Annotated in this window: 49 protein-coding genes and 1 other annotated feature (1 of these 50 running past the window's edge); of the genes, 42 read left to right on the top strand and 7 right to left on the bottom strand. The window is 34.2% G+C overall.

Annotated elements, in window-relative coordinates; all coding sequences use genetic code 11:
* The 6 genes from BM183_RS14320 to tyrS all read left to right on the top strand — a co-directional run.
* Positions 1–17 carry the 3' portion of a chemotaxis protein gene (locus BM183_RS14320; protein ID WP_091687560.1) on the top strand. Its footprint begins 886 nt before the window's first position, so 17 of the gene's 903 nt are visible here — the last part of the coding sequence; the start codon falls outside the window, past its left edge; it ends in the stop codon at positions 15–17.
* 138 nt (positions 18–155) lie between these two features.
* Positions 156–1,946 (top strand): hypothetical protein, encoded by a 1,791-nt coding sequence (locus tag BM183_RS14315; protein WP_091687559.1) that lies wholly within the window; start codon positions 156–158, stop codon positions 1,944–1,946.
* A 340-nt stretch (positions 1,947–2,286) separates the two neighbouring features.
* Positions 2,287–2,892, top strand: a complete 606-nt coding sequence (gene hisH / locus BM183_RS14310) for an imidazole glycerol phosphate synthase subunit HisH (RefSeq protein WP_091687558.1) — start codon at positions 2,287–2,289, stop codon at positions 2,890–2,892.
* Positions 2,893–2,903: 11 nt separating this feature from the next.
* Positions 2,904–3,665 carry an imidazole glycerol phosphate synthase subunit HisF gene (hisF, locus tag BM183_RS14305; protein ID WP_091687557.1) on the top strand — a complete coding sequence of 254 codons (762 nt, stop codon included), beginning with the start codon at positions 2,904–2,906 and terminating at the stop codon, positions 3,663–3,665.
* A gap of 179 nt (positions 3,666–3,844) precedes the next feature.
* The gene (locus BM183_RS14300; protein WP_091687556.1) at positions 3,845–4,519 is read left to right on the top strand and encodes a uracil-DNA glycosylase; all 675 of its coding nucleotides are present in this window, start codon (positions 3,845–3,847) and stop codon (positions 4,517–4,519) included.
* A 329-nt stretch (positions 4,520–4,848) separates the two neighbouring features.
* Positions 4,849–5,111, top strand: a binding site (T-box leader).
* Positions 5,112–5,302: 191 nt separating this feature from the next.
* Entirely contained in the window at positions 5,303–6,517 is a 1,215-nt protein-coding gene (tyrS, locus tag BM183_RS14290) for a tyrosine--tRNA ligase (protein WP_091687555.1), read from the top strand.
* Positions 6,518–6,774: 257 nt separating this feature from the next.
* Here tyrS and BM183_RS14285 read toward each other — a convergent pair whose 3' ends face one another.
* Positions 6,775–11,022 (bottom strand): 2-hydroxyacyl-CoA dehydratase, encoded by a 4,248-nt coding sequence (locus BM183_RS14285; RefSeq protein WP_091687554.1) that lies wholly within the window; start codon positions 11,020–11,022, stop codon positions 6,775–6,777.
* Between the two features lie 505 nt (positions 11,023–11,527).
* On the opposite strand from BM183_RS14285, the gene BM183_RS14280 reads away from it, so the two are divergent.
* The 12 genes from BM183_RS14280 to rpmB all read left to right on the top strand — a co-directional run bounded on the left by BM183_RS14280 (position 11,528) and on the right by rpmB (position 22,489).
* Positions 11,528–11,875, top strand: coding sequence for a LysM peptidoglycan-binding domain-containing protein (locus tag BM183_RS14280; RefSeq protein WP_091687553.1), 348 nt, complete (start codon positions 11,528–11,530; stop codon positions 11,873–11,875).
* A gap of 559 nt (positions 11,876–12,434) precedes the next feature.
* On the top strand, positions 12,435–13,370 hold the full coding sequence (locus BM183_RS14275; RefSeq protein WP_091687552.1) for a magnesium transporter CorA family protein: 936 nt from the start codon (positions 12,435–12,437) through the stop codon (positions 13,368–13,370).
* Between the two features lie 25 nt (positions 13,371–13,395).
* The gene (locus BM183_RS14270) at positions 13,396–14,268 is read left to right on the top strand and encodes a rhomboid family protein (RefSeq protein ID WP_091687551.1); all 873 of its coding nucleotides are present in this window, start codon (positions 13,396–13,398) and stop codon (positions 14,266–14,268) included.
* A 141-nt stretch (positions 14,269–14,409) separates the two neighbouring features.
* Positions 14,410–15,828 (top strand): pyruvate kinase, encoded by a 1,419-nt coding sequence (pyk, locus tag BM183_RS14265; RefSeq protein ID WP_091687550.1) that lies wholly within the window; start codon positions 14,410–14,412, stop codon positions 15,826–15,828.
* A gap of 144 nt (positions 15,829–15,972) precedes the next feature.
* Positions 15,973–17,178 (top strand): ABC transporter permease, encoded by a 1,206-nt coding sequence (locus tag BM183_RS14260; RefSeq protein ID WP_091687549.1) that lies wholly within the window; start codon positions 15,973–15,975, stop codon positions 17,176–17,178.
* Positions 17,171–18,418, top strand: a complete 1,248-nt coding sequence (locus BM183_RS14255; RefSeq protein ID WP_091687548.1) for an ABC transporter permease — start codon at positions 17,171–17,173, stop codon at positions 18,416–18,418. Before BM183_RS14260 ends, BM183_RS14255 begins: the two co-directional genes overlap by 8 nt.
* A gap of 5 nt (positions 18,419–18,423) precedes the next feature.
* Entirely contained in the window at positions 18,424–18,582 is a 159-nt protein-coding gene (locus tag BM183_RS20765; protein WP_170848029.1) for a hypothetical protein, read from the top strand.
* Between the two features lie 8 nt (positions 18,583–18,590).
* The gene (locus tag BM183_RS14250) at positions 18,591–20,078 is read left to right on the top strand and encodes a hypothetical protein (RefSeq protein ID WP_091687547.1); all 1,488 of its coding nucleotides are present in this window, start codon (positions 18,591–18,593) and stop codon (positions 20,076–20,078) included.
* 156 nt (positions 20,079–20,234) lie between these two features.
* Positions 20,235–20,552 carry a hypothetical protein gene (locus BM183_RS14245; protein ID WP_091687546.1) on the top strand — a complete coding sequence of 106 codons (318 nt, stop codon included), beginning with the start codon at positions 20,235–20,237 and terminating at the stop codon, positions 20,550–20,552.
* Between the two features lie 50 nt (positions 20,553–20,602).
* Entirely contained in the window at positions 20,603–21,772 is a 1,170-nt protein-coding gene (locus BM183_RS14240) for a DUF2953 domain-containing protein (protein ID WP_091687545.1), read from the top strand.
* Positions 21,772–22,179, top strand: a complete 408-nt coding sequence (locus tag BM183_RS14235) for a GerW family sporulation protein (protein WP_091687544.1) — start codon at positions 21,772–21,774, stop codon at positions 22,177–22,179. Before BM183_RS14240 ends, BM183_RS14235 begins: the two co-directional genes overlap by 1 nt.
* A gap of 124 nt (positions 22,180–22,303) precedes the next feature.
* On the top strand, positions 22,304–22,489 hold the full coding sequence (rpmB, locus tag BM183_RS14230; protein ID WP_091687543.1) for a 50S ribosomal protein L28: 186 nt from the start codon (positions 22,304–22,306) through the stop codon (positions 22,487–22,489).
* A gap of 76 nt (positions 22,490–22,565) precedes the next feature.
* Here rpmB and BM183_RS20760 read toward each other — a convergent pair whose 3' ends face one another.
* Positions 22,566–22,703: a hypothetical protein gene (locus BM183_RS20760; protein ID WP_170848028.1), complete on the bottom strand. Its 138-nt coding sequence runs from the start codon at positions 22,701–22,703 to the stop codon at positions 22,566–22,568.
* Positions 22,704–22,956: 253 nt separating this feature from the next.
* Between BM183_RS20760 and BM183_RS14225 the strand changes: the two genes are divergently transcribed.
* The 10 genes from BM183_RS14225 to BM183_RS14180 all read left to right on the top strand — a co-directional run bounded on the left by BM183_RS14225 (position 22,957) and on the right by BM183_RS14180 (position 34,849).
* Positions 22,957–23,313: an Asp23/Gls24 family envelope stress response protein gene (locus BM183_RS14225; RefSeq protein WP_091687542.1), complete on the top strand. Its 357-nt coding sequence runs from the start codon at positions 22,957–22,959 to the stop codon at positions 23,311–23,313.
* Positions 23,314–23,343: 30 nt separating this feature from the next.
* Entirely contained in the window at positions 23,344–25,035 is a 1,692-nt protein-coding gene (locus tag BM183_RS14220; protein WP_091687541.1) for a DAK2 domain-containing protein, read from the top strand.
* 146 nt (positions 25,036–25,181) lie between these two features.
* A complete protein-coding gene (gene recG / locus BM183_RS14215) occupies positions 25,182–27,218 on the top strand; it encodes an ATP-dependent DNA helicase RecG (RefSeq protein ID WP_091687540.1) in 2,037 nt (678 codons plus the stop codon).
* 357 nt (positions 27,219–27,575) lie between these two features.
* A complete protein-coding gene (glf, locus tag BM183_RS14210; protein ID WP_091687539.1) occupies positions 27,576–28,670 on the top strand; it encodes a UDP-galactopyranose mutase in 1,095 nt (364 codons plus the stop codon).
* Complete coding sequence (locus BM183_RS14205; RefSeq protein ID WP_091687538.1) at positions 28,663–29,379, top strand: glycosyltransferase family 2 protein; 717 nt, start codon at positions 28,663–28,665, stop codon at positions 29,377–29,379. Before glf ends, BM183_RS14205 begins: the two co-directional genes overlap by 8 nt.
* Positions 29,380–29,558: 179 nt before the next feature.
* A complete protein-coding gene (locus BM183_RS14200; protein ID WP_170848027.1) occupies positions 29,559–31,823 on the top strand; it encodes a DUF2298 domain-containing protein in 2,265 nt (754 codons plus the stop codon).
* A 503-nt stretch (positions 31,824–32,326) separates the two neighbouring features.
* Positions 32,327–32,530 (top strand): alpha/beta-type small acid-soluble spore protein, encoded by a 204-nt coding sequence (locus BM183_RS14195; protein ID WP_091687536.1) that lies wholly within the window; start codon positions 32,327–32,329, stop codon positions 32,528–32,530.
* Between the two features lie 333 nt (positions 32,531–32,863).
* Positions 32,864–33,421: a 16S rRNA (guanine(966)-N(2))-methyltransferase RsmD gene (gene rsmD, locus BM183_RS14190; protein ID WP_091687535.1), complete on the top strand. Its 558-nt coding sequence runs from the start codon at positions 32,864–32,866 to the stop codon at positions 33,419–33,421.
* Between the two features lie 275 nt (positions 33,422–33,696).
* Positions 33,697–34,200: a pantetheine-phosphate adenylyltransferase gene (coaD, locus tag BM183_RS14185; RefSeq protein ID WP_330392427.1), complete on the top strand. Its 504-nt coding sequence runs from the start codon at positions 33,697–33,699 to the stop codon at positions 34,198–34,200.
* A gap of 1 nt (position 34,201) precedes the next feature.
* Positions 34,202–34,849 (top strand): FliH/SctL family protein, encoded by a 648-nt coding sequence (locus BM183_RS14180; RefSeq protein WP_091687534.1) that lies wholly within the window; start codon positions 34,202–34,204, stop codon positions 34,847–34,849.
* Here the strand turns inward: BM183_RS14180 and BM183_RS14175 are convergent.
* A complete protein-coding gene (locus BM183_RS14175; RefSeq protein WP_141398591.1) occupies positions 34,844–35,836 on the bottom strand; it encodes a transporter in 993 nt (330 codons plus the stop codon). The two genes, BM183_RS14180 and BM183_RS14175, sit on opposite strands and share 6 nt — an antisense overlap.
* Positions 35,837–36,254: 418 nt before the next feature.
* Between BM183_RS14175 and pepF the strand changes: the two genes are divergently transcribed.
* A complete protein-coding gene (gene pepF, locus BM183_RS14170; RefSeq protein ID WP_091687532.1) occupies positions 36,255–38,060 on the top strand; it encodes an oligoendopeptidase F in 1,806 nt (601 codons plus the stop codon).
* Between the two features lie 70 nt (positions 38,061–38,130).
* Here pepF and BM183_RS14165 read toward each other — a convergent pair whose 3' ends face one another.
* Together BM183_RS14165 and BM183_RS14160 are read right to left on the bottom strand one after the other, a co-directional pair.
* Positions 38,131–38,661: a CDP-alcohol phosphatidyltransferase family protein gene (locus BM183_RS14165; RefSeq protein WP_091687531.1), complete on the bottom strand. Its 531-nt coding sequence runs from the start codon at positions 38,659–38,661 to the stop codon at positions 38,131–38,133.
* 15 nt (positions 38,662–38,676) lie between these two features.
* Positions 38,677–39,948, bottom strand: coding sequence for a nucleotidyltransferase (locus tag BM183_RS14160; protein WP_091687530.1), 1,272 nt, complete (start codon positions 39,946–39,948; stop codon positions 38,677–38,679).
* Positions 39,949–40,071: 123 nt separating this feature from the next.
* Between BM183_RS14160 and BM183_RS14155 the strand changes: the two genes are divergently transcribed.
* The 13 genes from BM183_RS14155 (at position 40,072) to BM183_RS14095 (ending at position 55,811) form a co-directional block, all read left to right on the top strand.
* Positions 40,072–41,325, top strand: coding sequence for an HD-GYP domain-containing protein (locus BM183_RS14155; RefSeq protein ID WP_091687529.1), 1,254 nt, complete (start codon positions 40,072–40,074; stop codon positions 41,323–41,325).
* 185 nt (positions 41,326–41,510) lie between these two features.
* Entirely contained in the window at positions 41,511–42,515 is a 1,005-nt protein-coding gene (pta, locus tag BM183_RS14150) for a phosphate acetyltransferase (protein WP_091687528.1), read from the top strand.
* Between the two features lie 238 nt (positions 42,516–42,753).
* Entirely contained in the window at positions 42,754–43,941 is a 1,188-nt protein-coding gene (locus BM183_RS14145; RefSeq protein WP_091687527.1) for an acetate/propionate family kinase, read from the top strand.
* 116 nt (positions 43,942–44,057) lie between these two features.
* Complete coding sequence (locus BM183_RS14140; protein WP_091687526.1) at positions 44,058–44,585, top strand: YceD family protein; 528 nt, start codon at positions 44,058–44,060, stop codon at positions 44,583–44,585.
* 2 nt (positions 44,586–44,587) lie between these two features.
* On the top strand, positions 44,588–44,770 hold the full coding sequence (rpmF, locus tag BM183_RS14135) for a 50S ribosomal protein L32 (protein ID WP_091687525.1): 183 nt from the start codon (positions 44,588–44,590) through the stop codon (positions 44,768–44,770).
* Between the two features lie 306 nt (positions 44,771–45,076).
* Positions 45,077–45,760, top strand: a complete 684-nt coding sequence (locus BM183_RS14130) for a FadR/GntR family transcriptional regulator (RefSeq protein WP_091687524.1) — start codon at positions 45,077–45,079, stop codon at positions 45,758–45,760.
* A 93-nt stretch (positions 45,761–45,853) separates the two neighbouring features.
* Positions 45,854–49,009: an alpha-mannosidase gene (locus tag BM183_RS14125; protein WP_091687523.1), complete on the top strand. Its 3,156-nt coding sequence runs from the start codon at positions 45,854–45,856 to the stop codon at positions 49,007–49,009.
* A 25-nt stretch (positions 49,010–49,034) separates the two neighbouring features.
* Positions 49,035–50,051, top strand: coding sequence for a M42 family metallopeptidase (locus BM183_RS14120; protein WP_091687522.1), 1,017 nt, complete (start codon positions 49,035–49,037; stop codon positions 50,049–50,051).
* 21 nt (positions 50,052–50,072) lie between these two features.
* Positions 50,073–51,758 carry a peptide ABC transporter substrate-binding protein gene (locus BM183_RS14115; RefSeq protein WP_091687521.1) on the top strand — a complete coding sequence of 562 codons (1,686 nt, stop codon included), beginning with the start codon at positions 50,073–50,075 and terminating at the stop codon, positions 51,756–51,758.
* A 62-nt stretch (positions 51,759–51,820) separates the two neighbouring features.
* Positions 51,821–52,768, top strand: coding sequence for an ABC transporter permease (locus BM183_RS14110; RefSeq protein ID WP_091687520.1), 948 nt, complete (start codon positions 51,821–51,823; stop codon positions 52,766–52,768).
* Positions 52,769–52,876: 108 nt separating this feature from the next.
* Positions 52,877–53,806 (top strand): ABC transporter permease, encoded by a 930-nt coding sequence (locus tag BM183_RS14105; protein WP_091687561.1) that lies wholly within the window; start codon positions 52,877–52,879, stop codon positions 53,804–53,806.
* Between the two features lie 20 nt (positions 53,807–53,826).
* Positions 53,827–54,852, top strand: coding sequence for an ABC transporter ATP-binding protein (locus BM183_RS14100; protein WP_091687519.1), 1,026 nt, complete (start codon positions 53,827–53,829; stop codon positions 54,850–54,852).
* A complete protein-coding gene (locus tag BM183_RS14095) occupies positions 54,849–55,811 on the top strand; it encodes an ABC transporter ATP-binding protein (protein WP_091687518.1) in 963 nt (320 codons plus the stop codon). The genes BM183_RS14100 and BM183_RS14095 overlap by 4 nt, the downstream gene beginning before the upstream one ends.
* Positions 55,812–55,904: 93 nt before the next feature.
* Here BM183_RS14095 and BM183_RS20755 read toward each other — a convergent pair whose 3' ends face one another.
* Both BM183_RS20755 and BM183_RS14090 read right to left on the bottom strand, forming a co-directional pair.
* Positions 55,905–56,051 (bottom strand): hypothetical protein, encoded by a 147-nt coding sequence (locus BM183_RS20755; RefSeq protein WP_170848026.1) that lies wholly within the window; start codon positions 56,049–56,051, stop codon positions 55,905–55,907.
* A 121-nt stretch (positions 56,052–56,172) separates the two neighbouring features.
* A complete protein-coding gene (locus BM183_RS14090; RefSeq protein ID WP_091687517.1) occupies positions 56,173–57,453 on the bottom strand; it encodes a ribonuclease H-like domain-containing protein in 1,281 nt (426 codons plus the stop codon).
* Positions 57,454–57,671 lie beyond the last annotated feature (218 nt).

Here is a 57,671-nt window from a genome sequence, read left to right as displayed (position 1 = left end):
GACTTATTCTTCATTAAATAAATATTTAATAATTTATTTACATTTTTATTTTAAAGAAAAAGGGAATATAGTACTATATTAATATGGTATATCTTGCAAGTTAATGTACTATATGGTAAAATTTTGATGACTAATAATTAATAGGTGGTGGATTTGTGGCTAAATGTAAAGTATGTGGTTCAGAATTTCAAGGAGAATCAGAATACTGTGAGAATTGTTTCAAAGAAAAAAAGGATTTTTCCAGTGAATCATATCTAGATGGTCTGCTAAAAGGTATGGTGAATCAACCTAATACGAATCAACATATTAATATTAAGAAAAAGGCATCTATAAAAAATGATACTGCAAATGATAAAGTTGAGATAGAAAATAACGCTGAACAGGAAGAGAACAACTTGGAAAATATAAAGCATACTTCGGAAGAAAAAGAACAATTAAATAATGATGTAGAAGATATTCTTGCATTAATAGAAGAAGAGCAAGATATATTAGCTTTGGAAGAAGATGGTGATATAAACGAAGCCGTTAATGCGGAGGGTGATTCTAATAGCGAAATTTTAAGCCTTCATAATAATTTTGATGAAGATATGAATGAAGAAGAGAATACACCGGATTACCAAGAATCTTCTAACAAAGAGGATAATAATAGCTCACCTGTGGCTGATTTTGACACCATGAATGAAGCTGATGATGATTTGGTGGCTTTGTTAGGTATGATTACCGGCCTTGAGGAATCTGTTAATGAAAACAGGGAAGATATTTTTGCATTAGAAGAAAATGAGGATAATTGGAATCAGGAATCATTAAAGAATACTTCTGTGGCTGAAGAAAAGTCATCTGAAAGTAAAGGTTCTCAAAAAGAGATGGGTTCTATAGAAGTTCAGGAACAAGAAACTGGTAGTATAAAAAGTAACAATGATTTATTAAACGATATTTTATCCGTGGACAATATTGATGAAAATACGATTCAACCTGATCCAGATAAGAATCCTGGAGATTTGGGTGAAATATTTTCTGATTCTTTAAGTGCAATTTATTCATTGAACGATCAGGATTTAAATGTAGAGAATATTACATTAGATCAACCGGAAAATCGTGAAGAAGTTAAAAAGAAAAAATGGGAAAAGGTATTTGGTTCTAAAAAAGCAGCGAAAGGTTCAGAAGAAGGGGAAGAGCCAAAGAAAAAGGAAAAAGTTAAGAAAAGTAAGAAAAAGAAAACGGATAAATCAAAAACTAAGGCAGTTGCAGCCGATAAAGATAATCTTGATCAGGAAGATGGACAAGATACTAAAAAAGCTGCAAAAGAGAAAAAGCTAAAAGACAAAAAAGACGCGAAAGCCAAGAAAGAAAATGCCAAGAAAGAAAATGCTAAGAAAAAAGCTGAAGCTAAAAAGAAAAAACCTATTGTAAATGAGGTATTGGAGGAAGAGGATACAGGAAGGATCAGTAAAGCAGGAACATCATTTGCATTAATCTTTTGTGGTCTGGCGGCGGCCTTTGTTATAGTGGGAGCTAATTTATATACTTATTCTATTAATATAAAAAAAGCAGAGCTGGATTTTGAAAGACAAAGATATACAGATGCTTATTACGAAATATATGGATATAAGGTAAAGCCTAAGGACATGGAACTTCATAATAAGATTATGACTGTTATGTATGTTAACAAGCAACTTAATTCTTATTATAATTACACTGGTTTAAACAAACAACCGGAAGCTTTGGACTCTTTACTAAAAGGTTTAGCAAGATATGAAGAAAATATAGATACAGCGATTTCACTGGGAATAGAAAAAGATATGGATGATCTAAAATCACAAATATTAGCTGAACTAGATAACAAATACAATATAAAGGAAAAAGAAGCATTAGCAATTGTTTTTTCCGGGAATCAGGAAGAGTATACTCAATATATTCTAAATACAGTTGCTGAGAAAACAAATTAATTGTTGCAGGAAATCTTATAGTAGAGTAACATAAAGAATAGCGAATATTTCGTTATTCTTTATTTGCATTATTACCCTTTAAGACCATAGTGTGAAAAAAAGCATCTTCACTCTTTTACTTTGAGATGGTGTTAGCAGTAAAGAGGAAGTGTAGACTAACAATCAGAAGGGTATATATAAATTATTTACAGCAGGAAGGAAAGTATGCTATTCCTCGTTAAAAGTTATTTAAAGCTCCCTTCAAAGAAAGTATTGAAACGGTATGGGAGAAAAATTTACCGGAATGAACAGACAAATTGGAACGTAAATAACAGTGGTTATTAGGAAAGGATATAATAGTATGATTGCAGTTATTGATTATGATGCAGGTAACTTAAAGAGTGTTGAGAAAGCTTTGATTTATTTAGGAGAAACAGTGACTATTACAAGGAACAAAGAAGAAATCTTAGAAGCTGATAAAGTTATATTACCGGGTGTAGGTGCATTCGGGGATGCCATGGGAAAACTTCATAATTTTGGCCTTGCAGATGTAATCAAAGAAGTTGTAAATCAGAAGAAACCTTTATTAGGCATTTGTTTGGGACTTCAATTACTTTATGATAGTAGTGAAGAATCTGCAGGAGTAAAAGGTTTGGGACTTTTAAAAGGGAAGATACTACGAATTCCGGATTGTGAGGGTCTTAAGATTCCCCATATGGGATGGAATTCTCTAGATATAAAATCAGGCGCAAAATTATATAAAGGTATTGAAAATCAATCCTACGTTTATTTTGTACATTCCTATTATCTGAAAGCAGAAGATAGGGATGAGGTGGCTGCAACTACAAATTACAGTACTTTAATTCATGCTTCCGTGGAAAAAGACAATATCTTTGCCTGTCAATTTCATCCTGAGAAGAGTGGAGAAATTGGATTGAAGATACTGAAAAATTTTGCAGAACTGTAGGAGGATGAAATATGTTTACGAAAAGGATTATACCTTGTCTGGATGTTCACAATGGGCGTGTTGTTAAAGGAGTTAATTTCGTTAATTTAAGGGATGCCGGAGATCCGGTAGAAATTGCTGCTGCATATGACAAGGCCGGAGCAGATGAATTAGTATTCTTAGATATTACTGCCTCATCAGATGCAAGAACCATTAAAATGGATATGGTACGCAGAGTTGCTGAAACAGTATTTATTCCATTTACAGTAGGTGGAGGCATACGTACAGTAGAGGATTTCAAACTGATATTAAGAGAAGGAGCTGATAAGGTAGCTGTTAATACGGCAGCCATATTAAACCCTGATTTAATTTCGGAAGCAGCAGATAAATTCGGAAGTCAATGTGTAGTTTTAGCAATAGATGCAAAACGTCGTAAAGATGGTTTAGGTTGGAACATCTATAAGAACGGCGGCAGATCAGATACGGGCATTGATGCTGTTGAATGGGCAATTAAAGCAAATAAACTTGGTGCAGGAGAAATATTGGTGACCAGTATGGATAAGGATGGTACCAAAGATGGTTATGATTTAGAGCTTACCCGCATCATTTCAGAAAATGTATCAATTCCTGTTATTGCATCAGGTGGTGCAGGAAACCGGGAGCATTTTTATGATGCTTTAACAGAGGGAAAAGCAGATGCAGCGCTGGCAGCATCATTGTTCCATTACAAAGAATTAAAAATTTTGGATTTAAAGAAGTTTTTAAAAGGCAATGGTATTAGTGTAAGAATATAGCTTTAAAGGAAGTTCATTCGTTCTTTATAGGTGATTGGTAAAAATTCAATGCAAGCAGGTTGAGACGTAGAATAGCAGCTATGGCATATTACACTATTTTACCGGATATTCACTTGAACTGATTGATAAAGCTTTTTCTGTACACTAATGAATATATAAGCAATAGGAGAAATATAAAAATGAGTGCAATTACAAATGATTGGTTAACTGCCATAGGCAATGAATTTCATAAGGAATATTATGCAAAACTTTATAATTTTGTAAAATCTGAATACAATAAATATCTGATTTTTCCAAAGGCAGATGATATTTTTAATGCTTTTCATTTTACTCCCTTAAAGGAAGTAAAAGTGGTGATATTGGGACAGGACCCCTATCACAATGATAATCAAGCTCATGGCTTATGTTTTTCTGTAAAACCGGAAGTAGATATTCCACCTTCCCTGGTAAATATCTATAAAGAATTACAGGATGATTTAGGTTGTTATATACCAAACAATGGCTATCTTGAAAAATGGGCAAAACAAGGGGTTTTAATGCTTAATACCGTACTTACTGTGAGAGCACATCAAGCCAATTCCCATCAGGGAAGAGGTTGGGAACAGTTTACCGATTCCGTAATAGAAGCTGTAAATAAACAAGATCGTCCAATTGTATTTTTACTTTGGGGCAGGCCTGCTCAGGCAAAGAAAAAAATGCTGAATAATTCGAAACATCTAATATTAGAAGCACCACATCCCAGCCCTTTGTCTGTATATAGAGGTTTCTTTGGCAGCAAGCCCTTTAGCCAAACGAATGATTTCTTAAAATCTCATGGAATAGAGCCAATTGATTGGCAGATTGAAAATATTTAAATTACATAAAAATAAAAAATGATGTTTATATTTGAATATTATTCAAGAATTTTTAAAACAATAATTCTTAATGGGTTAAAATTTTGAATAGATTATAAGAAAATGTAGAAAGTATAAATTAGTAAAAAAAGTTTATATTTTATTTTACGCATTTATGCATATTTAGTTTTTTCATGCAATGAAAATTTATGTTTTGATCTGTGAATTCGACCATATTTAACTAATTTAATGTTTTTTCAATAAGTACTTGACATTTATCTATTATACCAGTATAATAGTTGTAATTTAATAATCGCCAAAGATTTAATATATAAATCTAATATAAGATGATAAAAGCGATGATAAGAATAAGTAATATTTAGTAATCCAAACAGAAAGTAACCGGTTGATGAGAGGTACATGGCAGGCTGAATATGAATACATCTTTGAGCTTCACACCGAACAACAAGTATTAAGTAGGCTGTGACGGATTCCCGCACACGTTATAGTGCTAGAGTATTACCCATCATGTATGGAGTACTTGAAGAGGTAGACAATGTGAGTTGTCTATAAACTTAAGGTGGTAACACGAGATTATGCTCTCGTCCTTTTGATAATGAAGGATGGGGGCTTTTTTATTATTCAAGTTTTATTAAGTTCCTGGAAGTCTTTGTATACGGATATTGTTTACTTAACTTGATAAATCTAAGTAATTCTTCAGCATTTTTGATTCTTATTAATGGCTATTTATTAAAAATAAAAATGTAAGGTTAAAGGCGCTAAAGTGCCGGAATCGAGGTTATTATGAAGAAAACAGTAGAAGAACAATTTAAGATCATTACCAAAGGTGTAGAAAGAATGGTTAATGAGGAAGACCTAAAGAAAAAGCTGGAGAAATCATTGAGAGATGATAAGCCCTTAATAGTTAAACTTGGATTGGATCCAAGCGCACCGGACATTCATTTGGGTCATGCTGTGGTATTAAGAAAAATGAAGCAGATGCAGGATTTAGGACATCAGATAGTAATTGTTATCGGTGATTTTACTGGAAAGATTGGAGATCCAACAGGTAAAACTCAGGGCAGGAAGGCATTATCACAAAAAGAAGTGGAAGAAAATGCAGAAACTTACAAACAGCAGATATTTAAAATACTAGATCCAGAAAAAACAATGGTTCGCTTTAATAGTGAATGGCTGGGGGAACTAAAATTTGATTCCATATTAAAATTAGCTTCCACTACAACAGTTGCACGAATGCTGGAAAGAGATGATTTTCACAATAGATATACCAATAATTTTCCTATTGGACTACATGAATTCTTTTACCCTCTAATGCAGGCTTATGACTCTATAGAGTTAAAAGCTGATATTGAACTAGGTGGTACGGATCAGACATTTAATATCCTTATGGGAAGAACCTTGCAAAAGACTATGAGCCAAGAGGAGCAGATAGCTTTATTTATGCCCATACTTGAAGGATTAGATGGTGTAGAAAAGATGAGTAAAAGCTTAGGCAATTACATTGGAATTTATGAGCCGGCTCATATAATGTTTAAAAAGGTAATGGAGATTCCTGACAGCTTAATTATTAAATACTATGAATTAGCTACAGATGTACATCCTGACGATATTGAAGTTATTAAGAAAGAATTATCAACAGGTAAGAATCCAAAGGATGTAAAATTCCAATTAGCTAAGGAAATCACAGCTTTATATCATACTACCCATGACGTTGAAGAAGCCATAAAGTACTATGAAGCAGCATTTACCAAAAAATCTATACCGGATATAATTCCAGACTTAGTTTTAGATGACAATAAAGACTTATTAAGAGATATCATTCCCCTTTTAGTCAAAGAAAAACACATTCAAAGTGGAAGTGAATTCAGAAGACTGCTAAAACAAGGTGGAGTTCAAATAAATGAAGAGAAGGCTGAAGAACCGGATTTGGATATGGTATTAGCCTGCGGCGATGTAATAAAAATTGGGAAAAAGAAGTTTGTAAAGATAGTAAAATAATATATAACTAAGTTGTTATGGAATTTACTATAAACGTGTTATTATGAAGTTTGAGGAGACAATTCCGGCAAAATGCTCGTATCAACTGAAAAATGCGCTTAATATGTATCTACACTCCCACTTATTATCCAAAACCCTATTTAGAATGAATAAAGCCAGGCTGCTGCAATCTCACTTTCTCCCGTTTGTCAATTTTCAAATAAAAACCTCCCGGAAGCTAAAACCTCCCGGGAGTCCATATCAATAACCAATATACATTATTCCACATCGTCCGCTTTCTCTAAATTCTTAGCAGCATTAGCCAACATAAGCTTAATTCGGTTAAGCTGGTTAACTTCACTGGCTCCTGGATCATAATCCACTGCTACAATATTGGACTCAGGATGTCTTAACCGAAGTTCTTTGATAACACCCTTACCAACAATATGGTTTGGAAGACAAGCGAAAGGCTGTGTACAAACAATATTATTAACACCGGAATGAATTAACTCAACCATTTCACCGGTTAAAAACCAACCTTCACCTGTTTGATTTCCGATAGAAACAATAGGAGAAGCATATTCGGCAAGTTTTTGTATCTTTACCGGAGGTTCAAAGCGGTTACTTTTTTCTAAAGCGATTCGTGCTTCTTTTCTACAGTATTCTAATACCTTAATGAGAATATTATTTATAGTGGCGGTGGACTTTTTGAAGCCCAAATATTCTGATTTAAAGTTTGAGTTGTAGAAAGAGTACATGAAGAAATCCAGTAAATCTGGAACAACTGCTTCTGCACCTTCTGCTTCCAATAATTCAACTAAGTAATTATTAGCGGCAGGAGAGAACTTAACAAGTATTTCTCCTACAATTCCCACTCTAGGTTTTTTAATGTCTTTAAGGGGAAGAGTATCAAAATCCTGGACAATACCCCTTATATTACGTTTAAATTCACTCCATTTACCATTAGCAACAGATACTTTACAGATTTCTTTCCATTTATCATGGAGTGCATTTGCAGAACCATATTCCAATTCATAAGGTCGTGTACGGTATAGTACACGCATGAATACATCACCGTATACCATAGCCTGAACTGCACTAACAAGTAACTTTGGAGTTATTTTAAATCCCGGATTCTTCTCAAGCCCCTGGGCACTTAAGGAGATAACCGGTATTTGTTCCATACCTGCTTTTTCTAAGGCCCTGCGAATGAAGTTGATATAGTTGGTTGCACGGCAGCCACCCCCAGTCTGGGTGATTAAGACACCAACCTTATTTAAATCATACTTTCCGGATAAAAGGGCTTCCATAATTTGGCCTACCACCATTAAACTTGGATAGCAGGCATCGTTATTTACGTATTTTAAACCTACATCTACCGCATTACGATTGTCATTTTCCAGTACTTCAACATTATAGCCATGTGCCCGTAATGCCGGTTGGATTAGGTCAAAGTGAATTGGTGACATCTGAGGTGCTATAAGTGTATATTCTTTACGCATTTCTTCTGTAAATATGACTCTGTCATAAGCATTGGATACAATCTTTGCTTTAACCACATGTTTATGATCTCTGTCCCTGATTGCAGACAGAAGAGAACGAATACGTATTCTTGCAGCACCCAGGTTATTTACTTCGTCAATTTTTAAAACCGTATATATTTTACCTGATTTGGATAGGATGTCATTTACCATATCCGTAGTAACTGCATCCAGTCCGCAACCAAAGGAGTTAAGCTGAATTAATTCCAAGTTCGGCATGGTCTTTACGTAGGAAGCAGCAGCGTATAGTCTGGAATGATACATCCACTGGTCAACTACTACTAAAGGCCTGTCAATCTTACCCAAGTGAGAGATACTGTCTTCTGTTAATACTGCCACACCATAGGAAGTGATTAATTCCGGTATGCCGTGATGAATCTCAGGGTCCACATGATAAGGACGTCCGGCTAGGACAATACCCCGTTTTCCTGTTTCTTTCAGGTATTGGAGGGTTTCTTCCCCTTTTTTTCGTATGTCTTCCCTCTCGGCTTCCATTTCCAGCCAAGCTTTATGTACGGCAGCTTTTACTTCTTTATCTGATGTATCAGTTAATTCTTTCATTATTTGAATCAAACGTTTTCCAATGATTTCTTCACTTTCAAAGGAAAGGAATGGATTCTCAAATCGAATGTTGTGACTGCTTAATTCTTCTACGTTGTTCTTAATATTTTCACTGTAAGAAGCAACAATAGGGCAGTTATAGTGGTTATTAGCACCTTCTACTTCACATCTCTCATATGGAACACTTGGATAAAAGATGAAGTCTATATTTTGTTTAATTAACCACATAATATGTCCATGTACTAATTTAGCAGGGTAACATTCCGATTCACTTGGAATGGATTCAATTCCTAATTCATAGATCTTACGGGTGGATTCCGGTGATAATACTACTTTGTATCCCATTTCCGTAAAGAAAGTAAACCAGAATGGATAATTTTCATATTGATTTAAAACTCTTGGAATTCCTACTGTACCCCGGAAGGCCTTATCATCTTCTAGTGGTTCATAGGAGAAGAGTCTCTTTAGCTTGTATTCAAATAAGTTTGGAATATTATCTTTATTCTTTTCTTTTCCTATACCTCGTTCACAACGGTTTCCGGATATGAATTGTCTGCCTCCGGTAAAACGATTAATGGTTAACTGGCAGTTGTTGGTACATCCCTTGCACCTTGCCATGGAAGATTCTACTTTTAATGCATTGATTTTTTCAATAGAAAGTGTGGTGGTTTCTTCCCCATTGTAATGTTCTCTGGCAATCAGTGCAGCACCGAAAGCACCCATAATACCTGCAATATCAGGTCTTATAACCGTACATTGTGATAATATCTCAAAACTTCGAAGCACGGCATCGTTATAGAAAGTTCCGCCCTGTACTACGATATTTTCTCCTAAGTCTTTTGGATCGGTTACTTTAATTACTTTAAAAATTGCGTTCTTAATTACCGAATATGCCAAACCGGAGGAAATATCCGCAACACTGGCTCCTTCTTTTTGCGCCTGCTTTACGTTGGAATTCATAAATACGGTACATCTGGAACCAAGATCAATTGGATTCTCTGCAAATAAAGCCACTTGCGCAAAATCTGCCACTTCGTAATTCAAGGATTTTGCAAAGGTTTCTATAAAGGAACCACATCCGGAGGAACAAGCTTCATTTAGCTGAACACTGTCTACGGAATTATTTTTTATTTTAATACATTTCATATCCTGACCGCCAATATCAAGGATACAGTCTACTTTTGGATTAAAGAAGGAGGCAGCATAGTAGTGGGCTACAGTTTCTACTTCACCTTCATCCAGCATAAGAGCAGCTTTGATCAATGCTTCACCATAACCGGTAGAACAGGAACGTACAATACGGGCACTGTCAGGTAATAAGGTATAAATTTCTTTTATGGATTTGATAGCTGTTTTTAACGGGCTTCCATTATTACTGCTGTAGAAGGAATAGAGTAAAGAACCATCTTCTCCCACTAAAGCAACTTTTGTAGTAGTAGAACCTGCATCTATACCAAGGAAACAGTCTCCTTCATAAGTTTGCAGATCACCTTTCCCAACAGAATGCAGAGAATGTCTTGCTGTGAATTCCTCATATTCTTTTTCGTCTTTAAATAAAGGATCTAAACGGGAGACTTCTGATTTCATTTGGATGCCTGCTGTCAACTTACTTACTAATTCATCAAAAGTGGTAATCCCCTCATATTTACTGTTCATTGCAGCACCCATAGCTGCAAACAGATGGGAATGCTCAGGAGCAATGGTTTGCTCCGGTGTTAAATGTAAAGTTCGAATAAAGGCCTGCTTTAATTCTGTCAGGAAATGAAGGGGGCCACCTAAAAAAGCCACATTTCCTTTAATTGGTTTACCACAAGCCAAACCACTGATTGTTTGGCTTACTACAGCTTGGAAGATAGAAGCAGCTAAGTCCGGCTTTGTAGCTCCTTCATTAATTAATGGCTGCACATCAGATTTAGCAAATACCCCGCATCTTGCAGCTATTGGATATATAGATTTATAATCTTTGGCATATTCATTAAGACCTTCTGCATCTGTTTTTAATAAAGTTGCCATCTGGTCTATAAAGGATCCTGTACCCCCTGCACAGATACCATTCATTCTTTGATCAATACCATTTGTAAAATAAATGATTTTGGCATCTTCCCCTCCAAGTTCAATGGCAACATCTGTTTGAGGTGCATAATCCTGCAATGAAGTAGATACTGCAACTACCTCTTGAATAAATGGTATTCCAAGGTATTTACTGATGGAAAGACCGCCGGAGCCTGTAATCATTGGTGCCAATTCCATATCACCAAGGGCTTTATGTCCATTCTGTAATAGACCCGCTAATGTTTCCTGAATATTAGCATAATGACGTTCGTATTGTGAAAATAGAATGTCATTGTGTTCATTTAATATAACGACTTTTACTGTTGTTGAGCCGATATCTATGCCGAGTGTGTTTATTTTATTCTTTATCATAACATTCGCCTATATAGGCTACCTCCTATAACTTTACTATGTTACTAAAGTGCAGCAAGTAACATAATTTAATATATATTAAGATTACTATATATAGACTGCTATATAATAATCGAGTTGAAAATAGTAGTACTATTATATTACTATCCAAAAGATATCCTGTGCATGTCTGCCTTTTCATGGCCTCTGTTTATGTAAAAAATTACCTATTGGAGTAATAAAGGAAATGAAAATTGATGTATGTTTCATATCATTATAAACTTTTATTCCAACGTGCATGGAATGAAATGTAATCGATATTTTATTATACGCTACTTAGGTTGGAAGTTCAACTGAAATAATCTTAAGCAAAATTAAAATTCTGTAAAATATATTGAAAAGTACCATAAACATGAATTTAATAAGAGGTGTCACCATTATATATTAGTTGGAATATAATATAGTGAATTTATATAATTAAGGGTGAAAGATTGATTATTTCTTTGCTCTGGGAAAGTTGGTCTATATGAATCAGGACGGATTTAATTGCTTTATGTACATGATTGAACAGGGAGATACTTTATATAGTATCAGCAGAAGATACAATGTTCCTCTGGCTCTTATTTTAAGGGCAAATCCATATGCTGACATTTACAATCTGCAAAGGGGAGATGAAATTTGTATTCCTGATATGAACACCAGGCCTCCAGTTGGAATTATGCCTTATGTAGTTCAAGATGGAGATAGTTTAGGAAGCGTCATGTATGAGTCAGGAATTGGATTAGACGATGTACTAAATAATAATAATCCCAATGAAATTATGTTGATGCCGGGCTCCACCTTATATGTGCCCTCTTATGGGGAAGATATCTAATTTGTCCTGCTGTTGATATTAAGATGAATTTATGATGGGGGAATAAGGCCTTATTAAGCAAATGTTATTAATAAACATACCATTAAGTCATTTTGAGCAACACGAAGAATCTTATTTAAAATGTATTTTTTGTCGATTATAATAGATTCTTTGTGAAATACATTTAGGATGTATTTTGCTCAGAATGACATTTTTACGTTTGCAATATATGATGTTTTACATATTAGAATAGATTATTTAAATTTGGAAATATTGAAATAGACGGAAATTGTTTTATTTCCATTAGAATTATTAGAGATTTTTCAAGTAGTTTTTTATTTGACAAAGGGGCGTGTAGAACATATAATTAAGAAGATAAAATTAAAGTGGGTAAATAGGATGTTAATTACGAAAGGAAGTGGAGACGAATGGAAACGGTGCCCGGGAGTACGTATCGACGGTCTGAAAATATTAAATTAAACTGCATTATGCAGCTAAGATAGATTAGTCTAAGTACTTACCCTATGGTGAATAGTATGACTTCTTCAAAAGCTGTACAGCAGTAGAAGGAGCATATAACATGATTGAAATTTTTAAAACACTGGAAGACGGTATTCACCAAATTGATAAAATTGAGGATGGCTGCTGGATTGCAATGACCAGCCCATCTGCAACGGAACTATTACAGATATCTGAGAAATATAATATAGATATTGATCATCTGCGAGCACCTTTGGATGAAGAGGAACGATCCAGAATTGAAGTAGAGGACGATTATACATTAATTTTAGTTGATATTCCCACAATAGAAGAGAGAAATAATAAGGACAGGTATATAACCATTCCCTTAGGTATTATCGTTGGAGAGCATGTTATTATTACTATTTGCCTGGAAGAATCTAAAGTATTAAAAGGCTTTATGGATGGTCGTGTCAGAGATTTCTATACCTACAAAAAGACTCGGTTTATTCTTCAGATATTATATAAGAATGCTTCGGTATTCTTGCAATACTTAAGAATTATAGATCGGAAGAGTCTGGAAGTTGAACATAAACTGCACATATCTACCAAGAACAGTGAATTAATTGAACTGCTGGAACTGGAAAAGAGCTTAGTTTACTTCACCACTTCTCTTCGTTCTAATGAAGTGGTATTAGAAAAGATGTTAAAGATTGATAGCATTAAACAATATGCAGAAGATACTGAACTGCTGGAAGATGTTATCATTGAGAATAAACAGGCTATTGAAATGGCTAATATATACAGTGGTATATTAAGCGGTACAATGGATGCATTTGCTTCGGTAATATCCAATAATTTAAACATAGTTATGAAGTTTTTAACTACTGTAACCATTGTAATGGCTATACCAAACATGGTTTCAAGTTTTTTTGGTATGAATGTACAAGGTATACCATTCAGTGAGGCTCGTTATGGTTTCTTCATCGTTACCGCCGGCGCTTTCCTAATAGCTGCAATTGCTGCACTTATCTTTAGAAAGAAAAATTTATTCTAAAATAGATTGAAAGAAGTGATAAAGATTGAACTTTATAAACAAACTGAATCGAAAGTTTGGAAAATACGCAATTCATAATCTAATGCTATATATAGTTATTTTATATGCACTGGGTTTTTTTCTGCAGACTACTGATCCTCGGATTTATACTGAGTTTTTAATGCTGGATGTGGAGAAAGTATTACAAGGTCAAATATGGAGACTGGTAACTTTTATAATACTGCCTCCAGGTGATAATATATTATTTTTAGCCATTGCCTTATTCATGTATTATTCCATTGGTACAGCACTTGAGAATGCCTGGGGAGCATTCCGGTTTAATCTGTACTATTTCTCCGGGATTTTATTTAACATATTAGCCATAGTTATTATATATCTTGTTACAGGGGTAAGTGTGAGAATGGGTATCACCTATTTAAACAACTCTCTATTTTTGGCTTTTGCTGCTTTATTCCCTAATGTACAATTTCTACTGTTTTATATTATACCTGTAAAAGTAAAATACTTAGGTATTCTTTATGGTGTTGTTACATTACATTCAATATATACTAATTTTATAGGTGGCTACTATTTTATAAGTATTGGAATAGTAGTATCTTTGTTAAATTTCTTAATCTTTTTCTTTTCATCAAGAAATTTTAGAAGTGTATCACCAAATGAATTTAAACGAAAAGCGGAATTTAAACGTAAAGTCAGAAGTGCTAAGAATACGGGAAATGTTGTAGAATTCCAAGGAAGAAAAACAATAACAAGACACAAATGTGCGATTTGCGGCCGAACGGAACTGGATGATGAAAATCTGGAATTTCGTTTTTGCTCAAAATGCGAGGGGAACTATGAATATTGTATGGATCATCTTTTTACCCATGAACATGTAAAGAAGCCAAATGGCGACTAACAATAGGACAGGCATAATTTAATAAGAGGTTTGGCTTAGCAAAAAGGAGAACGTAAATACTCGTTCGAATTTTATAAATATATGTAACGGAAACCTGGTTACATAAGACAAAATTTATAGTTTCATCAGGAGGAAATAGAAATGAATAAGAAGACGAAAATCGTCTGTACATTGGGACCAGCATCAGCAAATGAGGAAATGATCAGAGAGTTAGCTTTAAATGGTATGGATATAGCAAGACTTAATTTTTCTCATGACATACATGAAAATCATTTAACCAGAATTAATGCTATTAAAAAAGTGAGAGAGGAATTAAATCTTCCTATAGCTATACTTTTAGATACTAAGGGACCTGAAATTCGTACTTTAACTTTAAAAGACAATCAAAAGGTATTATTGGAAAAGGGACAAGAGTTTATTTTAACAACAGAAAATATTATTGGGGACCAGCATCGTGCAGGTGTAACTTATACTGACCTGCCAAATGATGTTCAAGTAGGAAGTCAGATTTTAATTGATGATGGACTGATTGAATTAAAAGTAAAGAAAATTACAGATACCGATGTAATCTGTGAAGTCATTGCAGGGGGTGAACTTGGTGAAAGAAAAGGTGTAAATATACCAAATGCAAAATTAAAATTACCTGCAATCACAGAGAAAGATAGAGAAGACATTATATTTGGTATCAATGAAGGTGTTGATTTTATTGCAGCTTCTTTTGTCAGAAATGCAGAAGCTATTCGTGAAATTAGAAAAATACTTAATGACTGTAACTCTGACGTAGCAATCATTGCTAAAATTGAGAATGCAGAAGGTCTTGAGAATATTGATGAAATCATCGAAGAAGCAGATGGTATCATGGTTGCCAGAGGAGATCTTGGTGTTGAAGTTCCTTCAGAGGTTGTACCATATATCCAAAAGACAATTATTCAAAAATGTAATGATGCTTTTAAACCGGTTATTACAGCTACACAGATGTTAGACTCCATGATTCGTAATCCAAGACCAACCAGAGCGGAAGCTACAGATGTTGCCAATGCAATCTATGACGGTACTGATGCAATTATGTTGTCCGGTGAAACCGCAGCAGGAAAATACCCTGTAGAAGCACTTAGAATGATGGTTAAAATTGCAAAAGAAACAGAATCCCATTTGGATTACACCAATATTCTAAAGAATAATAAAGAGCAAAGATCAAAAAGCATATCCAGTGCTATTTGTTATTCCGCTGTTGCAACAGCAATGAGTATTAAAGCAAGCCTTATCATCGCTTCCAGTTTTTCAGGATATACAGCAAGAATTGTATCCAAGTTCAAACCGGAATCCTATATCATAGGGTTATCTCCCCTTGACAGAACTCTTAGGAAAATGCAGATTTATTGGGGCGTAACTCCTCTTAAGACTCAGGAAGTAAACTCTACGGACCACTTATTAGAGGAAGCAGTAAAAGCCGTAGCTGATAATAACTATGCCGAAAAGGGAGATACACTGATATTAACAGCAGGGGTACCTGCAGGCAAAGCCGGTATAACTAATATCATTAAGGTGGTTACGGTTTAATTTATAGTTCCATAACAAGTATTTGCAAAACAAACTCTTTTATGCAAAGAACATGGTAAAGTAAGGTTGAAAGAATTAAATTCTTTCAACCAAAAGATTTTGCTAGCACAATCTCCGGACTTTGAAGGGAGCAAGGTTATAATCATGTTGAATCTACTGAGGAAAGATTATAAAGAGCTGGTAAGCAATAAAAAAATAATATGGATGATTTTATTGGTGCTTATTATATTTATAATAAGCACTAATTATAATGCAAAGAAACCTCAGGAAACTAAACCTGTCTCTAAAATTCAATTTGCTCTTACAAATTCTGATAATTCTCCTTATTCCAAATTACTAATTGAATATTTTAAAGAAAGTGAAAGTTTTTCTTCCTACATAAATGTGGTTGAAGGAGACCGGGAAGAACTTCTGGAACAATTTAATCAGTCGCAATTCGATGTTTATCTGGAAATTCCCGAGAATTTTGCAAATAATTTAATGATTTTAGAGCATAATCCGGTAAAAGTTCTTATTAATTCCAAAGACCCCGTAAAGGCAGTCTTGTTAAAGAACCTGTTAGAAAGTTATGAAACGTACATAAGTGCAGTAGAAATCAACTGTGTGGGATTATATGAAGTGATGTCTTTAACCGGTATGGATCAGGAATTAATTAATAAAAAGAATTATGAAATATCTTTGGATCTAATTTTTACTGCTCTAGGAAAAGAAAATTTCTTTCAATACCAGGAAGTGTCCGATTATCCAAGTACCTCTGTTGCCGACTATTATTTTTATTCATTATTGATTATGGCTATTAGTTATGGGGCACTATACGTTGGTTATCAGATGATGAAGGAAAAAAAACAGGGCACTTTTTCCCGCCTGCATACCATAGGATTAGGTACTTATAAAATAGTAATGGAGAAAGTTCTGTTTTCTGCCTTTCTTCTCTTTCTTCCGTCGGCAGCTGCTTACCTGGTTTCTGTCCGGAGTACAGGAAATACATTAAATGCAGAGCTTATACCGGTTATTTTCCTAACGGTTTTATTTTATATATCCCTGGCAATATTCTTAAGCAGTATCTTTCGTAATGTACAAAATTATATGGTTGCAGGAAATCTAATATACTTTTTGTTCAGCATTATTGGAGGTGGAATTATTCCAATTCAGTATCTGCCAAAAGTCTTGAAAGATCTAGCTAAATTGACACCAAATTATTGGATTGAAAAAGTCTGCCTTCTTATACAAAAAGGAATCTTAAATGATGTTTATGGTAAATTTTTAACAGGAATAAGTATGTGTTTGGTTATATTTATTGTGATGAGTATCGCCTTTTATAATAGGGAGGAGGTACGATTGGATGACTAGATTATTTTTCTTTCGACTAAAATTAATTTTGGCAGATAAGCTTAATTGTTTTGTAATTCTGTTTTCTTTTGTTCTCTTTTTACTGTTAATGAGCTCTTTATCATTTGGTGCGGAGGAAAGAAGTAATGTACCTATTGGTATTATGGATTTAGATAGGTCTGAAACTTCCAAAGTCCTAGTAGAGAAAATTAAGAAGATACCGGCTTTCTACGTATATGAAGAGGGAGAAAAAGAGCTAAACCGGTTACTGTTAAAGGAAGAAATAAGTGGAATCTTTATAATCAAAGAAGGTTTTGAGGATTCCGTTAATAAGGGATCCACTGAAAAACTTGTAATGATGAAGTATCTGGAAGGCAATAAAAGTGCTAAGGTGTTATCGGATATATTTGCAGGACCAATGCTTTATCCTATTTCCCTGGCAAAAGGTCTAAAAGAATATGAAGCTTTAAAAAAGCCAGCTTTAGTGAATGAAAAAAAGGAAATTGAAAATAGTGAGATCCAGAATAATTGGTTTACCGGACAAGAATATGTAGATTACATCAATAAATTATCCAAAGCCTCCGATTTTGATTTTGCTTTTGACATTAATATGGTAGACTTAGAGAGTGGGGAGGGTGCCCTGAACCCTTTGGGTAATTCCGTTATATATTTTCAGGTTGTTTTTGGTATTCTGGGAATGCTTATCAGTTTTGTTGCCATGTATATAACAGTAGGTGCAGTAGTAGAGAAGGAACAGGGATTGGACGCAAAGATAAAAATTACCCTGCTAAAACCCGTTTATCTTGACTTAAGCTATATTTTAGCACTAATCACTGTCTTAAGTGGCTTTTCTGTTGGAATTACATTTATTTTAGGCCGTTTTATTGATAACTTAACTTTAGAAAAAAAAGTGACCATATTTGTAGTCATATTCTTATATGCTGTTATAATGGGAATGTGGTTTATGGTTCTGGGAAGGATTAGCAAAAAGGTTAGCAGATATCAAATACTTGGAACTTTATCTATCCTGCTCTCAGGAGTGTTTGGATTTCTTTCCATGGTGGAGGGGCTGATTAAAAGCAGATTACATGGCATTACCATATTACTTCCCAACCGGTGGTTAATAGAAGGAATTACAGACATTGCTTTTCGCAGCTCCAGAGGTTATTCTTGGTTTTGGCGCCTTCTGCTATTGGGAGGAGTACTGATTATAATAAATTGGTTTGTACGAAAGATTCAAAATTCTTGTTGGAGGCGTTAGTGTGAATGATTGAAATAATTCACACCCTGATTAGTGGCAGTATTACATCTGCAAGCAGATGCGGCATGAAATGGGAGCTATCGAAACACAAGTTTTTAACTGGTAATTTGTGGGGCTGCACAAAATTACTGTTGTTACTAAATGGTGCTAAAGCACCGGAATAGAGGTTATAATGAGTGATAGAATTAAAAAGATTAGCAGAGAAGTACTGGCAGGTGAGAATTTAGAAAGAAATCTTCCCTGGATTTTTAACCAGTTGATTTCCTTATATGATAAAGATGCAAAATTAAAATTAGCTATGGGTTATTATAATTTTTATGAAAACTACAGGGAAGAGAACCATTTTTCCGCCCATATAGAATATAGTAACCAGCCGGACAAAGTAGAACTGGAGAAGGAATCCAATAAAGAAAGCCATAAAAACCGATTGGAAGAGGAGGCACTTTTAAACGAGGTTAATGAAATTATAAAAGATTCTATATTAGGGAAATTCTCCGGGGAATGTTTGGAGGACAGCGTTAAACATTTGGATAATGTACGCAATAAGATTATTAATAGAATGAATATTCTTACCTGGTATACTGACTTTTTACAGCTGTATGAATATGTACTTAATCGTATTGAATATAGATTCAAGAAGGATTTAGAAGATGTTAACAACGAAGCATTTACAGCTGAAGTTCTTTCTTTTATTTTTGAAACTAAGGATAACATGGTTATCAATGACCGAATCAAAGAAGTTATTGGACAACTGCCAGTTCGAATGACTAAGGCGAAGTATTTTGAACTGTTAGGCAATAGTATCTCCTTATATAAAGGAGGGGATTCTTCTTCTTTGGATACTTATATATATATGCTGAAAACCAGTGCAGGCATTTATTACACAGAGGGAATGGAACAGGTTTTCCCGGAACTTTCTCGGTTAAAAAATGATTTAGAGAAGGGTGATTATAAGAACCTTACAGAAAAGGAATACATTGATTTATCCAATTGCCTGGAGCTTGGGGTGGATGTTATAAGAAGGAAGGTAAATTTCTATTATGGATTGCAGGAAATTGTAAATTATTTGTATGTAATTATACTTGCAAGGCCTTATGCGGATATGGTTGAAAGCAATTCTGCTTCATTCGACAGTTTAGCCATGGTAGGAGAAATTAACCGCTACTTTGAAGCTGATGAAAAAGTGCCGTTGCCAGAAAAATTAGAAGAAAAGTTTCAATTAACAGAGGGAATGCAGGAAGAATATTTTCAGGATATTTGTTTGTTAGAACCAATTTTTATGGATATCAAATCAAATTATACAGAATTAGCTGACAGCCTGATGCTTCGCCCTATATTTAATACCGTAAATATGGCACGTAAGTTGCTGGGCAGCAGCTTATTTGTTGATTTAAAGCAAAACGAAAATAGTAATAAGGCAGACGAAGCATATCTGAACCAGGCAAAAGAGAAACTGTTCTCCCAGCTGGCTAAGGTTTTTAATGAACGGTCACAGATTTACAACCGTGCTGTCATGGCCAATACTTTAAATAAAATGCCTGTATTTTTTCAAAGTTACGGTGAAATAGAAGAATATATCAGGCAATCCCTTGAACAATGTCATGATTTAGCCGAGAAAATAGCCTCCGTTCAATTAATTAAGTCTCTTTATCAGAATTAATTCTGTATTTTTCATTGTAATATGTGGTATAATGGAATAAAGTGGATGAGGGCGATCGATAGGAATCCGACGGATAAACCAATTAATCTTTCAATTATGATATAAACCAGGACAAGTATTAATAATGTCCATAAGATGTACAGATGGGAGCTTACCATGATTAAATGGGCAAAACAATTATTCTTAAGTGAGAATATAACTCCGAAGAAAAAAACTAAAATTATTAAAGATATAGAAAAAAAGAATTTAATGCTTGAAGTATATTGTATTACCTTTGCTTCTAATCCAGAAAATCTATTTGACATAATAAATGCCAATGAATTTTTATTTCTTTATTATGATAAGAGGGAAATACAGGTTCTGGGCTTAGCGTTGTCAAAGCAGGAGGCTTTTTGGTTAGTAAAGGATATGTTGGAGGAAATATATAGAGAAACAGGCGGTTTTCAGGTCAGAGAATATTTTAATATAATATAAGTATTAAGAGATTACAGTAGTAGGAAAAAGGAGGAAAAAACCCAGTAAATATGATTAATTTAATATTGCTTATATTAAAAATATTGGTCATAATTCTTGCCTCTATTTTAGGAATCCTACTATCATTGGTTCTTATAGTGCTTTTGGTTCCGATACGCTATCAAATGTATGGAGAAAAGAAGGATGAAATAAGATTGGAGGGGAAAGCCAGCTGGCTTCTTCATCTGATTTACTTAAGATTTACTTATGAATCCAATAAATTTATTATAAGATTAAGAATTTTTGGGAAATTATTTTATGATAGCCAGAATTATAATGACAAGAAAAAGAAAATAAAAAGAGAGAAAAAAAAGAAAAATAAAAAGGTGAAAGCGGGAAAGAGAAGAGGGAAGAAGAGCAGAAAAGTTAATAAAGAGAATGAAGATAAAGTCAGGACAAGCAGGGAAATAAAAGAGAATAGAATTGCAGAGGAAGCAGCAGATAATGTGGTGGGTAAAGTAAATCCGGGATATATTCATGAGGCAATTGATGATATAAAAGATACTATAATAGAAAAAGCAAAAGAGGAATTCATAGAAGAACCAATTGAAAAGGCTATGGATAAGGATAAAGAGAAAACAGATAAGGATAAAAGAGACAATTCAATTATGGAATCCATAGATGGAACAAATGAAACTGAGGAAGATTCTTGGGATTTTCATAAAGACAGTGAAACTTATAAAGGCTTATTTGGTAAGATAAAAGCTTTCCTGCAAAAGATATTAAAAATTCCGAAAAAAATAATAGAGTTAATTACTAAAATAAAAAACTCTATTAAGAAATTGTATTTTATTATAACTGAAATTCTGGAGAAATGGCATAAGATAAAAGCATTTCTAAAGAATGAAGTCAACAAAAAAGGTATCAAAAATACCTTTCGCAGTATCAAAAAGATTTTTAATCATATTCGTCCCAGAAAGCTTAAGATTGATGTGGAATTTGGTACCGGAGATCCTTGCTCCACAGGTCAGTTACTTGGCGGCCTTGCTGTATTTTATGGCTATTATGGAGAAGCCGCACATATTGTACCTAATTTTGAAACCGCAATCTTAGAGGGCACCATATTTTGTAAGGGCCGAATAAGATTGTTTACTTTACTAATAATATGTATTAAACTTATTTTTAACAGGGAATTTAGAAAGTTAATTGAAAACTTTAACGCATTTAAGGAGGAATTATAATGGCAGATAGTAATTTTAATGCAACAGTAGAATCTTTATTTAAGGGCATGGATAGTTTCCTTACTACAAAAACAGTAGTAGGAGATGCTGTAACATTCCAAGACGGCACCATCATTCTTCCGTTAGTGGATGTCAGTTTTGGTGTTGGTGCAGGAGCTTTTGCAAAGGATGCAGTAAAAAATAATGCAGGCGGCGGTATGGGTGGCAAAATAACACCAAGTGCAGTGCTGGTAATTCAAAATGGAACCATCAAACTGGTTAATGTGAAGAATCAGGACAGCCTAACAAAGATTTTGGATATGGTACCTGACTTCGTAAATAAATTCTCCAAAGGAAAAGATAAGGATCAGGATGTTTCTGATAAGGTGAATGATATATTGGATTCCCAGACATATGGTGAAGATTAGTAAGAAATCATTTACAAAGATGTTATAAAATTAAAATTTTAACTTGCATTATTTCATGTATTCTGCTAGAATAGATTTGTTTGTAGGTCGTAGGACTAATTAGAAACCTAGGGAGGTGCTTCGTATGGCTAAATGTGCAATTTGCGAAAAAGGTGCTCACTTTGGAATAGCTGTGAGTCATTCTCATAGAAGATCTAATAAGATGTGGAAAGCTAATGTAAAATCTGTTAAAGTTTTGGTTAACGGTGCTGCAAAGAAAATGTATGTTTGTACATCTTGTTTAAGATCTGGTAAAGTTGAACGTGCATAATAATAAGCAATATCAGGAAGGGGTGTCAGTTATGGCACCCTTTTTTACATAGTAAAAAAGGGATTAACTAAAAAAGTCAGCAAATAAATAGATTATAACCTAGGATTAAAAATAAGATAATAATACATACTGCCAGTATTCCATTGGTGATAAATAACATAATCGTCATGCCTACAGCTATCCAAAACAATATAAATCCAATCATTCTTTTCATAAATGAATTCTCTCCTTTGCCAAAAGGCAATCAACAAGGCTGATGTTTATATATATGCAAAGGAATATTTGATTATATCACATTGAGACAAAATAGGCATAAAATAATAGATAAGTGCAGATTAAAAAAATGGTATTCCATTTTATCTAAAAAAAGGTTATAATACTACTGTATAGTAAAATTAGTCATCTATAATGAGTTTTGTGCGAATAAGCACAGGAATAGATATGAATAAGAGAATTGGAGGGTTCCTATGAAAGGACACATGAATACACAAATCGGTGAAGTGTTAATTGATAATGACGTATTGGCGAAATATGCCGGTTCATCAGCGGTTGAATGTTTTGGTGTTGTTGGAATGGCATCTGTTAATATGAAAGATGGTCTTGTTAAACTCCTAAAACGAGAGAGCTTAAGTCATGGCGTTAATATTACAGTAGAGAACAATAAAATAATCATTGATCTGCATATCATTGTTTCTTATGGTGTAAGTATATCTGCTGTTGCCGAAAACCTTATCAGTAATGTAAAATATAAGGTTGAAGAATTTACAGGCATGGAAGTAGTTAAAATAAATATTTTCGTCGAAGGCGTAAGGGTCATTGACTAAAGTGAATGATATTTAAGGAGGAACAAACTTGTGGTTATAAAGACAATAGATGCTTTTACTCTAAAAAAAATGTTTCTGGCCGGAGCAAAAAGCATTGAAAGCAAGAAAGAATACATTAATGAATTGAATGTATTTCCGGTGCCTGATGGAGACACTGGTACGAATATGACATTGACAATCTTGTCTGCTGCTAAAGAAGTGAGCCAGATGGAGAATCCTACAATAGAAGGTTTGGCAAAAGCAATATCCAGCGGATCTCTCCGCGGAGCCAGAGGTAACTCCGGAGTTATTTTGTCTCAGTTGTTTCGAGGATTCACTAAAGAAATTAGAGATTATAAAGAAATTAATGTAACCATAATGGCAAATGCATTGCAAAAAGCAGTGGAAACTGCTTATAAAGCGGTAATGAAACCAAAAGAGGGTACGATTCTAACCGTTGCAAGAGGCGGAGCAGAAAAAGCTGCTTTATTAGTAACAGAAACTGATGATTTAGTGTACTTTGGTTCTGAAGTAATCAAATATATGGAAGAAGTATTAGCACATACACCAGAATTGTTACCAGTATTAAAAGAAGCCGGAGTTGTAGATTCCGGTGGACAGGGATTGCTTGAAATAATGAAAGGTGCTTATGATGCTTTACTTGGAAAAGAAGTAGAGTTTGACAGTATTCCAGCACCTGCAAAAACAAGTGATATTCAAATTAATTCAGATAGTTTATTAACGGTGGATATTAAGTTTGGGTATTGTACCGAATTCATAATAAATTTAGAAAAAGAATTTGATATGAATACAGAGATGGGCTTTAAAGAATATTTAGAATCCATTGGTGATTCTCTTGTGGTTGTATCTGATGATGAGTTAGTAAAGGTTCATGTACATACCAATGATCCTGGATTAGCTCTTCAACGTGCGTTGACCTATGGTTCTTTATCCAGAATTAAAATAGATAACATGAGAGAAGAACACAATGAAAGACTAATTAAAGATGCAGCTAAAATAGCAGCAAAGGAAGCAGAAGAAAAGAAAGCAAAAGAAGAAGCGGAATCAAAAATTGCACCAAGAAAAGAAGTTGGTTTCATCTCTGTCTCCATAGGTGATGGAATTAATGAGATATTTAAGGGACTTGGAGTTGATTATATCATTTCCGGCGGTCAGACTATGAACCCAAGTACCGAAGATATGTTAACTGCCATTGATCATGTAAATGCAGATACTATATTTATCTTCCCTAACAATAGCAATATAATTCTGGCAGCGGAACAGGCTAAAACTTTAACGGAAGATAAACAAATTGTTGTAATTCCATCTAAAACAGTACCACAGGGAATCACAGCGATTATTAATTATGTTTATGATAAATCCGTGGAAGATAATAAGAGCCGAATGATAGAAGAAATGCAAAAAGTAAAGAGTGGTCAGATAACTTATGCAGTTCGTGACACCAATATTGACGGAAAAGAAATAAAGCAAGGCAATATTATGGGCCTTGATGATAAGACAATACTATCCGTTGGTTCTGACGTGCTGGAAACTACTTTTGAATTAATTAAGAATTTGGTAGATGATGATTCGGAATTAATCAGCATCTATTACGGGGAAGAAGTATCAGAAGACAGTGCAAATGAACTGTCTGATATGGTTTCCAAGGAATTCCCTGATTTGGACGTAGAATTAAATTATGGCGGACAGCCGATTTATTACTATGTACTTTCAGTAGAGTAAATTTAATTTTAAAGAGTGAATGGAATAAATTCTTGTAATACTATAGTAGGGTGAGGTTCTTATGGAGCCCACCCTATAATTGTTTATAAGATGTATAGACTTTAATTATGTATATTTTCTTAGGTATTTATGCAGGAGGAATTTTTATGAATTTAACAGACCCTGTTAGAGTGATAAAAGGTATTGGTGAAAAGACAGAAAAAGATTTGAATAGAATGGGAATCTTAACTGTTGGAGATATGATACATCATATTCCAAGAACTTACGATATGTTTGAAGGGCCTATTCCAATTAGCAACATCAGTGAAGGAAATGTAGCTGCTTTGGAAGCTTCTGTGGTATCCTCTGTTCAGGCAAAACAAGTAAAAAATCTAAAAATTATCAGCTGCCGTGTACAGGATTCATCGGGAACCATACAATTAACATGGTTTAATATGCCGTTTTTAAGAAATAAGCTACGAATGGGGTATCATTTTATATTTCGCGGCAAAGTGGTACGCAAAAATGGGGTTCTGGTAATGGATCAGCCGAAGATATATACCAGGGAAGAATATATAAATAAAATGAACATGCTGCAGCCTATCTATGAACTTACATCCGGCATCACCAGTAATACTATTGCAAAGGCAGTAAAGAACGCATTTAGTGAAGCGGATTTACCCAGTGATTATTTACCAAAGAGAATTATAAAAGAATACAATTTAGTTAACTATAAAAATGCCTTGAAAGATATTCATTTTCCAAAAAACTTAGAAGCTATGAAAGCTGCAAGAACCAGACTTGTGTTTGATGAATTTTTTCAATTTACTCTAGCCTTACAAGCTTTAAAGGAAAAAAAGACAGTTTGGAATAATGAATATGTTATAAAAGAAAAAAAAGAATGCGAAAGATTTATAAAAGAACTGCCATATTCTTTAACGAAAGCGCAGATTAAAGTATGGAAAGAAATAAAAGGGGATATTACCGGACCTTCCACCATGAACCGATTAATTCAAGGTGATGTTGGTTCCGGAAAGACTATTTTGGCTGCACTTGCTTTACTAATGACAGCTTTAAACGGATATCAGGGCAGCCTAATGGTGCCAACGGAAGTGTTGGCAAAACAACATTATGAATCGTTGACCGGTTTATTCGCAGAGTATGGCGTAAAGATTATCCTGCTGGTTGGATCCATGACAGCAGCAGAAAAAAGAAAGGCTTATGAAAAGATAAAAAGCCATGAAGTAGACATTATAGTTGGTACTCATGCGTTAATACAGGAGAAGGTAGAGTATGACAACCTTGCCCTTGCTATTACAGACGAACAGCACCGGTTTGGTGTAAGACAAAGGGAAGCTCTCTCCGGTAAAGGAACCCATCCTCATGTATTAGTTATGAGTGCTACACCAATTCCCAGAACCTTGGCTATTATTCTATATGGAGACTTGGATATATCCGTTGTGGATGAATTACCTGCTAACAGACTGCCAATTAAGAATTGTGTGGTTGATACAGGATACCGTAATACGGCTTATAAATTTATAGCAAAAGAAGTGGCAGCAGGAAGACAAGCTTACGTCATATGCCCTATGGTAGAAGAAAGTGAAGCCATAGAAGCAGAAAATGTTATTGAATATACCGAGAAACTAAAAGAAGGGTTGCCTTCTGATATTCTGGTAGAATTCCTTCACGGAAAGATGAAACCAAACGAAAAAAATGATATTATGGAACGTTTCGCTTCAGGAGAAATAAAAGTATTGGTTTCTACTACAGTAGTAGAAGTTGGCGTTAATGTTCCCAATGCAACGGTAATGATGATTGAAAATGCAGAAAGGTTTGGACTTGCCCAGCTTCATCAGTTAAGAGGAAGAGTAGGCAGGGGAAAATATCAGTCCTATTGTATCCTGGTCAGCGGCAGCAACGGTAAAGAAACCAAGGAACGCTTAGAGATATTAAATCATTCCAATGATGGCTTTTATATTGCAGGAGAGGATTTAAAGTTAAGAGGCCCCGGTGACATGTTTGGAATCAGGCAAAGCGGAGATATGGAATTCAGGATCGGTGATATTTATAATGACTCAGAAGTATTATTAAAAGCCAATGAAGCTGCCAAGAGTTTAACGCAACAGGAAGTGGAGCAATTGTTGGAATCAAATCCAGGTTTGGCTGATAAAATTGTGAATTATGATATGGGAACATTATAAGTTGAAAGAAACAGTAAAGAATATTTATTAAAAAATAAAATCTTAAAACCATTGATTTTAAATATCTGGAAAACACCTTTCCATAATTGGTAAAATATAATATACTATGTTTGTACTATAATGTTATTATGAACTGAAAGAGATAGAAAACTATTAAAAATATAATTTCTGCCTTTCAGGTTCAGAATAATAAGAGAATATAATTTATTTAAAGATTACTAATAGAGTGCCAAGATTATGAACGTGCTTTAGGTTTATGATATAAGGAAATAAAGGAAGGAGATAGGTTTTATAGTATTTTGCTATTCCGAAGTATAATTTTAATAATAGTAGCTGCTATAATAACCGGATAGAAATATGAAATACAATTATGTAGTAGTTGGAGCGGGGCTTGCCGGATTAACCATTGCTGAAAGGATTGCGGAAGTTTTAAATGAAAAGGTTCTGGTGATTGAAAAAAGAAATCATATTGGCGGTAACATCTATGATTCCTATAATGAGGATGGCATTTTAATTCATAATTATGGACCACATATATTCCATACAAATGATAAAGAAGTATATGATTATTTAAGCCGATTTACACCTTGGAATGATTTCTGGCACCGTGTTTTAACACAGGTAGATGGTAATTTAATTCCTATGCCAATTACAGTAGAAACTATTAATAAACTATATAATCTAAATTTATCCTGTGAAGAAGTAGAAGAATTTTTAAAAAAGAAAGCGATTTCAATAGATGATATAAAGACCAGTAAGGATGTGGCTTTAAGTAAAGTTGGACAAGATATTTATGAGAAATTCTTTGAAAATTATACGAAGAAACAATGGGGAATTGATCCTGGTGAAATAGATACCTCTATTATTTCAAGAATCCCAATCCGATCCAATAGAGACACCAGATATTTTAGTGACAAATATCAGGGAATGCCGAAATATGGATACACAAAAATGTGTGAAAATATGGTTCAAAATAAAAATATCAAGCTTCTTTTGAATACGGACTATAAAGAAGTTATAAATGACATAGAATACGAAAAGTTAATTTATACCGGTCCTACAGATTATTTTTATGATTATAAGTATGGTAAATTAGCATATCGCAGCATTAATTTCGTATTTGAAACACATGATAAGGAAGATTATCAGCCGGCACCGGTAGTAAACTATCCAAATGATTATGATTATACAAGAATTACTGAATTTAAGAAATTAACTTATCAGGAGCACAAGAAAACGACCATTTTAAAAGAATTCCCATGTGATGAGGGAGAACCTTATTATCCTTTCCCTACAAAAGAATGGAAAGACAAGTTTTCATTATATCAGGAGGATATGAAGAAGGAGAAGAAGGTATTATTCTTAGGAAGGCTGGCTGAATATCGTTACTATAATATGGATGCTGTAGTTAGAAGTGCCCTTAATCTCTTTGAAGGAGGCATTAATGGATAAACTCTATATTGTTATTCCTGCTTACAACGAAGAAGAAAATATCAATTCCGTCATAGAAGATTGGTATCCGATTGTAGAGAGAATAGGTAATGGCAGTAAATTAGTGATTATCGACGATGGAAGTAAAGATTCTACCTATAACATGATGAAAAAAGCAGCAGAGACAAAAGCTGCTTTTGAACCTGTTACAAAACCTAATGGTGGTCATGGTGCAACTGTTTTATATGGTTATCATTATGCCATAGAGGCTGGGGCAGATTATGTCTTTCAAACCGATTCCGACGGACAAACTGTCCCGGAGGAATTTTGGGATTTTTGGAATATTAGAGAACAATATGATATGGTCATTGGACATAGAAAAGGCCGACAAGATGGTATTTCCAGAAAAGTAGTTACCAAGGTATTAAAAGTGGTCTTAAAGTTATGCTTTGGAGTAACTATTAAAGATGCCAATACGCCTTTTCGTTTAATGAAAGCTAAGACTCTCTCTGAGAATATGAAACTAATTCCTGAAGACTATAATTTATCCAATGTTATGGTATCCGTTATATATGCAAAGAAGAAACTGCCGGTTAAGTATCTGCCAGTTACATTTCGAGAAAGGCAGGGCGGAGTAAACTCCATTAATATTAAAAAAATAACAAAGATAGGGAAACAGGCCCTAAAGGATTTTTTAAGAATTAATAAAATATTAGCGAATAATATTTAGTTTTACATAAAATCTAAATAGTGAAAAACAAGTTTTTTCAAGCAGCAATTTGTACTGGTACTCGTAATTGCTGCCATTGTTTGGCGGTGCTAAAGTGCTGGAACCAGGATAGTATGAGGAATAATGTTATAATAGAAGCTATGTATTATTATTAACATAATCAGATGGGAGTTTATTGCATGTTTAGGTTAAAATATATTACACTTTATGTACTTACTATCTTATTAATGATTGTAGGAGGAATTTTTCTAAAAGAAGATTTTTTCCCGTTTTTTAGGTGGTGGCTGTCAGTTTTTGTACTGGGAATTCTATTTCTTCCATTAACAAGAAAAATGTTTTCTTCCTATCATGATGGAGGGTATCTGTTTTCCAAAGTGATTGGGATTGCTTCCAGCGGCTATCTGATGTGGTTACTATCTTCCTTTAAGATTCTAAAATTTACCGAAGTTTCCTGTTATATTGTTTTAGCCGGTTGCTTAATTATTAATGGTATTCTTTTTTTAAAAAGCAAAAAAGAAGAAAAGATGACTCTATTAGATTCAGATCATGTATTTCCCATGATAGCAGAAGAGGTACTTTTTCTATTCATATTTTTAATATGGGCTTATATAAGAGGTTTCAGACCGGAAGCTCATGGAACTGAAAAATTTATGGATTATGGTTTCATGGCAGCTATGATGCGAGGGGATTATATGCCTCCCAAAGACTTATGGTTTTCCGGAAGTACCATTAATTATTATTATGTAGGCCAGTATATGTCTGCCTTCTTAACAAAGTTGTCCTTAAATTCAGTGAATGTAGGGTATAATTTAATGTTAACCATGTTGGCCGCCCTTTCTTTTATGCTTCCCTATTCATTGGTTTATAATATTACAAAAAACCGCTTTGGAGAAAAATACTTAAATCCCAAGTGGATTCCAAGAATGGCCGGCATTTTATCCGGAGCAGGAGTTTCTTTGGCAGGAAATCTGCATTTTACCCTATATTATTGGGTCGTTCCAACTATAAGAAAGATATTAGGTATTGAGGGAGATTTTGCAGATTATTGGTTCCCCAATTCTACAAGATATATTGGCTATAACCCGGAAACGGCAGATAAAACCATTCATGAATTTCCCGGATATTCTTTTGTATTAGGTGACCTTCACGCTCATGTAATTAACATAGTCTTTGTATTAACACTCCTTGGAATCTTGTTCGCATGGTTGCTTTATCAAAAGAGGAGGTTAGATAACCGGGAGGCACAAGGATTTCAAATAAAACAGGAAATTTTAAATCCCTTCATTATTAGTATTGGATTTTTTATTGGTTTATTCCATACTACGAACTTTTGGGATTTTCCAATCTATTATGTGGTTGCAGGAGGAGTAATTTTATTTTTTAATGGGGTAATTTATGAATTTCGGTTAAAGACTTTATTAATTACAGGACTTCAGGGTGTTTTTATTATAACGCTTTCAGAACTTATTTCCTTGCCGTTTACATTAAATTTTGATCAGATATCTACAGAGATTATGCTGACAGAAGCACATACCCCATTATATCAGCTTCTTATCCTTTGGGGATTACCTGTAATATTAATTATTGGTTTTTTGTACGAATTGGCAGGCAGTACAAAATATAAATCACAAGATGATAATCCTAAGTTTATACTATTTCGATTCCTGAATAGTTTATCTCCTTCCGATTTATATATTTTAGTATTAGGGTTGTGTGCAATCGGCTTAATAATAATGCCGGAAGTTATCTATGTTAAAGATATTTATTCGGGAGACTATAAAAGGGCCAATACTATGTTTAAACTGACATACCAGGCCTTTATTATGTTTGGTATATGCAGTGGTTACATTTTTATGAAATTTAAAAAATTACATCATTTTAATTGGCAAAAAACCTTTGCTAATATAACCCTTTTCTTGTTCTTAACTACTTTTTGGTACCCGGTGGTTTCTGTAAAGGCCTGGTATATTAAGGATAAAAGTTTTAAGGATTATAAAGGTTTAGATGCTGCTGAATTTCTAAATTCTACTGATAATCAAGAGGATTATAGGGCAATCAACTGGCTGAATAACAATATAAAAGGAACGCCTGTAATCTTGGAAGCTCACGGTGACAGTTATACTGATTATGGCAGAGTATCCGTATTTACCGGTTTGCCAACGGTACTTGGCTGGTATGTTCATGAATGGTTATGGCGAGGTGATACGGATATTGTGAACAAGCGTGCAGCAGATATAGAGACAATATACACTTCCACAGATCAGGAACTGGTTCAAACTTTAATTGATAAATATGAAATTGAGTATATTTATGTTGGAAAATTAGAACGGGTCAAATACAATTCTTTGAATAGTGATTTATTAAAGAGGCTAGGCAGAATTGTGTATACAGGTTCGGAGGATATAAATGATACTTATATTATTCAAATTGAGCCCAAGGGGTAACTAAATTAGGGATTTGAACAAATCTGTTTCTGGATTCAAATTTTTTTATAAAATTAATTAACATTTCAATTGATAAAAATGACGTAAAGTGTTTACAATATTTCATGGAATAAGGTATAAGAAATGTTTTCAGACCGTAATAAGGGAAAACTAGAATAGAATATTTGGCGGTAAATAATCTTAAGCAGAGTAGATTGTTTACCGCCATTTTTAAAGCAGGAAATGGTTCGATATTAAAGAATTTTATATTAAAAAAAACATAATACTAAAACAAAAATTAATAAAGAGATTTAAAAAAAGTTTATATTTTAATGTGTAAACTTGCTGTTATTACCTCGTTTAAAATTTAAAAACAATTATTTAAAAAAGAAGTTTCATAAAAGTTCCAGTGTATTTTATAGAATTGTACATATAATAATAGCGTAACAAACAACAACAAAGAATTATTTTTAACCGCTACTATAAGTAGAAATGTTGGAAATAAGAAAATGGAGGAGTTTATTATGGCAAGTAGAAACAGAGTTTCAGTTCCTGAAGCAAGAGAAGCAATGGACCGCTTTAAATATGAAGTAGCAAATGAAATCGGTGTTCCTTTAAAACAGGGTTACAATGGTGACTTAACTTCTTACCAGAACGGTAGCGTTGGTGGTATGATGGTTAAAAAAATGATCGCTGAACAACAAAAAAGAATGGCTGGACTACAATAATAATTATTTAAATTAGTAAAGCAAGACAACTAATTAAATAACAAGAATAAAATTAAGTAAATTAAATTGATAAAAAAGCTGCTTGGGATTAATTTCCGGAGCAGCTTTTATTATAATCGGATATAGGAAACATTACCTATTGAAAGTAGGTATTTATTGAAAAGGGAATAAATATAGAGTAGAATGTATGAAGTAAACTAGGCGTATTCTTAAAAAAAAGTTGACAAAAATTTTATATAATATACAATAATAATAGATATTTCAATACTTTCTGTTGTTTCGCCTCGATAAGATAATTGATTGTTTTTGGATTGTATATTAGTGAGGTATAAAATGAGAGTGATAGCTGGTAAAGCGAAAAGATTAAAATTAAAGACAATAGAAGGTTCAGATACCCGGCCTACAACGGATCGAATAAAAGAAACTTTATTTAATATGATTAATATGCAATTAGCTGATTGTGATTTCCTCGATTTATTCAGCGGAAGTGGTGCTATAGGTATTGAGGCATTAAGCAGAGGTGCAAAATCAGCTGTTTTTGTTGAAAATAACAGGGCTTCTGTGGAATGTATTAAAGATAATCTGCGTATAACCAAATTAAATGAGAATGGTGTTGTGTTAGCTTTGGATGTATTATCCGCCATAAGAACTTTAGAAATCCAAGGCAGAGTCTTTGATGTTATATTTATGGATCCACCATATAATTGCCTGTTGGAGAAACAAGTATTGGAGGCATTGCAATTTTCTAATATTATTTATTATAATACTATTATTATTGTGGAAGCCTCTATAGAAACTGAATTTGACTATCTTGAACATACAAAGTTTAAAATATATAAAGAAAAGAAATATAAAACCAATAAGCATATTTTTATCGAGTTGAAAGAATAGACAATCACTAAACGTAAGTTGGAATTACACTAAATTCAAATTTACGTGGGGGAAGTGTAAAAAAAGGCATCTTCATCCATGATTTGTAATGTCACTAAGGGGCATTAAGTTAGAAAGGTTGAAAGAAAATAAGTATAGAAAGAATGCCACAAAGTAATTCTTTCAACCTGTGTAATTGTGGCAGTATCACATCTGTAAAACAGAGTGTAACATCTGTAAGCAGAATATCACGTTTGCAAACAGAGTATCACATCTGAAAGCATATGGGAGATACAATGGGTGTAAATATGAGAATTGGTATTTATCCGGGTAGTTTTGATCCGGTTACATTTGGACATCTTGATATTATTTTACGTTCATCCCAATTAGTAGATACTTTAATAATTGGAGTATTAAAAAATAGTAACAAGGTACCTTTATTTACTACAGAAGAACGGGTTGAATTATTAAGGGAAGTAACCAAGGATATTCCTAATGTAATAATTGAAGCCTATGATGGACTATTGGTGGATTATGCAAGAGAAAAAAGTGCATCTGTTATATTTAGAGGATTAAGAGTAGTTACAGACTTTGAATATGAATTACAGCTTGCTCAGACAAATCATAAATTAAATCCAGATGTTGACACTGTATTTTTAACAACCAGTGTTCAATATTCCTATCTATCTTCCAGTACAGTTAGGGAAATTGCAAGTTATGGTGGAAATGTTGAACAATTTGTGCCAACCTGTGTTGTACAAGCAATTCAAGATAAATTTAAGAAATTAAGGAGAGATTAGCATGGGTGTTAGCAGAATAGAACAATTAATTGAAGACATATATGAATTTATTGAAAGCTGCAGAATGCAGCCGCTTTCAACCACAAAGGTAATTGTCCCTAAAGATGAATTGTATGATTTACTGGACGAATTAAGACTTAGAACTCCGGATGAAATTAAGCGTTATCAAAAAATTATAGCAAACAGAGATGCTATTATTGCGGATGCGGAGGAAAAGGCGGCTTCTATTTTAGCACAGGCGGATGAAAAAGCACATACTTTAGTGAATGAACATGAGATTATGCAACAGGCTTATTATGAGGCAAATGAAATGGTTAGCAAAGCAGCAGCAGAAGCAAATAAAATTGTTGCTGATGCCAATAATGACGCTAACCAAATTCGCTCAAGTGCCCTGGTGTATACAGAAGATATGCTGTCCGATGTGGAACGTATTTTAGCCCATACATATGAAAGTACAAAAAACAAATATGAGAGCCTAATCCATTCGCTGCAAGGTAACCTTGAAATCGTAATTAATAATAAAAAAGAACTAAGAGGTCAGGAATACGAAGTGCCTCAGCAAGTAAACGAGCCCTCTGAACCGGAAGAAAGAGAGAGGGAAGGGGAAGATTTTGAGTTTGATGAAAATACTTTCCTTCAGGATCTATAAAAACATTCTTACATAAAAAGAGGCCATCAGGAATGCAATTACTGCATGAATTAATTTAACTTTAAAATATGTACCAAAAGATAGTCTTGTATTACTTATTACACTTTTTGTTTGTGCCAGACCAGATAGGCCGCCTAAAGAGGTAATTATAGTAATTAAGACTATTTTTATAGTTAAATCCAAAGATGACATACTGATCTGGTTGATCCCGGTTGTAATTTCAATGAGTCCAATACTAAGAAGCTTTGCCGGATTATTTGGTGAACCTAAAGTTGTGATGATCTGTGCAGGAATGGAAAACAGAATAATATATCCTCCTACTTTTGTAATTACTTCAAAACCATCCATAATTGCAGAATCCAATACTGCAAAACTAAACCTTGATTCAGTATTATCAATTAAGCTATTTCCAAATTCGGTGGCATTTACTATTTTTCTTTTATGTAATCCCAGAATTCTAAAATAAAGAAAAGCAGCTATAATACCGGAAATGTAGATAATAAATAACAATGGACCTCTAAGCTCTTTCATTTTTAATTGTGATATAGCAATGTAGCCCATAATAAACATAGGGCTGGAATTGTTACAAAAACTTAACAGATATTGGGCTTCCTCCTCATCTATGCTGCCATTACTATATAAATCACCAACAGATTTGGCACCAACCGGTATTCCGGAAAGAAAACCTATTAAAATGGGATAACAGCCTCCTTTGCTTACCTTAAAAATAAAATGAAAAAAAGGATAAAGAAGTTTACTAAGAGGCTTTGTTATTTGTAATCGTATAATAAGATTGGACATAATAATAAATGGAAGCAAAGTTGGTAATACCGTATTAAACCATAAAAGTAAACCCTTTTTTGCACCTATATAAGCGTCGGAAGGAAAGATTAGAATTAGAACTAAAAATAGGACAATACCGACTTTTGATAGCCTTTTACTTCCCTTATTTTTTTTCATATATTGAGTGTGGGATAATCGTCGCATTATTTTCTCCAAGAAAATCATTAATATAATTTATTTGGCTGCTGTCCAATATATGCAGAAAAACTAGATTATTTCTTGAGAACAGATATCTCATGGTGTATAATGTAAAGAATGACACAATTTAACCTCATCAGGGAAGAGGGCTTGCCTGATTACAGGAGAAGTTAGGGCTCCAGTTAAAATGCCACATAGTGGCAATGAGGTTATGAGCAAGGAGCGTAAGGGGATAAACTTTCTATAGGCAAGTTTATCTCCTTTCACCAATGAATTATAATGCTTCCATAATGAATTAAGTTGAAGGAAAATATTAAATGAAAGGTTGCCACAAATTGATTCTTTCAACCGATTTTATGTGGCAATATCGCATCATAGGCAGAGTATCCTGCATAAACAGGTGTGATATGCAATAGGTATAATAATGGACAATAAAAAACAACTAAAACGATCAGAAGTAGCAGAACAATTCAAGTGGGCTATTAGTGACTTGTTTCAAACAGATGAGGAGTGGAAAGAGGAATATGAGCTGACAAAGAAGTTGATTTCCAAAGTAAGCAATTACCAGGGACGATTATGGGAATCAGCAGATATTCTTTTAGAATTTTATAAACTTGAGGATGAAATTGCAGGACATTTTGAGCGTGTTTACGTGTATGCAAATCAAAGATATCACGAAGACACTTCTAATAGTACTTATCAGGATTTTTCCAATCAGGCAAGTATTTTGGAAGTTATGTTAAATAGCGCTTTTTCATTTGCTGTACCAGAGATTTTGACAATTCCTGAAGAAACCATTCAACAGTATCTTGCTTCCAATAAAGAGCTGCAGTCATATCAATTTTCAATTAAGGAAATTCTTAGACATAAACCCCATGTATTATCAGCAGAGATGGAAGAATTATTGGCAGACACCGGTGCTATGTCAGAAGCTCCAAGTATTATATTCAACATGTTTCATAATGCAGATATTAAATTTCCTGCCATTGAAGATGAGAATGGAGAAAAGGTTACAATTACCCATGGACGTTACGGTACTTTTATGGAAAGTGCTGACAGAAGAGTGAGAAAAGATGCCTTTGAAGGCATTCATTCTGCTTATATGAAGTTTAAGAATACATTAGCTGCCACTTATAGCGCTAATGTAAAAAATGAAGCTTTTCTTGCCAAAGCAAGAAAGTATCCATCTTCTTTAGCAATGGCACTGGATGACAGTAACATTCCTGCAGAAGTTTACACCAATTTAATCAATGCAGTACATGAGAATCTTCCCCTTATGCACCGGTACGTGTCTTTGCGTAAAAAAGCATTGGGGTTAGAGGAACTTCACATGTATGATCTTTATACACCTATTGTAAAAGATGCAGATATAGAAGTAAACTTTGAAGAGGCTAAGGATATTGTCTATAAAGGTATGGCCCCACTGGGTGATAATTACCGTACCATCTTAAAAGAAGGTTATGACAATGGTTGGATTGATATTTATGAAAATGAAGGTAAGAGAAGCGGTGCTTATTCATGGGGGGCATATGGAACCCATCCTTATGTATTGCTGAATTATCAGGGAAGTTTAAAGAATGTGTTTACCCTTGCCCATGAAATGGGTCATGCTATTCACAGTTATTATTCTGATAAGGCTCTTCCTATTCGCTATGCAGGATACAAAATCTTTGTTGCTGAAGTTGCCTCAACTTGTAACGAATCATTATTAATGGAATATTTGCTTAGTAATACCAAGAACAAGAAGGAAAGAGCTTATTTAATTAATTACTTTTTAGAGCAATTTAAGTCCACTTTATTTAGACAAACCATGTTTGCGGAATTTGAAATGATTACTCATCAAATGTATTTAGATGGAGAATCTTTAACTGCAGAGAGTTTATGCAAGGTTTATCATGACTTAAATGTGAAATATTTTGGTAATGATATTGTTATTGATCCGGAAATTGATATAGAATGGGCAAGAATTCCCCACTTTTATAAGCCTTTTTATGTATATCAATATGCTACTGGTTATTCTGCTGCAATTGCACTTTCCAGAAAGATTCTTAAAGAAGGTGAGCCGGCTGTAGAGGATTATATTAACAAGTTTTTAAGCGGTGGAAGTTCCGATTATCCAATTGAACTTTTAAAGAAAGCCGGCGTTGATATGAGTAAGAAAGAACCGGTTAATGATGCATTGGCTTTATTTGGTAAACTTTTAGACGAAATGGAAGAACTATTGGGATAGAGTCCTAGAATATTAGCATAGATGATTCTTCACGAATTCAATTACAGGATTCGTGAAGAATATATTCAGATTATTTTGTAAATATGCTTTTTCTATTTGCTTGGGGCTTACTTGATAGCAGAATAATAATTAGTTCTTCTATTGCAGATATATTAGCAATGATACAGATTACATACATAAGAACATCTGACTGGAAAGCTGTAAGCAACATGGGAAATAAAAAAAGCATAAATCCTGTTATTTTATTTGAATAGGTATGAAGCATACAGAAGGTCTTATACTTAAAAAAAGCAGCAATTACAGATGCAATTCTAATTATGCCAATAAAAATTACCCAGATCAGAACTTGAACCGAGGGATTAATAATCGGATACAGTATAATGATAAGTACTGTTACCATTACCAAATCTGCAAATGAATCCAGTTTTTCATTTAAAGTACTTGTTATATTATACTTTCTGGCTATAAAGCCATCTAAAATATCGCTTATTCCACTGATAAAATAAATAATATAAAATGTTGTACTTAATGGTTCAATAAAAATTAAAGTAAGTACAAGCAGTATTCTTGATATGGATATATAATTTGCTATTGATTTCATTTTACAGCCTCATCATTAAATTAATATAATTCCATGTGTATACTCATCTTTTATTAAAGTGTTATACTTATGGTAGATTACCTGATTGTATAAGTTAGCAGCGAAGATATCTTCATGAAGCATTTTACGACCTGTCTGGTTTAGGGTTTTTGAAGCATTCCCTACTTTGGTTATGATGGGGATTTGAGCTTTGTCCTGGATTTGCCTAAGCAGGTATGAGGAGGCCTTTTTTAGTCCAAGTATACGGGCATATTGGGTATAACCTTTCCTTTTATACTCTTCCATACTGGCTGTAGTTATATTTAATAATATATGGGTAAAAGCTCTGTTTACGCGAGTCAGAGTTAGTTGTTTCGTCTTAATTTCTTGTGCCAATTGAGAATATGTCAGTAGTGATATATTTGTATTCTTAATTCGGTTTGCTATATCATTTGATAAATCCAAATACCCGGAAAGGGATTCTTTGGTTTCCAACATTAATTTATATTGTAATAATAAAGTATAATCATCATCATATATAGGGAAGGTTTTACTATATTCTTCTTTTAGTATGTTTAATACTTCTCCGGGGACATGAGGCTCTAAAGCCGTTAATGGGGTTGTTTCCAAAATGGATTTACGAATGGCAGTAGCTGAACTAATAGAAGCAGTTTTACTGGCAGCAGTACTTGTACCCTTTTGGGGGGATATATTTAATTCTTCTTCATGGTACCCGGCAAGTTTTCTTACTATGGTTACCGGTTTTATGGAACTTTTTAGTTGCATTAGAGCTTTTATATATTCTATACCAAGGATGTTATTGGGAGATGATAATATAGCCTCATCTATATCCGGTAACAGAGCCTTTAATGCATAAGTTCTTGCTAATGGAAAAGTATACCCTTTTTTCAAAAAAGTGCCTAATAAGGTCTTGTATTCAAGAGGTTCTTCTGCTACTATTCTAGCTATAGAGGTTAGTTCGTGTACATTACCGCATTCACTCCCAAAACAAATTTCATCGATGATACCCAGTTGATTCAATAAAGATACAGCACCCAGTGAAAAATACTCTGCACTACCAGTGGAATAGCAGACAGGCAGTTCGAAAACAACGTCAGCTCCACAGGATAGAGCCATTTTAGCACGGCTGTACTTATTCATGATAGCTGGGGTACCCCGTTGAACAAAGTTACCACTCATTACTACAACGACGTGGTCAGCTCCGGTAATTCTTTTTGCTTCCTCCATATGATATTTATGGCCATTATGAAAGGGATTGTATTCTGTTATTAAACCTACGACTTTCATGATTGCTCCTTTTGACTTTCAATATAGTATATTCAATATATTCTATTTGAAGTTATTTTACAAGAAAAAGTCTTTTTTCACAACTAATAATTGACAGATATATTTTTACTAAGGAGAAAAGTTATGAACGTAATTAAAAGCAAGGATGTTATTAATATTCTGAAAAGAGCTTTAAATTTAATTGATGAAAGACTCATTAATCATGGAGAGAGAGTGGGGTATATCATTTATAAAATGATGGAATATGAGAATAAGTATTCCCAGCAGGAAATGTTAGATTATACCATTTCGGCCTTATTTCATGACATTGGTGCATACAAAACAGATGAAATTGACAATATGATTAAATTTGAAACGAGAAACATCTGGGAGCATTCTATCTATGGATATTTATTTTTTAAGCATTTAACACCATTAGAGGATTTGGCAGAGACAATTTTATTCCATCATATTGATTACAATAAATTGATAAAATTTCGTAGTAAGCATGAAGTAATTTCCAGCTATTTAAATCTGGCCGATAGAATTGATGTAAATAAAATAACCTCAAAAAATATTGTTCCGGAAAAGTTTTATCGGTTAAGAGATATTCAATATTCCGGGCATGCACTGGATTTGTTCCATAATGCACAGCTGAGATATCATATTTTGGAGAAAATAGAAGATAACAGTTATCAGGAAGAATTGAATCAATTTTTAGAAAAATCAGTTTTTACTTCCTTAGAAAAAGAACAATTTCTACAGATGTTAATTTACTCCATTGATTTTAGAAGCGAACATACGGTTAGGCATACCATTACAACGGTAAGTGTGGCAGACCAGCTGGGGAGATTGATAGGGTTAGATGATAAAGATACCTACAATCTTCATTACGGAGCTTTACTCCACGATATTGGCAAGATATCAACGCCCCTAAGTATTTTAGAAGCACCTAGAGGATTAACTGCAGAAGAGATGGAAATTATGAAAAATCATGTTGCAGTTAGTGAGTTGATTCTAAAAGATTACATAGATGAAGAAATTGTCCAAATAGCTGTCCGCCATCATGAGAAGTTAGATGGTTCTGGTTATCATAAAGGACTGACAGCAAGTCAGTTAACCCTGCCCCAACGTATTCTGGCAGTTGCAGATATTATAAGTGCCTTATATGGTGTACGAAGTTATAAAACCTCCTTTGATAAGGACAAGATTCTTTCTATCTTAACAAAAGAAGCAGATAAGGGTAAGATTAGTGCAGAAGTAGTAGATTGTGTAAAGAAATTTTATGACACCCTTATGGAAAATGTTAGAAGTGATTGTAAGGAGCCATTGCAAAAATATGCAGCAATGAGCGATAGTTATGAAAGCCTTTATAACCAGTTTTTAGAATTAATATAAGATATTTGTATATAATAGTAAGTGATTTAATAGTATTCATCTGATTCGACAAAAAATGTGTTAAAAAATTATTTATTTACTTGTATGTAAGAATTTTTTGGACTATAATGAAAGTTGTGAGATTTTACTGTGTGGAAAATATTATAAAAATTTAGATTATGCGATATGAAAGGAGTTTACTCAAAGTGGGATTTATTGAAGACATTAAGGCAAGAGCGAAACAAAACATGAAAACCATCGTTCTTCCTGAAACCGCAGATAAAAGAACATTAGAAGCAGCTTCCAGAATTTTGGCGGAAGGTGTTGCTAAAGTAGTTCTTTTAGGCAACGAAGAAAACATTAAAAGAACAGCAGAAGGCTTTGATTTATCAGGTGCTGCATTTGTAGATCCTGAAACAACAGACAAATTAGATTCTTACATTAATCTTCTTGTTGAAATTAGAAAAAGTAAGGGTATGACACCTGAATTGGCTAGAGAAACATTGACAAAAGATTATTTAACATTTGGTGTAACAATGGTAAAAGCAGGAGATGCAGACGGTATGGTTGCAGGTGCAGTCAATTCAACCGCAAATGTACTAAGACCATCTCTTCAGATTCTAAAAACAGCTCCAGGAACAAAGTTAGTTTCTTCTTTCTTTATTATGGTTGTTCCAAATTGTGAATATGGTCATAATGGAACATTTGTATTCTCCGATTGTGGTTTAAATCAAAATCCAAATTCTGAAGAATTAGCAGCGATTGCAGAAAGTTCCGCAAAGAGTTTCAAAGCTCTTATCGGTGCTGAACCAATAGTGTCTATGCTTTCTCATTCTACAAAGGGAAGTGCAAAACATGCTGACGTTGACAAAGTAGTAGAGGCTACGAAAATTGCCAAAGAATCTTATCCTGATATTAAGATTGATGGTGAATTACAGGCTGATGCATCCATTATCCCAAGTGTAGGTGCTGCCAAAGCTCCGGAAAGTCAGGTTGCAGGTAAGGCTAATGTTCTTGTATTCCCTGATTTAGATGCAGGTAATATTGGATATAAATTGGTTCAAAGATTAGCAAAAGCAGAAGCATATGGCCCAATGACTCAAGGTATTGCAAAACCGGTTAATGATTTATCCAGAGGATGCAGTGCTGATGATATCGTTGGTGTAATTGCTATTACAGCAGTACAAGCTAGTGCGATTGATAATAAATAATTCACAAAATGAAAAAACTGTGAAGAAGAAGCATCTTCACAAATGGAAGCTATGCCTTCCATTAGGTAGAACCCAGAATGAGAATCCATTGGAATTCTCATTTTGACTTCTTCATCTGTTAATTATTGAAGGTTTGAAAGAAAATATTAATACGAAAGGATGCCACAACTAGATTCTTTCAAACTATATATTTGTGGCGGTATCGCAAGTAAACTTGTGGTATACAATAGGTGTAATAATGAAAGTTTTAGTTATTAACTGTGGTAGTTCATCATTGAAATATCAGTTAATTGATTCCGAGTCAGAAAAGGCTTTAGCCGTAGGTCTATGTGAAAGAATTGGTATTGATGGCCGTTTAAATCATACTCCCGCAGGAGGAGAAAAAGTAGTTATAAATGAGACAATGGATACTCATGAAACAGCAATTAAATTAGTACTGGAAGCTCTTACAGATAATAACCATGGTGTAATCAAATCCTTGGATGAAATCGGTGCAGTAGGTCACAGAGTAGTTCATGGAGGAGAAAAATTCGCATCTTCTACCGTTATTACTGACGAAGTAATAAAAGGAATCGAGGAATGTAATGATTTAGCACCATTACACAACCCTGCTAATCTAATTGGTATTAATGCTTGTAAGAGTCTTATGCCAAATGTACCTATGGTAGCTGTATTTGATACCGCTTTTCATCAGACAATGCCTGCAAAAGCATATCTATATGGTATTCCATATGAGTATTACGAAAAATACAAAATAAGAAGATATGGTTTCCATGGTACAAGCCATAGTTACGTTGCTACCAGAGCAATCGATATGGTAGGATTAGATAAGGATAACTCTAAAATCGTTGTTTGCCATTTAGGAAATGGTGCAAGCGTTACAGCAGTATTAAACGGTAAATCCGTAGATACCAGTATGGGACTTACTCCACTTGAAGGTCTTATCATGGGAACAAGAAGTGGTAGCATTGACCCGGCAATCATAGAATTTATCGCAAATAAAGAGAATAAATCTATTGAAGAAGTTATGAATATTTTGAATAAAAAATCTGGTGTATTAGGTTTATCCGGTGTATCCAGTGACTTTAGAGATTTAGAAAATGCTGCCACAGGGGGTAATGAAAGAGCAAAACTTGCTACGGAAGTATTCGCATATCGAGTAGCAAGATATATTGGATCTTATGTTGCTGCAATGAATGGTGTAGATGCTATTGCATTTACAGCAGGACTTGGTGAAAACGATAAAAATATAAGAGCAAGCGTGTCTTCTTATCTTGGATTCCTTGGAATTACAATTGATTATGAAAAGAATAACATTAGAGGAAAAGAAAGTATTGTTTCAACGGAAGATTCTAAAGTTAAAGTTTGTGTAATCCCTACAAACGAAGAATTAGCTATTGCCAGAGAAACAGTTGCATTAATCTAATTTTTACTTTAAATAAAGGCTTAAAATTACGTTTAAATAAAAATTTATTATTGACAAATCATGGGCACCTGTCTATAATGTAAACAGTGCGAATTTATAAAAGATAGGAGATTGTTATGCTAATTAATTTATCAGATATTATATCTGTTAACGGCAAAGTCGAACATATTCAAGCTCCCATCGAATTAGAAAGCTTTTGCTTGGAAGGGATTTGTTATCCTTTTGCTGAAAAATCCAGTGCTGATCTTACCATAACCCATATGGGAGAGCGTAAAGTCCGGATTGAAGGCGAAGCAAAAATATCTTTATTAATTCCGTGCAATAGATGCCTTGAAGACGTAGAAACCTTGTTTGAACTAAAGATATTTAAAGATTTAGATTTAAATCATAGGTCAGAAGACCGAATTAAGGATTTAGATGAAACAAATTATATCGACGAATATAATCTGGATGTAGATTTATTAGTCTATAATGAGATACTTATAGACTTTCCCATGAAGGTTCTGTGTGATGAGGACTGTAAAGGTTTATGTAAAGTTTGTGGGACGAATCTGAATAAGAACACCTGCAATTGCAGTGAACCTGATCCGGATCCCAGAATGTCAGTAATCCGAGATATATTCAAGAATTTTAAGGAGGTGTAATCATGGGAGCTATCTGTCCAAAGAATAAATCTTCAAAAGCTAGAAGAGACAGCCGTAGAGCAAACTGGAAAATGTCAGCACCTAATTTAGTAAAGTGCAGCAAATGTGGAGCATTAATGGTACCACATAGAGTTTGCAAGGCTTGTGGTTCTTACAATAAAAAAGAAATAATTCCACAGGATTAATGCTTAGAAATCACATAAAATCAAGGGTTTGAGAAAATCAGATCCTTGATTTTTTTATTTTTAACCCAATTTTAACCCTTCTAATCCAAGTAATTGTTAATAACAAAATAAATTTTATTAGATATAATACAAATATTTTAACCTATAATTAAACTATTTGTATAAATTATTCTTAGAAGGTTAAATAATTAGGATTTTTATATAGAAGTTTTTTATAGTTTAGCACAGAAAAAATAATATTATTTGACAAAATTGCACCTATATGATAGCATATAGAAGTAATAACATGATGGAGAGTGTAATAGAATGCGACAGAGAATCAACCGTACACCGTTACAATCAGAGATAATTAAATATATTCAAGAATATATTCATGATGAAAACTTAAAGGCAGGGGACAAACTTCCATCACAATCTGAGCTTATGGAGATGATGGGTGTTAGTAGAACATCCTTGCGGGAAGCAATAAAAACCCTTGAGGCAAAAGAAGTTTTAGAAGTAAAGAATGGTAAGGGTATTTATGTTAAACACAATGATGAGAATGTATTGATGTCTCAGCTTAATTTTCTAGAAGAAAAAGAATCTTTATTAGAGGTAATGGAAGCACGTAGAATATTAGAAAAAGAAATAATTAAACTTGTAGTGAAAAATATTACTGATAAAGAGCTTGAAAGTCTGGGGGAAGTTGTTAAAGTCCTGATGGATAAGTACCACCGTGGTGAAAAACAAAATGTGGAAGATAAAAAGTTTCATTACATGATATATGAATCTTCACATAATAGAGTAATGCATCGGCTTATTTTATCTATCAGCCGTTCTATGGATAAGTTATGGGATTTTCCATTGAATATGAAAGATCCGTTTACAGATACAATCCCGCTCCATGAAGAATTGTATAAAGCTATATGTGAACGAGATGTTAAGAGAGCGTTAGAAATTAATGAACACATTCTTGGAATGATGTATCAAACTATTCAGAAACAAAAGTAAAGCAGTATCAAACTGCTTTTATTTTGAACACAACCTATACTATAGCATATAGCCTATAGGTTGTGTTATGCATATTGTGAACAGGAGGCTAATATGAGTATTCAATTTGAATTGGAGCGAATGGAAAGGCTGGTTAAAGATATTAACAAACTCCGCTATCCGGAATCAAAAGTTATTAAAAAATATAAAATGCATGAAGGAAAAATAGACAATGGAGCAACTTGTGATACAAGGGATTGGCAAGATTATGAAATTGACACACCCTGGAAAGATACAGACCGTCATAGATGGTTTCGGACAAGTTTTCAAATTCCAAAGTCCATGGTTGGTAAGCATGTTGAATTTCGCATAACCACAGGGCGTGAGGGGCAATGGGATGCTACAAATCCACAGATGCTTTTTTATCTGGATGGGGAAATTGTACAAGGAGTGGATGTTAATCATAGAGAGATTACTATTACAGATAATGGAATTCTGGATAAGAGATATGAAGTAGCTTTGTATGCTTATAGCGGAACCGTAAAGGGCGATTTAATACTACACACAGAGCTTGTAGTACAGGATGACATAATCAACAAGTTCTATTATGATTTTGCGATTCCGGTACAGGCTGCAAGAGTATTATGGAAAAACAAAAAAGATGACGCACGTAAAATTCTACAGGTACTTGGTCCGGTTGCTGATTTGCTTGATTTGAGGAAAGCTTATTCAGAACAATTCTATGAATCTTTTGTAAAAGCCAGCTTATTACTTGAAGCAGAGTTCTACACAAAGGAATTAGAATACGTTCCAAAAGTAAGTGCAATTGGACATACCCACATTGATATAGCTTGGTTATGGACTGTAGAGCAGACAAAAGAAAAAGTGTTACGAAGCTTTTCAACGGTGCTTAAGCTTATGGAACAATATCCGGATTATAAGTTTATGTCTAGCCAACCTATCCTGTACAAGTTTGTAAAAGAACAGGAACCAAAGATGTATGAAAAAATTAAAAACAGAATAGCGGAAGGCAGGTGGGAAGTGGATGGTGCTATGTGGCTGGAGGCTGACTGTAATCTGCCAAATGGTGAATCTTTGGTAAGGCAGATAATTAAAGGCCATCAGTTTTTTATGGAGGAGTTCGGTAAGGAAAGTAAATCTCTATGGCTTCCTGATGTATTTGGATATTCAGCTGCAATCCCACAGATTTTGAAAAAAACCGGTATTTCCTATTTCATGACAACGAAGATTGCCTGGAATCAGTATAATCAGTTACCCAATGATACATTTATGTGGAAAGGAATTGATGGCAGCAGAGTTTTTGTATTTATGCCCACAACCTGTAATTATGAAAGAACTCTAGGAGATAATGTTTCTTTTTCAGATACCAAAAATACAACAACCTATACAGGAATTATCAATCCCAATATGGTACTTGGTACTTTTGAACGTTTTCAGAACAAAGATTTAACGGAGGACACCATGATGCTCTATGGGTATGGTGACGGAGGCGGAGGTCCCACCAGGGAAATGTTAGAAAGTGCAAGGAGGCTAAAATATGGATTGCCAGGTATTCCAAAGGTCAATTTGGAATTTGAACAGGATTTTTTTGATCGTACTTATGTAAAAATTGCAGCTAATAAAGATATGCCTACATGGGATGGTGAATTGTATTTTGAGTATCATAGAGGTACGTATACATCCATGGGAAAAATGAAGAGGTATAACCGTAAGAGTGAAATCTTATATGAACAACTGGAAACTTTAGGCTGCTTAAGTTCTTTAATTGGAGAAGTATATCCCCATGAAACAATAAATAAAGGCTGGGATACCATATTATTAAATCAGTTTCATGATATTATTCCGGGAAGTGCAATTGAAGAAGTTTATATCCAGTCAAATAAGGAATATGAAAAGATTTTAGATGACGGTACATATTGTATACAGAAAATCAGCAGAAAGATTGCAGAGCATGTTAGAGCTCCGGTAGATTCTATTGTGGTATTTAATACCCTGGGCTACTGGAAAGATGACATAGTAGAAGTTGACACCAGTGGAAAATATTCCATAGCTGAGGTCAGGGATTTAGAAGGTAACACATACAAAGCTCAGTATATTTCAGAGGATAAGTTGATTTTCTTTGCCAAACAGCTGCCACCTTTAGGTTTTAAAACTTACCAATTAATAAAAGGAGAAAAACCGGAACAGGAATCTTTGGAATGGAACTATGAATTTGATAACAGCTATTATTATGCCCGATTCAACCATAAGATGGAGCTGGAGTCTCTTTTCGAAAAAGAAGCTGAAAAAGAATTTATTAAGGAAAATCGTTTAGGAAATGTTTTGAATATTTATGAAGACAGACCTATGAATTGGGACAACTGGGATATTGATATTTATTATAAAAAGAAAAAATATGAAAGTGATTGGATTTCTGAAACAAAGGTCATTGAAGCAGGACCAGTTAGAACAGTGTTAGAAACTTCATATGGATTCATGGATTCGGTTGTTACACAAAAAGTTTTCTTATACCAGGATATACCTAGAATCGATTTTATAAATCATGTGGACTGGAAGCTGCATAATGTGCTGTTAAAAGTTAATTTTCCGGTGAATGTGAATACAAACAGGGCTACTTATGAAATACAATACGGAAATGTTGAACGAGAAACTACTAACAATAATAGCTGGGATATTGCAAAGTTTGAAACTTGTGGACATAAATGGGCAGATTTGTCTGAAAATGGACTGGGAATCAGCCTTTTGAATGATTGTAAATACGGTCATAGTATTAAGGATGGAGAAATGTCTTTAACGCTGATTAAGTCAGGGATCTATCCAAATGAAAATGCGGATATAGAAGAACACGATTTTACCTATTCCATATACCCCCATAAGGGCAGATGGCAAGATGCCAGTACTGTTGAGATGGCATACAACCTTAATGTACCATCCATTGTAGCGATGAAGGAAAAAGGAATACAGGAATGCTTACCGGATAGCTTCAGCCTGATCTCCTGCAATCAAAAGAACTGTTTTATAGAGATGATAAAAAAAGCAGAAGACGGTAATGGTTGGATCTTAAGGATGTATGAAAATCAAAATCACAGAGTGGAAGCAAAGATTTCGGCTTCATGGAATATTCTATCTGCAAAAGAATGTGATTTACTGGAAAATGATCTGAATACTCTTATCATTAGAAATAATGAGTTTGAAGTATGGTTTGAACCATATGAAATTAAAACATTTCGAATAAACTTTAAGGAATAAATACTATTGGACAAGGAGAGGTAATATGCTGGAAGAATTGACAAAAATTTGGGGAGTCAGCGGTAGAGAAAAAAGAGTTGCCAATTACATAATTGATCAAATCACCAATTATGCAGACGAAATTAAGAAGGACGCAATGGGGAATCTGATAGCGCTTAAGAAAGGCAATGGTGGCAATAAAAAGAAAATAATGACGGCTGCACATATGGATGAAATAGGTCTTTGTGTTGTAAAGATAATGGAAAATGGACTGTTATTGGTTAAAAATGTGGGCGGAGTTTCTCCCTATATATCTTTTATGAATCGGGTTCAATTTGCCAATGGTGTGGTAGGTTGTGTTGCATGTAAAGAAAAGATTCAAAAAGTTGAACCAAATGAGTTCAATAAATTATACATTGACATTGGAGCAAAGGATAAAGCAGAGGCAGAACAATATATTCAAGTAGGGGATTGTGCTATGTTCCTGGGAGAATATACAAAACTCCTTGGTAATAATGTAATGTCTAAAGCTTTTGATGACCGAAGTGCATGTTTCATTCAAATAGAAACTATGAAAGAAATGAAAACACCTTATCATGATGTATATTTTGTGTTTACAGTACAAGAAGAGGTAGGATTGTTTGGTTCTACCACATCAGCAGAAGGAATTCAACCAGACTTAGGGATAGCAATAGATATTACAGGGGCATTTGATATTCCCGGAGATGAATTTGGAAACCCTGTATTAGGTGGAGGCGCAGCAATTAAAATCAACGATGCAAGCGTAATATGCGATGAAGCATTAACCCAGGATTTAATTGATTGCGGGAAAAAAAATAATATAAATTATCAGCTGGATGCTCTTCCGGCAGGGGGAACTGATGCAGGGGCAATTACAAAGTCGGGTGCAGGAGTTAAGGTACTTGGTATATCTATACCAACAAGATATGGACATTCACCAAATAGTATTATTAATCTGGCTGATGTTGAGGCATGTATTAAATTGCTTACAAAATTTTTAGAGATGCCTTTAAACATTGTGACAGAAGAAATAATAAAGTAAATAAGAAGGGAAGGAAAAGTTATGAGAAAAATTATGTATTTGAAAAAAATTACAGCTTGTGCACTGATCTGCGCCATGTCACTTGGTTTAGCAGGATGTGGAAGCAAGGGTACTAGCGGTAAGGATGGGGCAATTGGTGGAAATGTGGAAGTAACCGGTAATAATAAAACAACTGTTAATCTTCCTATGACAACTGATCCGGACATTTTAGATCCTAGCCGTGCAGATGACGGTCAAAAGAACCAAATTGTATTAGAGGTTCAAGAAACACTTATTCGTATGCAGGATGGAAAAATTACACCTGCAGGAGCAGAAACATGGGATGTTTCAGATGATGGATTGATATGGACATTTAATCTAAGAGATAATCAATATTCAGATGGAACTGCTATTAAAGCTCAGGATTATGTGAACTGCATGTTAAGAACTTTTGATCCTGAGGTGGGCAGTCATAATGCCGGTACTTTTTATTGTATAGAAGGTGCAGAAGCATATAACACTGGTACGGCCAGCAAAGAAGAGGTTGGAATAAAAGCACTTGATGAAAGGACTTTAGAAATTCGATTAAATGAACCGCTGCCATATTTTCTGCTAATGGCAAATTGTGCCAATCTTACACCTATTCCTGAAAGTAAAACAACAGGAGAAAGTAATTTGACATACGGTTCCAATGCAGAGAATATGGTTTATTCCGGCCCATTTGTAATTGATAGTTGGACAAGAGGCTCTCAGATTGTATTAAAGAAAAATCCGAACTATTGGGATGCAGCCAATGTTAGATTGGACACCGTTAATTTTCTTCTTGCACAGGAGGAAAATACAAGACAGCAGATGCTTGAGCAAGGCAATATTGATATTTTAACCGGTATTAATGCAGAGTACTATCAGAAAGTAAAGAGTAAAATTGATGCAGGGGAAATTTCACTCATTGAAAACGCAAATCCAGGTTCTTCTTATATTGCATTTAACAATCAAGATCCTAATGGAATCTTTACAAATGCTAAAATAAGAAAGGCATTTTCACTTGCCATTGACAGAGAAGTTTTTGTAGATAATGTATTGAAAAAAGACAAACCAGGTTATGGTTTAGTTCCGTATTCCATTAATAATGGGGAAACTAAATACAGAGAAGAAGTAACTGACCCATTATTAGAATGTAAAGAAGATCCAAAGACGTTATTCGAAGAAGGTTTAAAAGAAATCGGAAAATCCGGTGAACCTATTACAGTAACCTTCCTTCAGAGTAATGCAAATAATGATACAAAAGTAAAAGCGGAATTTTTCCAAAATCAATGGCAATCCATATTAGGTGTGACAGTTAAAATTGATACTGCAGCCGATAATGCAACCTTTAACAATCAAGTATCAAAAGGTCTATATCAAATCTGTAATACTGGCTGGGGCGCAGATTATAATGACCCTATGACATTTATGCAATGCTATTTAACAGGGGATGGTAATAATCCTGCCCTTTTCTCTAATAGCAGGTATGATGAGTTGATAAATGCATGTAAATCTGAACCGGATATGAAAATCAGACAAGAGAAAATTGCAGAAGCAGAAAAAATACTAATAGCAGAAGAAGCAGGTATTGCACCACTTACTTACAGCTTTAAACGTAACCTTGTTGATAAATCATTAAAGGGATATAGTTTCAATGGATCCGGTGGACCTGAAATTGAGTTAAAAACAGCATATTTTGAATAAGAAAGAGACGAGGCGGAGGAGGGAAATTTCCTCTGTCTCGTATTCTTATAAGGAGATTAGTTATGCTTAAATACATATTAAAAAAGTTTGGTTATATGATTGTTACACTATGGATCATTATAACAGCTACCTTTTTCTTAATGAATTTAATTCCCGGTGATCCCATGCAGTCCGGTACAAAAATTCTTCCGGAAGCTGTGGCAAAGAATCTGGAAGCTAAATGGGGATTGGATAAACCAATTGGAGAAAGATATTTACACTATTTAAAAAACATTACACATGGAGAGCTAGGAGAATCTTATACAACACCTGGCTTGACAGCAAATGAAGTAATTGGAAGCCGTCTTCCAGCGTCCATTCGTTTAGGCTTGCAGGCAGTAGGGGTAGGTTTGGTTTTAGGATTACTGATTGGTATTATTGCAGCATTTCATAGAAATTCATGGATTGATTTTATTGCCATTTTTATAGCAATATTTGGAGTATCTATACCAAGTTTTGTATTTGCAGCATTATTGCAAAAAAGCCTGGGGGGAACATTTTTCCCTATAGTGGGTTGGGTTACAGAAGGTATGGGACTGGCAGATTCTTTACGTGTTACTGCATTACCTACTTTGTCAGCGGCAATAGGTGGTATAGCAACCTATTCCCGATTTATGCGGTCCTCCGTACTGGATGTTTTGAACAATGATTATATTTTAACTGCCAAATCTAAGGGACTTTCCAATGGAGAAATTATCTGGAGACATGTACTTAGAAATAGTATTACACCGATTATTTCCATTGTAGCTCCCCAGATTGCAGGAATTGTAACGGGTTCCTTCGTCATAGAAAGAATTTTCTCCATACCGGGTCTTGGCCGATACTATGTAGATAGTGTAAATGGGCGAGATTATCCTATGATAATGGCTACCACAATAATTTTTTCTGCAATCTTTATCTTTTCAATCGGCATAATGGATATCTTATATGCCTTGGTAGATCCAAGAATTAGAAAGAGTCTGATAAAATAGAGAGGAGAAGGCTGAATGAATTTCATTCTCTTAAAGTTGAAATCTTTCAGCCGGAGCTTTGTGCTGCGCACAAAGTCTCCAGACTTTGAAAGGAGTATGGTTATAAGAATGGAAAATCAAAATATTGTACTAACGAAAGAAATGTTTGCACGTGTTGGAGTAAATGAACAACAGTCAGAAAAAGTGGCCAGACCAAGCATATCCTATTGGCAGGATGCATGGCGACGGTTAAAACAGAATAAAGTTGCCATGATCAGCATGGGATTTTTAATTTTTGTGATATTAATGTGTATTTTTGCTCCTTATATATATCCCCATTCCTATGACGAACAAAATCTTGCCTATACAAATCAGGGATCAACAGTACAGCATATTTTTGGATTAGATGACCTTGGCAGAGATATATTCGCCAGAATATGGGTTGGAGGAAGGGTATCTCTGTCCATTGGGCTGGTGGGAGCTGTAATATCTTTGGCAGTAGGGGTAATATATGGGGGAATCAGCGGATATTTTGGCGGCGTTATTGATGATGTTATGATGAGAATTGTTGAAGTACTTGTTGGTATTCCTTATATGGTAGTTGTTATTTTAGTCAGTATTGTATTGGGAAAAGGTATGGTTTCATTGATTATTGCATTATGCATAACAAGTTGGACTGGCCTGGCGCGATTAGTAAGAGGGCAGGTGCTTAATTTAATGGAGTGTGAGTATATTTTGGCGGCAAAGGCACTGGGCACTCCAACTTTTAAAATAATATTAAAGCATCTGTTACCTAATATATTAAGTATTATAATTGTAAATACCACTTTTACAATTCCTGGTTTTATCTTTTCGGAAGCATTTCTTAGCTTTATTGGTATGGGAATTCAACCCCCTAATACAAGCTGGGGTGCAATGGCTGCCCTTGGCCAGCAACAAATGTCATATTATCCCCATGAATTGCTTTTCCCGGCAGCAGCAATATCATTAACCATGTTAGCGTTTAATTTGTTAGGAGATGGACTTCGTGATGCTTTTGATCCGAAACTTCGCCAATAAGAAATAAAAGGAGTTCAAGTATGAGTCATTTATTAGAAGTTAACAATTTAAAAGTTTCCTTCCATACATATGCAGGTGAGGTTCAAGCAGTACGTGGAGTTACTTTTTATGTGAATGAAGGAGAAACCCTTGCTATTGTTGGAGAGTCAGGATGTGGAAAAACAGTTACTTCCAAAGCAATAATGGGACTAGTTGCTTCTCCACAGGGTGAAGTAAAAAAGGATAGCGAAATTAAATTTAAGGGAATCAATATTCTGAAATATACAAATAAACAATGGCAGGATTATAGAGGTAAAGATGCAGGAATGATTTTTCAGGATCCCATGACATCATTAAATCCCACTATGAAGATTGGAAATCAGATTCGGGAAGGAATCATCAAGCACCAAAAAGTAAGTAAAAAAGAAGCACAGGAAAGAACCATAGAATTATTAAAGAAAGTAAATATTCCTAACCCTATAGAGAGAATCCAACAATATCCTCATGAATTTTCAGGAGGTATGAGACAAAGGGTAATGATAGCTATAGCATTGGCCTGTAATCCTCAGCTTATGATTGCGGATGAGCCCACCACTGCCCTGGATGTTACTATACAGGCCCAGATTATAAAATTATTAAAAGAAATTCAACGGGTAAACCATTCGGCTATTATAATGATTACCCACGATTTGGGGGTTGTTGCCGGAATGGCAGATAGAGTTGCAGTAATGTATGCAGGTAAAATTGTAGAAGAAGGATCAGCAGAAGAAATTTTTGAAAACCCCCAGCACCCATACACCTATGCACTATTAAATGCAGTGCCTAATTTAGAGTTAGAAAACAAGGCAGAGCTCCATGTTATTCCAGGAACCCCTCCGGACTTAGTCGCTCCTCCAAAAGGCTGCGGGTTTGCATCAAGATGTGAATACTGTATGGAAGTCTGCAATAGATATGAGCCTCAATATACTCAAATATCAAAAAGCCATAGGACAATGTGCTGGCTCCATGATGAAATAGCAAAAGAAGTATATGGATTTGATAATGTAAGGAGCGTGATTAAGAAATGAATTCAAGGGAGCCTTTAGTAAAAGTAGAACATCTGAAAAAGTATTTTAATATGAGAAAAAAAGGTGTGCTGAAAGCTGTAGATGATGTATCCTTTGAAATATATCCAGGTGAGACCGTTGGACTGGTTGGAGAATCAGGATGTGGAAAAACAACCTGCGGAAGAACTATTTTAGGTTTATATCCTGCTACAGAAGGAAAAATTGAGTTTCAGGGAAAAGATATTAGTCAGCTGAAAGATAAAAAAGAAATAATTGAATTTAAGAAAAACGTTCAAATGATCTTTCAGGATCCATATGCTTCATTAAATCCCCGTATGACAGTTGGGGATATCATTGCGGAAGGAATGATCAATCATCATGTACCAGGAGGAAATGACCGGATACAGGAATTACTTGCTATGGTTGGTTTAAATAAAGAATATACAAACCGCTTTCCTCATGAATTTTCAGGGGGACAAAGACAAAGAATAGGTATTGCAAGAGCTTTGGCAGTTGATCCTAAGTTTATTGTATGTGATGAACCAATTTCCGCATTGGATGTATCTATTCAGGCACAGGTTGTTAATTTGCTTGTTCGTCTCCAGGAACAATTAGGATTGACTTATTTATTTATTGCTCATGATTTATCAATGGTAAAACATATATCAGATCATGTTGGAGTAATGTACATGGGTCAATTGGTTGAATTTTCATCAAGTAATGAACTTTATAAACATCCGGCCCATTTTTATACAAAGGCATTACTTTCTGCGATTCCAATTCCAGATCCTAAATTGGAAAAAACTAAAACTGTACTGCCTTTAGAAGGCGAAGTTGGAAGTCCAATTAATTGTGGGCCAGGCTGCCGCTTTATGAGCAGATGTAAGTATGCAACTGAACAATGTGGGATTGCTACACCTGAACTAAAAGAAATTGGAAAAGGACATTTTGTGGCTTGCCATGTTTTGGAGAATGCTTGATGATATATTTGAATTCTTCATAGAATAATAAATTTCATTTAAAAAACGGAGCTGGTACTCAATATGAGTATGCAAATCCGTTTTTTGTTTCTATTATTCTCCTCCCGGACCGTCCCGGCGTTCCTGCTCATCCGGTATTATATTTTTTACGCCGGATGTATTCTTTGCAGTATCTTTTGCAGAATTATTGCTACTATATTGGGTCCCTTTACTTTTTGTATTTTTTTTACTTTTTCCCATACTGATTCCTTTCCTTGGTGAAAAACTATGAGTACATAGGTTTGTTTAATCTCCTATGATTATAGTATCTGCTTACAGAAAAGAAATATTCATACCTTAAATATGACCAAACGAAGGTTTTTTAATGAGTAAGTTTAAGTTTGGTTTCTTTAGAATGGCAAAGAAAATTAATGTAGTCCATAAAACATTCATATAGTTCAGCAGATTCCTTTAATTCTGATATATCTAATTCTATAAAGCTTATATGATCCTGATATTTCGCTTTAAATACATTCTTAGAAAGTTTACCAAAGGCAGGAATAAAAATTCCTGTCTTTTTGTTGTAACAGGTATTTGCTTTGGCTTGTATACGATATTCTTTATCAACAAATTGAGCAACACTTTTATGGATAGCCATATCTTCTTTTGGTAAATAATAATAATCTTTATAATTATTAAAAAAATATTTAAGTTCACCTTTAAAAACAGGTATTTTTAGGGTAACATTATTAGCGGATGCAATTAATTGAATGGACATATTATTACAAATTCCATTTATAGAAACTGATAATGTGTTCTCCCAATGAGCGGATATTGGTACTTTAAACGGAATAGTTACCAGCAGTTCTAAAAAGCAGATTTCTGAGTCTGTATCTGAAATGATTTCTGTATTCCAAATCTTCTGTGAACCAGCAGTATTGGTTATGCTTTGGAATATATGCTTATATAGGTTATTATCAAATAAATCAATATAGTACAATATACTTGATATAGATAATAAACCCTTCAGGTCTTCTGCATTATGTAATAGAAGTATACGAAGCAGGTCCTTGGATGAAGGAATTGATTTTGAATAGGGAAGAGGAGATTGGTTATCCGCCCCTTCTGGTAAAATGCTTTTGTGTAATTTCTCATAACGGCTGCTTCCCAGATAATTGGCGTAAACCTGAATTAAGTCGGCTCCAGAATACGTATCTTCTCTTACTATCCCAAGAAAGGATTCAACAGTTTTTAATTTTAGGTTCTGGACAGGAAGTAAACTCTTATAAGGAAGCAGTTTCTTATAAATATCAAAACTGTCTATAAGGTCAAAGGGAATATCAATATTATATTGTTTGCATTTATTCTGAATAAATGGAATATCAAATCCACTTCCGTTATAATGGACCAAACGCTTATAGTGCTTAATTTTTTGAAAAAATTCATGAAGTATAGCCTCTTCATGATTTAATTCATCAGCAAACCATTGAATCATTTGCCATGTATCATTTTCAAAATATATACAGCCGACTAAGTAAATAAAAGAGGTTTTTGCAGACAGGCCGGTTGTTTCTATATCAAAAAACAGGATATCTTCCATATTATATGGGTTTTGTATGGGATAAAGTAATGTATTGTTTAAGGTTGTATGTATAGTTAGCATTTGATTACCTCGACTTTAAAAAAATATAAATATTCTTATTATTAGCTTACCTTAATATTAAGTTTACCTTAATATTATTAGAAATAATTGTTTTTATAGTATGATTCGCTATAATTTATTTAGCATGAACAAAAGTTCATGCTCTGAAAATTCAAGCAAGCTTGCATTTTCCACATTACGTTTTTAATATATCATGAACAAAAAGCCGTTCATGATCT

Origin of the sequence: Anaerocolumna aminovalerica (assembly GCF_900115365.1) — a bacterium.
Classification (GTDB): Bacteria; Bacillota; Clostridia; order Lachnospirales; family Lachnospiraceae; genus Anaerocolumna; species Anaerocolumna aminovalerica.
Note: the sequence above shows the minus strand (reverse complement) of the source record. Positions and strands in the feature narration are given on the sequence as shown.

Coding starts and splice junctions, on each gene's coding strand:
- hisH (WP_091687558.1), top strand. CDS start 2,287: ATGATTGCAGTTATTGATTATGATGCAGGTAACTTAAAGAGTGTTGAG.
- hisF (WP_091687557.1), top strand. CDS start 2,904: ATGTTTACGAAAAGGATTATACCTTGTCTGGATGTTCACAATGGGCGT.
- BM183_RS14300 (WP_091687556.1), top strand. CDS start 3,845: ATGAGTGCAATTACAAATGATTGGTTAACTGCCATAGGCAATGAATTT.
- tyrS (WP_091687555.1), top strand. CDS start 5,303: ATGAAGAAAACAGTAGAAGAACAATTTAAGATCATTACCAAAGGTGTA.
- BM183_RS14285 (WP_091687554.1), bottom strand. CDS start 11,022: ATGATAAAGAATAAAATAAACACACTCGGCATAGATATCGGCTCAACA.
- BM183_RS14280 (WP_091687553.1), top strand. CDS start 11,528: ATGAATCAGGACGGATTTAATTGCTTTATGTACATGATTGAACAGGGA.
- BM183_RS14275 (WP_091687552.1), top strand. CDS start 12,435: ATGATTGAAATTTTTAAAACACTGGAAGACGGTATTCACCAAATTGAT.
- pyk (WP_091687550.1), top strand. CDS start 14,410: ATGAATAAGAAGACGAAAATCGTCTGTACATTGGGACCAGCATCAGCA.
- BM183_RS14260 (WP_091687549.1), top strand. CDS start 15,973: ATGTTGAATCTACTGAGGAAAGATTATAAAGAGCTGGTAAGCAATAAA.
- BM183_RS14255 (WP_091687548.1), top strand. CDS start 17,171: ATGACTAGATTATTTTTCTTTCGACTAAAATTAATTTTGGCAGATAAG.
- BM183_RS20765 (WP_170848029.1), top strand. CDS start 18,424: ATGATTGAAATAATTCACACCCTGATTAGTGGCAGTATTACATCTGCA.
- BM183_RS14250 (WP_091687547.1), top strand. CDS start 18,591: ATGAGTGATAGAATTAAAAAGATTAGCAGAGAAGTACTGGCAGGTGAG.
- BM183_RS14245 (WP_091687546.1), top strand. CDS start 20,235: ATGATTAAATGGGCAAAACAATTATTCTTAAGTGAGAATATAACTCCG.
- BM183_RS14240 (WP_091687545.1), top strand. CDS start 20,603: ATGATTAATTTAATATTGCTTATATTAAAAATATTGGTCATAATTCTT.
- BM183_RS14235 (WP_091687544.1), top strand. CDS start 21,772: ATGGCAGATAGTAATTTTAATGCAACAGTAGAATCTTTATTTAAGGGC.
- rpmB (WP_091687543.1), top strand. CDS start 22,304: ATGGCTAAATGTGCAATTTGCGAAAAAGGTGCTCACTTTGGAATAGCT.
- BM183_RS20760 (WP_170848028.1), bottom strand. CDS start 22,703: ATGAAAAGAATGATTGGATTTATATTGTTTTGGATAGCTGTAGGCATG.
- BM183_RS14225 (WP_091687542.1), top strand. CDS start 22,957: ATGAAAGGACACATGAATACACAAATCGGTGAAGTGTTAATTGATAAT.
- recG (WP_091687540.1), top strand. CDS start 25,182: ATGAATTTAACAGACCCTGTTAGAGTGATAAAAGGTATTGGTGAAAAG.
- glf (WP_091687539.1), top strand. CDS start 27,576: ATGAAATACAATTATGTAGTAGTTGGAGCGGGGCTTGCCGGATTAACC.
- BM183_RS14205 (WP_091687538.1), top strand. CDS start 28,663: ATGGATAAACTCTATATTGTTATTCCTGCTTACAACGAAGAAGAAAAT.
- BM183_RS14200 (WP_170848027.1), top strand. CDS start 29,559: ATGTTTAGGTTAAAATATATTACACTTTATGTACTTACTATCTTATTA.
- BM183_RS14195 (WP_091687536.1), top strand. CDS start 32,327: ATGGCAAGTAGAAACAGAGTTTCAGTTCCTGAAGCAAGAGAAGCAATG.
- rsmD (WP_091687535.1), top strand. CDS start 32,864: ATGAGAGTGATAGCTGGTAAAGCGAAAAGATTAAAATTAAAGACAATA.
- coaD (WP_330392427.1), top strand. CDS start 33,697: ATGGGTGTAAATATGAGAATTGGTATTTATCCGGGTAGTTTTGATCCG.
- BM183_RS14180 (WP_091687534.1), top strand. CDS start 34,202: ATGGGTGTTAGCAGAATAGAACAATTAATTGAAGACATATATGAATTT.
- BM183_RS14175 (WP_141398591.1), bottom strand. CDS start 35,836: ATGCGACGATTATCCCACACTCAATATATGAAAAAAAATAAGGGAAGT.
- pepF (WP_091687532.1), top strand. CDS start 36,255: ATGGACAATAAAAAACAACTAAAACGATCAGAAGTAGCAGAACAATTC.
- BM183_RS14165 (WP_091687531.1), bottom strand. CDS start 38,661: ATGAAATCAATAGCAAATTATATATCCATATCAAGAATACTGCTTGTA.
- BM183_RS14160 (WP_091687530.1), bottom strand. CDS start 39,948: ATGAAAGTCGTAGGTTTAATAACAGAATACAATCCCTTTCATAATGGC.
- BM183_RS14155 (WP_091687529.1), top strand. CDS start 40,072: ATGAACGTAATTAAAAGCAAGGATGTTATTAATATTCTGAAAAGAGCT.
- BM183_RS14145 (WP_091687527.1), top strand. CDS start 42,754: ATGAAAGTTTTAGTTATTAACTGTGGTAGTTCATCATTGAAATATCAG.
- BM183_RS14140 (WP_091687526.1), top strand. CDS start 44,058: ATGCTAATTAATTTATCAGATATTATATCTGTTAACGGCAAAGTCGAA.
- rpmF (WP_091687525.1), top strand. CDS start 44,588: ATGGGAGCTATCTGTCCAAAGAATAAATCTTCAAAAGCTAGAAGAGAC.
- BM183_RS14130 (WP_091687524.1), top strand. CDS start 45,077: ATGCGACAGAGAATCAACCGTACACCGTTACAATCAGAGATAATTAAA.
- BM183_RS14125 (WP_091687523.1), top strand. CDS start 45,854: ATGAGTATTCAATTTGAATTGGAGCGAATGGAAAGGCTGGTTAAAGAT.
- BM183_RS14120 (WP_091687522.1), top strand. CDS start 49,035: ATGCTGGAAGAATTGACAAAAATTTGGGGAGTCAGCGGTAGAGAAAAA.
- BM183_RS14115 (WP_091687521.1), top strand. CDS start 50,073: ATGAGAAAAATTATGTATTTGAAAAAAATTACAGCTTGTGCACTGATC.
- BM183_RS14110 (WP_091687520.1), top strand. CDS start 51,821: ATGCTTAAATACATATTAAAAAAGTTTGGTTATATGATTGTTACACTA.
- BM183_RS14105 (WP_091687561.1), top strand. CDS start 52,877: ATGGAAAATCAAAATATTGTACTAACGAAAGAAATGTTTGCACGTGTT.
- BM183_RS14100 (WP_091687519.1), top strand. CDS start 53,827: ATGAGTCATTTATTAGAAGTTAACAATTTAAAAGTTTCCTTCCATACA.
- BM183_RS14095 (WP_091687518.1), top strand. CDS start 54,849: ATGAATTCAAGGGAGCCTTTAGTAAAAGTAGAACATCTGAAAAAGTAT.
- BM183_RS20755 (WP_170848026.1), bottom strand. CDS start 56,051: ATGGGAAAAAGTAAAAAAAATACAAAAAGTAAAGGGACCCAATATAGT.
- BM183_RS14090 (WP_091687517.1), bottom strand. CDS start 57,453: ATGCTAACTATACATACAACCTTAAACAATACATTACTTTATCCCATA.